The sequence below is a fragment of the uncultured Microbulbifer sp. genome (assembly GCF_947489355.1).
Classification (GTDB): domain Bacteria; phylum Pseudomonadota; class Gammaproteobacteria; order Pseudomonadales; family Cellvibrionaceae; genus Microbulbifer.
Map to the genome: position 1 here is coordinate 1 of NZ_CANLDD010000022.1, position 57,671 is coordinate 57,671.

A 57,671-nucleotide genomic window follows, 5' to 3' on the forward strand; every position below is an offset into this window, starting at 1 on the left:
TTCGTCATCAGGAGAAGGAAGATCGGCGAGTAGAGCAACTGAACTTGGTATGAAGATATAGGCAGCCCCCTTTGGGGCTCAAGGAACGTTAGTTCCGTACAGACCGCTTTGAGCGGTTCACGATTAAAGCCACCGGCTTCGCCGGTGGATATTTACTACTTTGAATATATCTATCCGTTTCAGAAATGAAGGATACAATAGCCTTCGGAGACGATACATTCATTCACGCAGTACATAAACCAGCTGATATCCATCAAGCCTTTCCGCCATATAGTGATCATTTTCTTTAGGCTTTTCTTCTCATAGTGATCGAGAAACGTGGCTTTTGCGGGGTTAAAAACTGGCGCCAAAGTCATGGATGGTAGTTTTATGGAGGCCTTTGCTAAATACATGGACCCCGAAATGGGTAGCGACTTTTTGAATGCAGAAAAGCTTGCCACTACATTGCAGGTAACCTTGCCTTTAATGCAAGTGACTGCGGCAGGGATTTTATACCGAGATGATTTTGTCAATGCCTAATGGTAGAACTGAATGTTCAAGTAGATCATGTCCATCTTTTGGTGAAGGTGCCACCGAAAGTATCGATATCAACGCTGTTGGGTATGGTGAAGGGGAAGACAGCACTGAGGGTTTTCACACGCTTCCCCTATCTTGGGAGAAAGCCATACTGGGGTAACCACTTCTGGGCGAAGGGGTACTGTGTGGATACGGTTGGTGTAGATGCTGACATGATACGTATGTATGTAAAGAATCAAGAGAATATAGAGCAGCGGCAATCCCGGTTGGATTTGCGCTGATAGTGTAAAGCGGGATAACTCTCGGCCAGTCTTCTAAGAAGGCTGGCTCAATAGCCCCCTTTTAGGGGGCCGAGGGCAATTCCGCATTCTAAGAATACGGATTTTTACCAAAACTAATAGTTAGCGCAAAAGCAATTGAATAGTTGAGAGTCGATTATGACTATTGTAAGTACATTTATTATCCCGGGGTCTCTATGGATTGAGCCGGTATGGGGTGATAACAGCTTTCTTGTGAGCGGTTTCAATTCTTACATTGAATGGATTGGAGATAATAATAAATTTAAACTTATTGGATTTAGCCACTATTTTGATTTTGTGCGGCCTGATCCGAGAAATAAGAATGTTTGGTTGGTTTCAGTAGAAGGAGAGTGGCACACCTATATTCATGGTGAACTATTTAGGATTGAAGATGAAGAGTTTAACGCACCTGGATCCAAACTTGGCAACAATATGATAAGGCGCGGGAGTACCAGCCAATTGAAAAAGATAAAGATGGTAAATGGCGTTTGGCGACTAAGACGGTGCCGACTTATCGCAATAAACCTTGGATTGATGAGGCAGGAATTGTCACGGATTCACAGATTAAAGCAAGTGGATTTGATGATGTTCAAGACTTTTTAACCCAAGCTCCAGGAAAAATGAAAGCGGATGCCTTTAAAACCACTGTTGGGTACGAAAAATCTAAGCATGAAAATAATTATGTGGATAAACAGGTGGGTAAAAATAAAAGTACCGTGGCGCCATTTACACTGATGAATATGCTGGCTATTGAAGTGGGTGAGGATAAGGCCAAAGAAGTGGCAAAGAAATTGTCAGAGCAAGTTGCCAACAGTGAGTTTGCTAATTATTTGAATACAGGCGAGATAACGAGAGAAGAGATAGAAGCACTGCGGAAGAACGTAGAAGAGAAAGTAATCGACCAGATGGGTGCTGTCGGTGATGTATTGCAGGGTATTGATGAAATTCCTCCGGATTGGTGGCTGGAGATGGAAGACAATCTGCAAAGTCGCATAGCAGGCGCTATGGGTGATGATGCTCGAGAGGTTCTTGCGAACTTTGAAATTAACGAGCCATTTGATAACTTATTTTGTGAGGAAATAGTGGGATGAGGCCAGGTTACGATCAACGTTATCCCAAAGACTGTGAAGTTTATGGACAGTTTCAGTATTTATGGAAAACCGATGATGCTCAATGGATAGAGAAGCGAAAAGATAATTGGCGTCGTTATATCGAAGTAGTGGGCGGCACTCCGTTGAATAAATACTTGGGCGAGTTTTATGTATTTGGTAAGGAGCCTGCCAGCTTTCTAGTAGATGAAGAAACTGGTGAGCGTGTAATAATTAAGTTTGAATTTAAGCATCGTATTGCTTATATGCCATTTGAAACGGTTGAGCAGATACGGAATTTTTGGAGCGAAGCTGTTACAAAACGCTATGCACGTGAACAACAACATGGCGCTGCTAGGTATGTTTCAGGTTGTCTAGATGGTTTTCCTGAACGTGATAAAATGGTAAAAATGGTGGCTGAAGCTCTATTTAATAAAGACTATTTTATGCTGAAAAATTCCCAGCAAAGACCGATTACTGTTAGTCCGCTTGGATTTATGGTTGGTTTTGCTCGAGTTTGGGAGGTTGCCGATGAGTGTAAGTATAAATGGAGTTACATTTGTTTCACCTTTGATTATTTTATGGATTGTGTACGCTATTGCGAGTTGCACGATTTAGTCAAGGTACCTGTTCACAAGAACGCCTTGCCGAGCATGTACAAAATCCTATTACGGCTTGATGATATGGAGTTAAGTCCATATCGCTTGGAACTTAAACAGAAGTTAATTGCTGCAGCTAAGGCCGATGATGCCCCTTCACTTTTAAGAGAAGCTTTAGTGTGCGCAAGAGGCGATCTAAAAGAATGAACCTAGTTCTTACTTTTTTGCTGCATGCAGACGATGAAAAAGTTATTGAAGCCTTGGACTCACTATTGCCTTCAAAAGGTCGCCCGGCATTTGCTGATGATGTAAAGCTAGATTGGCGGCGGATTTTTAAATTAGTTGAGTTGTTATTTCCACCTGATAAATTGATGCGGCAAGGAAGTTATTTATGGCTGGAATGGTTTGAAACTTCATATTCCTTATCACTATTAAAGGAGAGATTGGAAAAAACAGGTGCTTCTGTTGTTTTTATGCATGCTACAGGAGATCCATTAATGGCAGACCATGATTCAGGGGAAGATTCTGAGCAGGGTTATTATTACTTGCTAACAGGAGGTACAATGCAGTGCTTGGCAGCTGACAATATATCAGACTTACTTCCGATGAGTGATCTAAAATGGTTGGATGACATAGATAAGAATATTGAGCAAATTATCTGCTATCTAATGGCTAATAGAGAACAAATAGACTGAACATGCAATTAAGGAATTAAATGAATTAAACCAACTCAGCGTTAGCCCCGATGAAATTCGTGAAATTTTGCATAAATCATCTACGATTGAAGCCAGTGTACTGTTGTACCACTTGGGCGGTAAATCTCAAGATACGCTTAATGCCTTAAGGCATTTTTCCTGTGTGCCTTCCAATTGCGCCATGGGTGACTCCATGGAAGAATTTATGGAAAAATTGCCGATGTGGCTGACCTAATCAATGACAATAAATTAACCGAGGACGCACAAACCAAATTGGTTGAAGTTTTTGGTCAGCTAGGCCAACTGGTGAAAAAAGAAGGTAGTAAACTAGAGGGGCAGCCTAATCTGAAGCTTTCTCGGGGCGCCGTTGGTGTAGTCAGTATGCTGCGCAAATTGGCTGATGAAGGCAAAGTTATTGATGACTTTGAAGTCCGGGAAGTGATTACCGATGCGGTAAATAAAAAACTCGGTGAGCGCGTAATGGATATCAAAGCCACAGATGGCACCTTGTATGAAATTAAAGGTTGGAAGACACGGGATCTAACCTTGGAAAGGCTCCTCGGTAAGGATGATAAAGCTGGATTTTTAAGTACGCAGCTGTTCCGGGATTTGGTGAAGCGGAAATTGGACCTGAGTGATACGCGCGTTTAGCGGTTTTCTGATGATGGGCTTGAGGCGCAAGGTTAGGTATTTGATTTTTATGACTTTAATATGGGCAAACCCACAGTATTCTTGACTTAAATTCAGACGGAGCATGGATACAATTGGGCTACCAGTCTTCTAGATCCACCGGTGGGATATTTATAACGGAGGTACCTTTTGAATATAGTTTTGAAACCACGGGAGATTTCTAAGTGAAAAGAATGTTGACAATATTTTCTCTGGTAATGCCCGCTGTATTGCCCGTTTGGTCTCAGGCCGATGACTACGAGGTATTTAAAGACAAGCTAAAAGATCATGCAAATACTATCAAATCCAGTGTATCTTTTTATGAAAGCTCAGCTGTTTACTCGAAAAAGACAATCGAAAATAATATTCTGCTCTTAGATAATGGCGACCTTAGACAGGCAACTCAAGATCTATTGTTTTTTCTGCGACAACAGCAAGCCAATTATTATCAGCTGCCATTTGATCAGTGGTTGGCGGCCAGCGAAGATTTATTAAATATTGACCAATGGATGAGCACAGAAAGTGCCTGGGGAAATCTGGTTGTTAAGATCAATGTCTGTAACAAAGTTTTATACAGTGCGTTTGAATTTCTAGAAAACCGACGTTCAGAACTTGATGCGCAAAAGATGGAAGAAATACTCACTTTATTGCGCACACTGAGAACACATCTGCCGTCACGGATGACAATGTATGAAATAGCGTTGCGCCACTATGGTCAGATAAGTCCACGTAAAATTCGGCCATTGGGCTTTGATGTGAAAGCCAAAGATGAGGGGGTTGTATTAAATAATTTTATTGAAAATTATTTTTCTGGAAAAGAGGATGCTGAAATAAAAATACAAATATACCACACAGTCGAACGAGGTATAAAAATTACTGATTACTTGGATCTCTACGAGAACCCAGTCCCTTGGGGTACAGCTGATTCAGCCAAGTATCACCATTATGCCTGGGTTGTGTACTTGTTCGCAAAGATAGTGCAGGCTGAAAATTTACAGTCTTTTGACTGGGGAAGCCTTGAGAGCAGGAAAGTTGAAAAACTGTTAAAAGAGGAATACGAAGGAAAAGATCAGTATTGGATGCCAAAATTTTATCGAGAATATTTTGAAAAGCAATATCGAGCAAACTTAATCGATACTGTCATTAAAACTGGCAAATTTCTACATCCGGTTCGCGATGACCGAAATCTTGCAGAGCAAAGAAAAAAATCAGGTGACAAGAAGCGAAAATTATTGAAACGGTTTTCACCACACACCCTGCCATAGTGACTAAATTCTGATTGGCAGGGGAGGTCTATTTTATTGCCGGATAAAATACGAAGAGCTGTATCCTAGAAAACCAGATGCTTAATAAGAGCTTGCAAAGCAAGTTTTAAGGAGCCTTTAGAAAAATTAGACTATTTCCTTCTCGTTAATGAAGCCCTACCTACGGAAGGCGCCGAAGAGGCTTTGGGTGGTGTAGTGATTTATAGCCTGTCCGATGCCTGGATGTATTTTGCTAAAAAGCTAGGGCCTGTTCACACTAATTAAAGTATCGACAATAAGCGCAAAGTGAATAAAAAACGTGAAAACAACATCCAGTTTGTCAAAACGAGAGAAAATTCTTCTGAAGCCCTTCAGGCGTCGAAACAGCCCCTCCACTTCATTTTTTGTACGCCTCTACGTCGTATTTCCAGGTGCTCAATCGGTTACTCTTCGGTGGCACGACAGGTTCCATGCCCAGATCGAATACCAACTGCCGGGTTTCATTACCCTCGTAGGCCTTGTCCATGATCACTTTGGCACCATCCCAACCGCAGTTCTCAATGCTTTTCAGCAGCTTTCGGCCCTCCGGAGCGTCTCCAGCCTGCCCCGGTGACAGAGAAAATACTACGGCGCGGTTGTGGCCGGCTGCAACCATATGAATCCTGGTGGTCCATCCTGCTCGTGATTTGCCGATAGATAGAGGACCGTTTTTTTTAACGCGCCAGTGCCGTCTGGATGAACTTTAACAGCCGTAGAATCAAGAGAGATATGATCGACCTGGATATTGATCACATTATTTTCCTGGAGGGCCAGAAAGACCCTATCCAGTACACCTTGCTTGGCCCAACGATTCGCCCGCATGTAGACGCTGTGCCAACGGCCGAATTTCTTCGGCAGACCTCGCCATTTGCAACCATGCTCGGCTATGTAAAGAATGGCGTTCAGCACTTGTAATTTGGATATTTTCACGTTGCCGCGCTGGAGGGGCAGAAAATCTTCGATAACTTTGTATTGTTGCGCTGTAATTTCCATGAAGGGATTATACAGAATTTGGTGTGAACAGGCCCTAGCATTCGGTATTTTTATTGAAATCCAAGGTCAGTTGAAATCATAGGGAGAGGAACTGCTGGTAAACATGTAAACCGTATATCCAACGTTTATGCAGCAAAGTGTAGGCTTGTCGTGCGGTCTCTACTAACCCTGCCAAATCTTTGAAGCGACTTTTAAAGTTTCGATTGAGATAGAGCCAGTGTCTTGATGATATACCCAACCGTTCGAGTATAGGAGGGGTGTTTTCGGCAATAGCTCCGCGCTTTCCAGGGTCTAGATGTCGACCACTCCAATTGCAAAGATTCCAGCTAGCTTATGCATTCGGGACTTAATCCACACGCGGCGATGCTCATAATCAATACCACATTCTATATTTCTACCACACAAAAACACCCTTCGAACACCCTCCGAAAACAACTCGGAGAGTAGGGGCGGCCCGCCAGGTCGCCCCTGTGGGCTGATCATGCTCACTGCCTGCACAAAACAAAACGTGGATTGCTGTGCCGGTACAGTATTCTGACCCTGTCATTATTATTTGCGACATATAATAAGAGGGTTTATCATTCGCATTTATCAGAAGTATCGTCACAGGAATTCGGAGCAAGCCATGCCCGCTTATCATCGCACTCTGCTGTCATTGGCGATTTTTGCCGCAGCCCTGCCAACCGCCTTCGCGGCCGAACCCCTGGCCGAGGGGCCCTTAAATGGCGTTATCGAGGAAACGGTGGTTGTGGGCGTGCGCCAACGCCTGTACGACGCCGGTACCCTGCTGGATGCCATCCAGAAAACCGAGGTGGTGGATGAAACCCGCATAAAGGCCATGCAGGCGGTCAACCTGACCCAGGCCATTGAGAAATCCCCCGGCGTGCGGGTCTCGAATGAGTGCTCCATGTGCGGCGTGAAGCGCATTATGCTCAACGGGATGCGCGGTGAGCATTCCACCATCCTCACCGATGGTATCCCCCTGCACACCATGATGGCCGGCTACTATGCGGTGGACGCCCTCGCCACTACCGGGGTGGAGCGTATCGAAGTGGCGCGTGGCGCCGGCGCTTCGCTGCTTGCCCCCGAGGCCATTGGTGGCACCATCAACGTGATTTCCAAGGAGCCACAGGAAACCGGTTTCAATATCAACGCCTCCTGGGAGGATAACGACAGTTTCTTCGTCGGTATGATGGGCAGCCATGTCAGCGACGATGACCGCACCCGCACCAGCCTGGTGTACCAGGGTGACAAGCATCACCAGATGGACAACGATAACAACGGCGTCAGCGAAGCCCCGTTGCAGGAAAATACCAGCTACGTTGGCCGTGTCTCCCATGATTTCACTGAGCGCGACAACCTAGTGCTGCGCCTGGCCTACACCGACTCCACCATCTTCGGCGGCCCCCAGGGCTATAACATCGGCACAGTGCTGCGGGGTTTTGACGGTGTGGAATCCGAGCATCTGTTTGAAAATGACGATGTACGCGCCAAGTTCACCGGTAAACCCTGGGAGACCACCGAGTGGATTGATACAGAACGCACCGAGGTTTCCGCCAACTGGTTGCGGGAATTCAATGAGCGCTACAATGCCATGCTCACCCTGGCCTGGTCTGAACACCGACAGGATTCCTTCTACGAGGGATTTGACTATGCGGCGACCGACCACCTCTTTTACTTCGACTGGCGCAACAACCTGATAGTGAGCGAGGCGCACACCCTGACCTTCGGTATGGATTTGCGCGACGAGGAAATGCGCTCCGATTCCGTTGCGGGTGCCGAGAGCGCCGACTATGTGGAGGATAGCTTTGACTACCGCACCGGTGGTGTCTACCTGCAGGATACCTGGCAGGTGTCGCCGCAACTGGAAGTCGCCGCCGCGGTGCGCCTCGACAGGGTACGCGCCGACTTTGTGGCGGAGGAAAAACCCGGCACCGAGATTGAGGAGACCCTGCTGGTTCCACGGATCGATATGCGCTATCTGCACAACGACCAATGGACATCGCGCCTGGCCTTTGGTCGCGGCTACCGCGCTCCGCTGTCTTTCTTCGAGACCGACCACGGTATTCTGGATGCCGGCGATGGCTTTGCCATCGAGATCGACAAACTGGAAAAGTCCCTCTCCGCAACCTACGCGCTGAGCTACGAGGGTGAGCGCCTGAGTGGCACCCTGTCACTGGCACACACAACCGTGGAGCATTTGGCCGCACTGGGAGAAACGGAAAACGGTGTGCCACTGCTGACACAGATGCGCGAAAGCGCGGTTGTCAGCGCTGGGGATATCAGTCTCGGTTACACACTGAACGAGGCACTGAAACTCGCCGTTACCCTGGAAGGCTACGACTATGACCGCATTTTCAAGGAATCCTACGCCATAGCGCCCATCGAACAACGGGCGCTGTTCAGTCTGGACTATGGCAGCGGCCCCTGGATGCTATATGCCAGCGCCAGTTGGGTGGGCCAGCGGGACTTGGGGGATTACGGTTATGAGGGTTACAACCAGCCTGGCAGAGAGCGCAAGAGCGACAGCGCGGAAAGCTACTGGACCCTGGATATGAAGGTGGCCTTCGACGTGAGTGAAAACCTGAACGTGTATGTCGGCGGCAATAACATCACCGACTACACCCAGGTCAACGATGCGGAATCCCCGCTGTTCTGGGATGCCGGGGGCGCTTACGATGTGGCCTATATCTACGGCCCGCTGCGCGGCCGGGAATTCTATCTGGGCTTTGACTGGAACTGGTAGTAGTGCGCCGTTTTTTACCCCTGCTCCTGCTGTTTACCCTGTGCATAGCGGCCTTTCCCGCTGCTGCGCAGGGCGCTTCGCTTTTGGATCTGACACTGAGAGACCTGGCCAGCCCCGGGCGTACCAGCCTTGCGCAGTACCAGGGGCAACCAGCGGTGATGGTGTTTTTTGAACCCGAGTGCCCCTGGTGCTTTCGCCAGGTGCGGGTGCTCAATCGGCTGTTGGCCCAATGCCCCGGTCAGTTTCAGCCCCTGGCGGTGGGCACCAACGGCTCCCGCCGGGCACTGATGGCGGAATACCGCAGGCTGCGCCCGGATTTTCCCGCCTACCAGATCAGCAGTGCGCTGCTCGATACAGTAGGTACCATTCCCGCCACACCTTTCACCCTGCTGATCGACCGCCACGGCGCACCCGCGGGCTGGCTGAGGGGGTTTATGCCCCAGGAGAAATTGACACCGGTTTTGGCGGCGCACCTGGGGGTTACTTGCGGCAGCTAACCGGTGTGCAGGCCACCGTGCCCGCGGCCCGCACGAAACTTCTCCCGGTATGAACCCTTAGCGGGATTATTTTACGGTTTTGCCCACTCCCGCCTTCTCTTGCCGATGGGGCCTTTGCGGTCGGTAGACACCCACATTGCGGTAGCCCTCGTCGAGCAGATGGGAGGCGTGCAGGCGGCTCATCACACCGCGGGCGCAATACAGCAGGTATTCCTGCGCCTGGTCCAGTTGGGCAAAGCGGTTGTTGAGTTGGTAGAAGGGAATGGTTTGTACTGCGCCGTTTTCCAGTTCCAGCGGATCCAGTTCCTCTTCGTCCGGGTGGCGGATATCAATCACTACCGCACTGCCGGGTTCCTCGTGGATATCCACCTCCGGCGCCTGTCCGCCTACTTCTTCGATCACCTCGTCGATGTTCTGGATCACACGGTTGCCGATAGCGCGATCGAGGACAGTGAAGTCGAAGCGGTTCTCCTCGCTTTCCACTTTCTCGATTTTGGCGCGGGTGGTGGGCTTTACCGAAATCACGCCGCAATATTCCGGCATATTGGCGGCAAATTCTTCTGTGCCAATTGCCCGCGCAGTCCTGATAATGTCGGTCTTGTCGCTGGCAATCAGTGGGCGCAGCACCAGGGTATCGGTGACGCTGTCGATGACTGCGAGATTCTTGAGGGTCTGGCTGGAGACCTGCGCAATGGCTTCGCCGGTCACAAGTGCATCCACTTCCAGCTCTTTTGCCATCACACCGGCAGCGCGCAACATCATGCGCTTTAGGATCACGCCCATATGGGAGTCGTCGACCCGCTCGAGAATTTCTGCCACCACCTCGTCGAAGGGCACAGTGACAAAGCGCACCCGGTGAGAGGCGCCGAACTTGTTCCACAGGTAATAGGCCACCTCCATAACACCCAATTCGTGCTGGCGCCCCCCCAGATTAAAAAACAGGAAATGGGTGCGGATACCGCGCTTCATGGTCAGATAGCTGGCCACGATGGAGTCGAAGCCTCCGGATACTAGCGACAGCACCGGGTCCTGGGTACCCAGAGGAAAGCCGCCGAGGCCAGGGTGCTGCTCTTCAATAACGTAGAGCTTGTCGTGGCGGATCTCCAGCTTCACCGTGATATCCGGGTTTTTTAGTTTTACTCTGCCCGCTTCGGTGTTTTTGTTCAGGCCCCCGCCCACATACTGTTCTACATCTAGGGACTGAAAATCGTGCTTGCCGGAGCGTTTTACACGTACGCAGAAAGTCTTGCCCTTCAGGGCCGGGCCCCACACCGACAGGGTTTTCTCGTAGATGTCGTGCAGGTCCCCCAGGGGGAACTGGCGCACGCGGGAGAAATTGGCGATGCCGGGGGTGTTGGAGAGCACCTCCTCGATGCGATCGCCCAGATGTGCGACGGCGTCCGGAGCAACCACATCGATCTTTTCCCAGTCCTTGCGCACCTGGATACGATCGTCCAGCTGTCGCAGCAGGCGCAGCAGGTTGTCCTTGAGTTGGCGCGACATACGTTTGCGCACGGGGTTGCTCTTGATGGTGATCTCGGGGAAAAATTTGACGACAAAGTGCATGGGAATTCGCCGGGTACTGCTGTTGATAGAAGATGCGACAGTATAAACCAGCCGAAGGCAACCTGGGCGTGCACCCTCTCGGTGCATCTGTGGCGTATAAATGTGCCATCTTGGTGCATTTCCCGGTGGCTGCCCGGCCATAAAGTATTTATCCTGCCCCAGCCAGCCCGGTGATGAGGGCCGTACGAAGCTAGTCGCCACCGGGGCGTGATTGCCCTGATTTGGCACACTCCTTGCTTTATTTCACGCCAGATAAAGCGTGAATGCCGACAGCAAAGGCAGAGCGACCAATTACTTTTCAAGACCTGGAGGACTGCAATGTCAGCGAAAACGCTCGACTTGATTAATGAGAGTGAGGCCAAGTGGATAGATCTGCGCTTCACCGATACCAAGGGTAAAGAACAGCATGTTTCCATCCCGGCCTCGGAAGTGGATGGCGAGTTCTTTGAAGAAGGCAAGATGTTTGATGGTTCCTCTATCGCTGGGTGGAAAGGGATTAACGAGTCCGACATGATTTTGATGCCGGACGACGAAACCGCTTTCCTCGACCCCTTTACCGACGAGAGCACGGTCATTGTGCGCTGCAACATCGTTGATCCCATCACCGGCCAGGGCTATGAGCGCGATCCACGTTCCATCGCCCTGCGCGCGGAGGAATACCTCAAGTCCACCGGTCTGGGTGACACAGCGATGTTTGGGCCGGAGCCCGAATTCTTCGTATTCGACGACATCACCTGGGGCGCGGAGATGGGCGGGGCCTTCTACAAAATCAATTCCGAAGAGGCGGCCTGGTCTTCCGGACACAGCTTTGCCGAAGGCAATATCGGCCATCGCCCGGGCATCAAGGGGGGCTACTTCCCGGTGCCGCCGGTGGATTCCCTGCACGATGTGCGCGCCGCCATGTGCTCCGCTATGGAGCAGATGGGCCTGCATGTCGAGGTGCATCACCACGAAGTGGGTACCGCCGGCCAGTGCGAGATCGGGGTTGCCGCCAATACCCTGACCAAGAAGGCGGATGAAGTGCAGATTCTCAAGTACGCCGTGCACAATGTTGCCCATGCCTACGGCAAAACCGCTACCTTTATGCCCAAGCCGCTGGTCGGTGACAACGGTTCCGGTATGCATGTTCACCAATCCTTCTCGAAGGGAGGGGTCAACCAGTTCGGCGGTGACACCTACGCCGGCCTGTCGGAAACCGCCCTGTACTACATCGGCGGTATCGTGAAGCACGCCCGCGCCCTGAACGCGCTGTGCAATGCCTCCACCAACTCTTACAAGCGCCTGGTGCCCGGCTTCGAGGCGCCGGTGATCCTGGCTTACTCCGCGCGCAACCGCTCGGCATCCATCCGAATTCCTTACGTGACCTCGCCCAAGGGCAAGCGGATTGAGACCCGCTTTCCGGACCCCACCGCCAATCCCTACCTGGCCTTCGCGGCACTATTGATGGCTGGCCTCGACGGGGTCAAAAACAAGATCCACCCCGGTGATGCTGCGGACAAGGACCTGTACGACCTGCCGCCGGAAGAGCTGGCCGAGTACCCCACTGTGGCCGCCAGCCTGGAGGGTGCCCTGGACGCCCTGGACAGGGACCGCGCTTTCCTGATCGAGGGCGGTGTATTCACCGATGATGCGATTGATGCTTACATCGAGCTGAAACGCGAAGAGGTCGAGCGCCTGAACATGACCACCCACCCGGTCGAGTTCGATATGTATTACTCCGTGTAACGGCGACCGCTCACCGGGAGAGTGTCGACCGCTTGGCGCAAAGCCCGCACCACCCTGGCGCGGGCTTTTTTATTGGGGGTACACTATCAAAGGGGCAGCTGTTCAGGCTGCCGTTTCAATTACGGTGTTGGGCCCTTGGCGGTGGCTGATTGTCCCGACCGGTTGCGTCCTGTCATAGGGCCTGTGAAGGGAGCATCCGCAGGTTGCGGTTGATTATTGCTATGGGAATTTCAAGACTGCTACAGACATTGTTTCTCGCCGTGCCCCTGGTGGTGTCTGCCGGTCCGGATGGTAATAAAGAATCTGGCGCCATTTACAAGATCGTCGGCGCGGACGGCCAGGTGACCTTCAGTGATACCCCGCCGGTACACGGTCAGGCAGAGAAGGTGGAGCTGGCGCCTATCAATATCCAGCCCATCACCCTGCCGCGTCCGTTGCCGATGCGCAAATTGTCACCCAAGGCGGATAGTGGTGCAGGGGAGAACACGGGCCCTGTCTCAATCCAGATAGTCAGCCCCCAGGATGGCGCCACTATTCCGCCGGGACAACGCCTGGTTGCCCTGCAGGTGGATGTGCAGCCGGTGTATCCAGACGGCGCCCGATTCTTTGCAGTGATCGATGGCCAACCCTGGCGCGGCAGCTCCAGCGGTTCCGCCCTGGATATCTCGACGCTGGAGCGCGGCAGCCACAGTGTGCAGGTGGTCCTCACCGATGCCAGTGGGCGGGTGCTGGCCCAGTCCCCGATGATCACCCTTTATGTGCAGCGCCCCAGTGTCAACCTGCCAGCCAGGTAAGGGTGTATCGGCTCTCCCAAACCAAACCAAAGGCATTCCCAGCGCACACCGCCACCAGCTCTGGCAGCGGTGTCTACGGAACCTGAAACCCTTACCCAACCATTTCCTTCTGGTTAAATTTTGAACTTTGCACCGATATGGTGCATTCTCGTATTTGGGCGTTGCCCCAACCTCCTTCGGGATGGGAAATGATGCTGGACACAACAGAAGGGCACTGGCTGCACACCAGGCCCTCCAGGCAGGGCCACCTTTAAGCATACTCCTGGCCCCGTGCGCCATTTTGGTTTGCTTTTTGCACTGACCAAACCCAAGAGCTTGTGGCACCGCGCGCAGAACACTGCGCCGGCCTTTGAATTGAACCGGGAACGACTGAATGCTGAATGACCGCCAGCTGCTGGACAGCCTGACTTCCGCCGTGCTGGTGCTGGATGGTGAATTGTCGCTTCGCTATCTGAACAATGCCGCCGAGGACCTGCTCAGTGCATCCAGCGCAAGGGTCAATGGCTTGCCGCTGGACGAGGTGGTGCGCGAGACCGGCTCCTGGCAGGCTTTACGGGAGGTCCTGGTGAAGGGGGAGAGATATACGGTGCGCCGCGCGCGCTGGTACCTGCACAACCGGGAAATGCGCATTGTGGACTACTCCGTAACTCCAGTGCCGGAGCTGCAAATGCTCTTGGTCGAGGTGCAACCGGTGGAGCGACTGTTGCGCATCGCCCGCGAGGATGCGCTGTACAACACCCAGGAGACCACACGCAACCTGGTGCGCGGCATGGCCCACGAAGTCAAAAATCCCCTGGGCGGTATTCGCGGTGCCGCCCAGCTATTACAGCGGGAGCTGCCGGACCCTGCCCTGGAGGAATATACCCAGGTGATCATTGAGGAGGTGGATCGCCTGCGCAATCTGGTGGATCACCTGTTGGGTTCGCGCCAGCGGCTGAGGCTGAAGGCCACCAATGTACACGAGGTGCTCGAGCGGGTGGCGCAGCTGGTGGATGCGGAGTGTGAGGGCAGGCTGCAAATCCACCGGGACTATGACCCCTCCATACCGGAATTGCCGGCCGACCGCGAGCAGTTGCTACAGGCCCTGCTGAATATAGCCCGCAATGCCATGCAGGCTGTTGGCGAGTATTCCGGCCTCGCCAGTGGTGAGGTTATTTTACGCACCCGTATACAGCGGCGTTTTACCATCGGCCGGCGCCTCTGCGCGCTGATCTGCTGCATCGAGGTTGAGGACAATGGCCCTGGCATTGACGAGGCGATAAGGGAGCAGATTTTCTTTCCGATGGTTTCCGGGCGCGCTGAGGGCACGGGGTTGGGGCTCTCCATTTCCCAGAACATCATCAACCAGCACGGTGGCATGATCCAATATGACAGCCGCTCCGGAGGCAGTGTGTTCCAGATCTATCTGCCGCTTTCAACCGAATCAGCCAATACAGGGTGCTAGAGCATGAGTCATCGCGTTTGGGTCATTGACGACGACAAATCGATCCGCTGGGTACTTGAGCGGGCGCTCTCGCGGGAGGGGATCGAAACCCGGTGTTACGAGAGTGGCAACCGCGCTTTGGAGGATTTTTACAGCGCGCCACCGGATGTGGTGATCAGTGATATCCGCATGCCGGGCTGCGACGGGTTCAAATTGTTGCAACGTTTTCATGAGGAGCACCCGTCGCTGCCCATTATTATTATGACTGCGCATTCGGACCTCGATAGCGCGGTGGCCGCCTATCAGGGCGGAGCATTTGAATATTTGCCCAAGCCTTTCGATATCGATGAAGCTGTGGCGGTCACCCGGCGCGCTCTGATACACACCAGCAGTCAGGCCCGTGGAGCGCCTGCTGAGTTGGCAAAGGGCACTGGCAGCCAGGAAATGATTGGCGAGGCGCCGGCCATGCAGGAGGTATTTCGTGCCATCGGTCGTCTGTCCCATTCGAATATTACCGTGTTGATCAATGGTGAATCCGGCACGGGCAAAGAACTGGTGGCGCAGGCTTTGCACAGTCACAGCCCGCGCAGGGATAAACCGTTTATCGCGCTCAACATGGCCGCCATTCCCAAAGATTTAATGGAGTCGGAACTGTTTGGCCATGAGAAGGGGGCCTTTACCGGTGCCGCTTCCCTACGTGCCGGGCACTTTGAACAGGCCAATGGCGGCACGCTATTTTTGGATGAGATTGGCGATATGCCGGCAGAGACCCAGACGCGTCTGCTGCGGGTGCTGTCGGACGGGGAATTTTACCGTGTAGGCGGCCATACTCCGGTAAAAGTGGATGTACGCATTATTGCCGCCACACACCAAAACCTGGAGGCATTAACACGGCAGCACAGATTCCGCGAAGACCTTTTCCACCGCCTGAATGTTATTCGCATCCATATTCCCAGGCTGGCCGACCGCCGCGAGGATATTCCCAGGCTGGTACGCCATTTCTTTGACGCCGCTGCCAGAGACCTGGGAGTAGAGCCAAAGATCCTGACAAGAGAGGCCGAAGGTTGTCTCTCGTGTTTCGACTGGCCCGGCAATGTGCGTCAGTTGGAAAATACCTGTCGTTGGGTAACCGTTATGGCCTCCGGCCGCGAAGTGCACAGGGAAGATCTGCCCCAAGAGCTGTTGTGCTATCAGGATGCAGAGGCAGAAGCACCGCTCGACTGGGAAAAAACCCTGCGGGCTTGGGCGGACCAGGCACTGGCCGCCGGGCGGCGGGATATCCTCAGCGAGGCGGTTCCGGCCTTTGAGCGGGCACTGATTGAAATCGCCCTAAAGCATACCGCCGGGCGCAAACGCGACGCCGCGACGCTGCTCGGCTGGGGCCGCAATACCCTGACACGAAAGCTCAAGGAGTTGGAGATTGGCGCTATGGAATCAGGCCTGCAATAACAATTGGCTTTGTCAGCTTACTTGTTGCCGTTTTAAAAAGCCGATCCCATGGACTACCCTCGATATACGCTTTACTCGTTTCGGTATGCCGATTACCCACTACAGTCCGTATAAAAAAACTGCTCATCTCCAAGTCGCATGGCGGTCAGGCAGCCACCCCAAACGCAGCCCGTATCCAGTGCGTAAATATTTTTTGTGCCTGCACGCCCTTCAAGGGCGGCCCAGTGCCCGAAAATGATTTTGTCATCCCGGGTTTTTCTATTGGAGAAACTGAACCAGGGCTTGTATTCCCCATGGGCTGCCAGGGGACCGCGCTTGGTGACAAGATCCAGGGTGCCATCCTGTTTACAAAAACGCATGCGGGTAAAGTAGTTGGTGATGGAGCGCAGCCGCTCAATGCCGAAGAGGTGATCATTCCAGCAGTGCGGCTCATTGCCGTACATACCGTAGAAATAGGCCTTGGCCATGGACGCATCGACGAGTGCCCGATGCACTTCGCGGGAGAGTTCTTCGGCTTTTGTGATACTCCAAATCGGTGGAATGCCCGCATGTACCATGGTGTAGCCTTTCTTGTGCACAAGCAGGGGCAGGTTTTGCAGCCAGTTGAGCAGTTTGTCCGAATCCTTGGCTTGTAGCACCCGGGTTAAATCGTGCTCCTTTTTTGAAAGTCGTTTGGCGCCGTGTGCCAGTGCCAGCAGGTGCAGGTCGTGGTTGCCGAGCACCGCAGTGACCTGGTGTCGGTGATCGTACAGGAAGCGCAGGGTACCGAGGCTGTCGTCACCGCGGTGCACCATATCCCCGGCAATCCACAGTTTGTCGCGGTCAAAGCGGAATGGAATTTTTTTTAACAGGCGCTGCAGTGGTTTGTAGCAGCCCTGAATATCACCAACGGCGTAAGTGGCCAATGTGTCTCCCCAAGATACCCTATTCGACGGTTATTCTTGATTGCGTTCAAAGCAGGTGTTTGCCAATTGTACAAACTCCCCCACGCTGAGGGTTTCCGGGCGGCGACTGATATCCAATGGCACTGATTCTGCCACAAGTTCCGGAAACAGGGGCTTCAGGGCATTGCGCAGCGTCTTGCGGCGCTGCTGGAAAGCGGTATTGACGATTTGCGCCAACAGTTTCTCGTCCTTGGCGGGAAAAGGCGGAGTGCTGTGGGGGGTAAGGCGTACAATGGCGGATTCCACTTTGGGCGCTGGCCGGAATGATTGAGCGGGTACCGGAAAGAGTCCCTGCACATGGCATTGGTATTGCGCCATAACGCTCAGGCGGCCGTAGGCCTTGGTGCCCGGTGTGGCGCTCAGGCGGTTCACGACTTCCTTTTGCAGCATAAAGTGCATGTCCTGTACCTTGCCTTTGAAACTGAGCAAGTGGAACAGCAGCGGAGTGGAAATATTGTAGGGTAGGTTGCCGACAATGCGCAGAGCATCCTGTACCGCAAAGCTGCCGAAGTCGAACTTGAGGGCATCCTGTTCAATAACCCTGAATTGCGGGTATTCCCTGAATTTGAATTGCAAGAGGGGAATCAGGTCCCGGTCCAACTCCACAGCGGTAAGGCTGGGGCAGCGCTGCAGGAGCAGTTTGGTGATGGCGCCATGGCCGGGACCGATCTCGACGAGCCTGTCTGATGCCTTGGGCGCAATGGCGCGCACGATCCGCTCGATAATCGTTTCATCAACCAAAAAGTTCTGACCGAAGCGTTTGCGGGCTTTGTGCTGGAAAAAGTTGTCCATCAAATAATCTATTGCTCAAGATGCCATTAAGTGGGGTGCGTGCTTGGGGGTGCCTTACAGGCTATTCATGCTTGTGTTGTTTTGCCAACTGGATTGCCTCGGATAGGGCCGCCATCAGGCTGCCACTACTGGCGTTGCCGCTACCGGCAATATCTAGAGCCGTGCCGTGATCGACGGAAGTGCGGATAAAGGGCAGGCCCAGTGTGATATTGACGGCGCTACCGAACCCTTTGAATTTTAACACCGGCAGTCCCTGATCGTGGTACATGGCCAATACGGCGTCGCACCGGGCCAGTTGGGGTGGTGTAAACAGGGTATCGGCGGGAAGGGGACCGATCAGGTGAAAACCCTGTGTGCGCAGTCTGGTCAGGGCAGGTTCAATAATCTCCAGTTCCTCCCGCCCCAGGTGGCCGCCCTCCCCTGCGTGGGGGTTGAGTCCGCATACCCCGATTCGGGGTGAGTCTATACAGAACTGTGTGCGCAGGCCTTGGTGCAAAATCCCAATAACCTGCTCGAGGTGCGGGCCGGTAATGGCGGTACTGACATCTTTCAGGGGGAGGTGTGTGGTGGCCAGGGCCACGCGCAGCCCTTTGGCGGCGAGCATCATTACCACCTGCCCGACACCGGCCTGACGGGCAAGGAATTCAGTGTGTCCGCTAAAGGGGGTACCGGCGTCGTTGATGACCCCTTTGTGAACAGGACCGGTCACCAGGGCATCGAAATGCCTGCTAAGGCAACCTTGCGTGGCTATTTTCAGGGTTTTCAGAACATAGGGGGCATTGGCGGTATTCAGGACTCCGGGAAGCCCCGGCTCAGCCATGGGTACTGCCTGTACATAAAGGCTGCCGGGCGGTGTCCCGAGGACAGGGGATTGGGGGCCAAATGGCAAGAGTTGCAGGGGGAGATGTGTGTTGATGGCGGCTTGGCGCAGCAGTGCTGGGTCGGCGATGGCAACCAGTTGCGCTGCGCTGCCCTGTTGGGCCAGCTTTACCACCAGTTCCGGGCCTATACCAGCGGGCTCGCCGGGGGTGAGGGCAATTCTGGGTATCATCGGGCCGCCGGTTTTCTATGAGAATCAATAAACCGGCACAAGGGGCCGGTCTTGCCGCGATACCAGACCTTTACCGCTGTTCATTGCCGGAATTGGCCTCTGCCTCCTCAGACAGCTTGATTTCCACATAGGCCTGGTCGCGAATTTCACGGCGCCAATTCTGCAACTCCTCTTCGTAGCGGCGATTGCGCAACAAATTGGCGGCCTGATTGCGGATATATTGGTCCGTCATATCCTGCTTGCGGCGGCCTTCTACCATCAGTATGTGCCAGCCAAACTGGCTGCGAAAGGGCAGGCAGATTTCACCGATACTGGTCGTGTCCATGGCCTGGGTAAACTCGGGCACAAACTGCCCGGGCATAGACCAGCCGAGATCGCCACCGGAAAGCATAGAGCCAATATCTTCTGAGTTTTCGCGCGCCAATTCGGCAAAGTTTTCACTGGCCATGGCTTCTTTACGCAGCCCGATCAGTTTGTTGTAGGCTTCGTCGTCAGTGAGGATGGCGGAAGGCTTGAGCAGTATATGGCGTACCTTGGTCTGCTCAACCAGTTGCTCACCGGCGCCTTTCTGGGCGTGGATCTTGAGTAGGTGAAAACCGGCATCACTGCGGAAGGGTTCGGTGACCTCTCCCACCTTGAGGCCATTGAGTGCATCGGCAAACAGGGTGGGCAGCTCTACGGTTTTACGCCAACCCAGGTCGCCACCGGCGAGGGCGTTTTGCCCGGCGGAGTTGGCGATGGCCAGTTGGCGGAAGTCTGTACCCTTGCGGGCCTGTTGCAGCAGTTCTTCAGCCTTCTCGCGGGCCTGTGTGACCTCACTGGCGGGGGCGCTGGAGCTGATGGGGATCAGAATATGGCCGAGCTCATACTGGGGGGAGCGCCAGAACGCCCCCTCCTTGGAGCGGAGAAAGTTGTCGACATCCTGCTCGGTGATCTGGATACGCCGGTTGACACTGCCCTGCTCCACACGGCGAATCATAAGCTCCTGGCGAATTTGCTGGCGAAAGCTTTTCATGCTCATGCCATCTGTGCGCAGGCGCTGGCGAAACGCCTCCGGACTGACACCGGCATTCTGCTGTACCCGGGCGATCGCCTGATCGAGCTCTGCCTCAGAAATGGTGACCCCAGCTCGGGAGGCCATTTGCAACTGCAGCCGCTCAATAATCAGTTGTTCCAGTACCTGCCGGCGCAGTATATCCACCGGTGGCGCCTGCACCTGCTGAGCCTGGATCTGGGCTGTGATGGTATTCATGCGCTGCGCCAGTTCGCTGGCCATCACGACATCGTCATCGACAACCGCGACCACCTGGTCAAGTGTTTGTACTTGCGCCGTGACAGGGCCCCCGATCAGGGCGCAGGCAGCGAGAATGGAGGACAGGATAAATGTCGAGGTGAATTTCTGCGTTATTCTCATCACGGTTTCAGCTCTTCTCTCTGGTCAAAGTTGGCGATCCCCTGGGTCAGTATTTGGGTTACGGTTGCGCCGAAGCCGCCCAGACCTTTCAGTTGTATCTCGAGAAAGACGCCCTCGTCATACTCCAGATCCTCTGCCGCCACTATCCCGGCCAGGTTATTGTCCAGGGTGCGACGCCACACCAGGCGCGCACGATAGCAACAGTCGTCATATTCGATACCTGCCAGGTATTCCAGTTCCCGATCCAAAGTCAGATCATAGGCCGCGCCAGCCATTATAGCGGTATGGGGGGTAATGGGCAGAACGGCGGAGCTGTTCAGCTGCCGGGTGGAGGAATCCACCTCGTTACCATCCTCAATTCCCCTGATTCTGTCATTTCGAACGTAGTTATAACCGAGATTAAAAATCCTGGCATTATCGTCAAAGTAACGCAGGTTGAAGTTACCGCGGTTGATGTTATGTTCGGTGTCATCATAGACAAGTTCGCTGTCAATACGCAGGGACTGCAGGGGCCGGCTCTTCAAGCGTGCGGCCAGCTCGGATCGGGGCGTATTTTCTATGAGTTCGCGCAGTCCGATTTGCGAATCACTTGAATAGAAGGCTTGGCCGACACTGGCGGACAGTAATTCACGCCCGCTAACGGGGTCTATAAAGCGCGTAGTCAGGCCCAGGGCAATTCGATCGGCATCGTCTATACGGTCATTTCCGGTAAAACGGCTGTTCCGGAACAGCTGGTCATAACTGGAGGTAAACAGCGAAGTATCGTAGAGCAAATTATTGCTCAGTGGATCAATAGGGCCAATGTCATTAACGTCATCCCCGCTGATATCGAAAAAACCGCTCTGGTCGGCACTGCTGCTGATCAGGGTGAACAAACGGGGCTCCAGGGTCTGGACATAATCGCGGTTGAAAAGATATCCATCCCGCTCAAAATAGAGGCCTGTATCCAGAGTGAATTGGCCGGCGGAGGCACTCGGGGTGCTATTGGCATCCTCGGGCAGGAACAGGTCGCTGACTCGATACCCCAGGTAACGTGCGGCTATGCCGGGCTTGAAGTAGCCCCAGAGCCACGCCTTGTCCCATTGGAGTTCGTAATCCAGGCGTAGCCGATCCGCGTTAATAAAATCCCGGGTTCGACTGGTTACACTGTCCGGGTCGCCTATATCCCGGATAAATGTGATTGTCTGTGTATCCTGATGGTTCCATATTGTGGCTTCGTTTTGCAGGGATAACAGCCAGTCGCCCCAGCGGTAATCGCCGTCCACATCCAGGCGTGGCAACTGGGTAAATGCATCAAAGACGTCATTTTCTAACACCTGGTAGTCCTGGGCTCGAAGATTTACCCGCCAGTTCTCGAAATTGAGGCTACCCTGTACCGTCTGGTTCACCTTGGTTTCGGCATTGATTGCCAGGTTGGCGGTGCTCAGATCGCGGAAGTAATCAGGGTCACTGACCTGTGTGTAATCGATATAAGTACGCCAGACGCTGCCGCTGTAGCCGCCTGCCTGCTCAAGGTTAAATAGCCAGCGGTCCTCTCCTTTGTAGGGCAGCACCAGCTCTTGCGGAAAGCCCCTGCCGATCAATTCGCGGGAGAGGTCGTCATTGCCCCCCTTGTCATTGGGCAGATCCGCCGCCCGCACAATGGTGTTGAACACGGGGCTCAGGTGGCGGAACTCGACTTCCAGGCCGGTTCCGCGGTATTGGATATAGCGCGGGGTAATGGTCGCATCCATCTGAGGGGCGATATTCCAATAGTAGGGAACGGCACCGTCCCAGCCGTTTTTATCGCTATTGCTCAGTGAGGGGAACAGGAACCCCGACATGCGGGCATCGTCTACCGGGAAACGAAAATAGGGGAGATAGAGCACCGGAACGCCCATAATTTCCAGGCGCACGTTTCGTGCCACCCCCTGGCTCTCGACTTTATCGATATTGATTTCACCACCGCTCAGTCGCCAGAACTCTCTGCCCGGTTCGCAGCGGGTGTAGGTGCCGTCTGTCAGGGTCAATTCCCCACTGGCCTGGCGGGCAGCGAAGGCAGCGGTGCCGTGAATAAAAATGTCGTGTACCACGTAGGTGGCGTCTTCTATGGAGGCTGCATTACTTTCTGTATGCACTTCCGCCTCATTGCCGCGTACCAGTAAATTGGGCTCGCGCAGTTCGATAGCGCCGCTCAGGTAGGCGGTATTATTGGAGCGATTGATATCCACTTGATCCGCAAACAGCTGGCGGTACCCCTGGGTGATATGCACATTGCCGCTCAGTTCTGCGCTGCCGTCTTCCAGCCACATTGACTGCTCGGCGGTTGCGCGCAACGGGGCCTCGTCTGGTGGTAGGTCCGCTCCCGGATAGTGCCGGGGGGGGGCGACAAAGGTGCCCGAGCAAATCGCCGGTAATTTGGCCCGCGCCTCCGGGGGCAGCTCTGAACGGGGCAGCCAGTCCAGATACAGGTAGGGGTTGTAGTCCGGATCTGCCGTGGGCGCCTGTTCTGCGTTGGCACACAGGGATTGCGCAGCGATCAGGCCGATGGTGAGAGAGCGGGCTTGAGCATTTTTAGCGATCGCCAGCGCGAGGCGGTGCCACCGGGAGACTTCGAGCATTAAACGATATGTTCCGGCTATCTTGAGTGTGTCTTTTATCGGGATAAGCGTGCGACAGCTATCCAGCCGGGGCGCGCAAAAAATCTTCGCCTGATTCTACTTGAATGTAGATGTGGTTAATAGCCACAGGGTGGGGAGGTATTGCCATCGCTGGACGCCAAGGGCTGCAGGGTTACAATGCAGCCTAATAAATGGGAAACTGCCGCGGAATGAACAAGCGGTTGGCCGGTGAGATGGGTGAGGGTGTGTTGTGAGTGATGACCTGCGGCGCGAGCAGCTGGCTCGATGGGTGGGTCGAGCCCTGGAAATGGACAGGGCTGCCGCGCTCTTCGATCTCGCTGGAGATGCGGGCTTTCGGCGCTACTTCCGCACCGGCACAGAACCCCGCTTGGTGGCTGTGGACTCCCCACCCCAGCGCACCAATCCCGCCCGCTTTGTGGCTCTGGCGGATTACCTGCGGCGCAATGGCCTTCATACCCCGATGGTGATTGCGGCGGATACCACAAACGGCTTCCTCCTGTTGGAAGATCTCGGGGATATCCAATTATTCTGCGCGCTCAATAAGGACAGTGTTGAGGGCCTTTATGCAGAGGTCCTGAGCGAACTGCTGTGTTTGCAGCAGATACCCCGCGAAGAAGTGCTGTTGCCAACCTACAGCAGGGAACTGCTGCTGGCAGAGATGCGCATTATGCCGGAATGGCTGGCGGGAAAAATGCTTGGCTATCCCCTCGGTGCACAGGATGCGCAGTTGCTGGAGCGGACTTTCCGGCTTTTACTCGAAAGTGCTGCCGAGCAGCCACAGACCCTGGTGCACAGAGACTACCACAGTCGTAACCTGATGGTCCGGGGGGGGCAACGCCCCGGTATCATGGATTTCCAGGATGCTGTCTGGGGGCCGGTCACTTACGATCTTGCCTCCCTCTTGCGCGATTGTTACATACGCTGGCCGCGCGAGCGGGTAGTGCGCTGGGCCCTGGCCTATGCCGCTACTGCCGAATCGACGGGGATTTTGGAACCTGTGGCCCGGGAGAGGTTCTTACGTTGGTTCGACTGGATGGGCTTGCAGCGCCATATCAAGGTACTCGGCCTGTTTCCGCGCCTGTTGCTACGGGATGGAAAACAGGGATATTTAGACAATCTGCCGCTGGTGATTCGCTATGTGTTGGAAATATCCGAACGCTATCCTGAGTTGAGACCCTTTGGCGAATGGTTTCGCAGTGAGCTGCTGCCGCTGATCGAACAGCAACCCTGGTACAGCGATTACCGCATGGCCGGAGGTTAATGCAGGCAGGTTACAAAAAACAGGTCCCAAGAAATTTGTATAGATTAATAAGATGACTCACCGCACTAAGACGCCCCCGACCACTGCCATGGTGCTGGCCGCGGGCTTCGGGCGCCGCATGCGCCCGCTCACGGATCAAACGCCAAAACCCCTGCTGCCTGTTGCCGGAAAACCGCTTATAGAGCATGCCCTGGAGCGTCTGCAGGGTATTGGCGTCAGGCGCGTGGTGATCAACCTGGGCTATCTCGGTCAAAAAATCCGGGACTCCCTGGGCAGGGGGGAGCGCTGGGGGCTGGATATTCTGTATTCGCTCGAGCATGAAGAGCAACCACTGGGGACTGCCGGTGGCATCCTCAAGGCCATGCCGCTTTTGGGGGGTGCCCCCTTTCTGGTGGTCAATGGCGATGTCTGGTGTGACTTCGATTTGTCCCGGTGGGCGGCCCGGCCTTTGCCGAAGCATTGTCCGGGACGGTTGCTGATGGTACCAAACCCCCCGCACAACCCGGAGGGTGACTTCGGTATTGAGCAGGGGTTGTTGTCGGGCTGCTCCAGGCCCCGCTACACTTTTGCCGGTATCAGCTGGCTGCGACCGGAGATGCTCACCGGCTATGCGAAATTGCGTGATTGCTTTGGTCTGGGGGAGGTATTTACCTTTAATGAAGACAGGCTGCAGGCAGAGTTGTACACCGGAGACTGGTGTGACGTGGGTACCCCGGAGCGCCTGGAGCGACTGCACCGCCGGTTGGCCGCAGAATATTGAGTGACTAAGGGTGTTGAAATGTCAAAATACAAGATTGCCCCATCCATCCTCTCCGCCGACTTTGCGCGGCTGGGGGAAGAGGTGGAAACCGTGTTGTCAGCCGGAGCCGATTGGGTCCACTTCGATGTGATGGATAACCGCTATGTGCCCAATCTCACCATTGGTCCCATGGTGTGTCAGGCCCTGCGCAAACACGGCGTCGAAGCTCCGGTTGATGTGCATCTGATGGTGGAGCCGGTAGATGACATGATTCGTATGTTTGCCGATGCCGGCGCCAACTATATCACCTTCCACCCGGAGGCCTCCCGTCATCCGGACCGCTCCCTGCAGTTGATCCGCAGTCTCGGCTGCAAAGCTGGCCTGGCACTCAATCCGGCCAGCAGCCTGGATGCGGCCAAATATGTTATGGACAAGTTGGATATGATCCTGCTTATGTCGGTAAACCCTGGCTTTGGTGGCCAGAAGTTTATACCCGCTACGCTGACCAAACTCAGTGAAGCGCGCAGGATGATCGATGAATCCGGCTTTGATATTCGCCTGGAAATTGATGGTGGGGTAAACCGGGACAACATTGCGGACATTGCCGCCGCTGGTGCCGACACCTTTGTGGCGGGGTCCGCCATCTTTAACGCCCCGGACTACGCTGAGGCCATCGGCGCTCTGCGCAGGAGCCTGGGTTGAGCAATGCCCCGCGGTTGGGTTCTTGCCTGCCGCACGGGGGGTTTGTAAACTTGTGCGCCTTGTAAAGAGGGAATCTCCGTGAATCGTGCTGCCCCCCTGACTATCCGCTGGCGATGGCGCCACTGACCCGTTGAGGCGCAATCGGTAATCACTGCCAATTCGGCCGCCTTCCCCTTAGGTGCTGCCTATACTCGGGCGCCAAGCCAAAAAATACAAAGACAGACTGGAGTCTCTATGACCCCAAGCGAATACGCCCGGCTCGTGTCTGCGGGCTATAACCGGATACCGCTGGTGCGACGTGTACTGGCCGATATTGAAACGCCTTTATCCACCTACCTGAAGCTTGCTGCGGGGCCCTACAGCTACCTGTTCGAGTCTGTGCAGGGAGGGGAAAAGTGGGGCCGCTATTCCATTATCGGTCTGCCGGCGCGGACCCTGTTGCGGGTACGCGGCAATGTGGTGACCGTGGAACGGGATGGCGAAGTGGTGGAGAGTGAGACCTCTGCGGACCCACTGGCGTTTGTGGAGCGCTTCCAGAAACGTTACCGGGTGCCGGAATTGCCCGACCTGCCGCGCTTCCACGGTGGCCTGGTGGGCTATTTTGGCTACGACTGTGTGCGCTATATCGAATCGCGCCTGGCCTTAAGCGCGCCACCGGATACCCTGGGCAATCCCGATATTTTGCTGATGGTCAGTGATGAGCTGGTGGTGTTCGACAACCTGGCCGGTGCGGTGATCTTTATTGTACATGCCGACCCGGAGCAACCGGCTGCTTTCGAGCGGGTGCAGCAGCGCCTGGATCGGCTGGTCAGCAAACTCGCACAGCCGCTGCCGGATCTGGTGTCTCTGGACCTGGAGGGCATGGGTATCGAAGAAGGTGCCTTCTATTCCCATTTTGGTGAAGCTAACTTCAAGCGCGCGGTGGCGCGGGTTAAGGAATATGTCCTGGCCGGCGATGTGATGCAGGTGGTGCCGTCGCAGCGGTTATCCGTACCCTTCGATGCGCCGCCGTTGAACTTCTACCGCGCCCTGCGCAGTCTGAACCCCTCGCCTTATATGTATTTTCTCGATCTGGGGGACCACCAGGTAGTGGGGTCCAGTCCGGAGATCCTGGTGCGTCTGGAGGAGGGGGAAATGACGGTGCGCCCCCTGGCGGGCACCCGCCGTCGCGGTGCTTCGGAGGAAGAGGATCAGGCCCTGGAGAGAGAATTGCTGGCCGACCCAAAGGAGCGGGCGGAGCACCTGATGCTGATCGATCTGGGGCGCAACGACGTGGGGCGTGTGGCGGAAACCGGCAGTGTGCGGGTGACTGAGCAGATGGTGGTGGAGCGCTACTCCCATGTCATGCATATTACCTCTAATGTGACCGGCCATATCAGGGATGGCCTGAGCGGTATGGATGCCTTGCGCGCTGCGCTGCCTGCTGGCACCCTGTCGGGAGCGCCAAAGATTCGCGCCATGGAAATCATTGATGAACTGGAGCCAGAAAAACGCGGCATCTATGGTGGCGCTGTGGGTTATCTGGCCTGGAATGGCAATATGGACACCGCCATCGCTATCCGCACTGCCGTGATCAAAAATGGCCGGCTGTTTATCCAGGCCGGCGCCGGTCTGGTGGCGGACTCTGATCCCCAGTCCGAATGGGATGAAACCATGAACAAGGCCCGTGCGCTGTTCCGCGCAGCGGGCATGGCCCTGGCCAGTCGTTGTGATGCAGTAAAGACCGAGCAAAATGAGCGAAGCTAGTATTTCCCAAAAATTCACCTTTGTTGCACGCTGCCAGCGTATTGTTGCAGCGCCGCTGTTTAATCAGATGATTATCGGCATGATTTTGCTCAATGGGGTTGTGGTTGGACTGGAGACTTCCCGTTGGATGGTGGAGCATTTTGGCGCACTGCTCGGAGGCATCAATCAGCTGGTGCTGGGTGTGTTTATTCTGGAGGCGACGGTCAAGATTGCCGCCTATGGATCGCGCCCCTGGCGCTATTTTTCCAGTGGCTGGAATTGTTTTGATTTCACCATTATCGCCTTGAGCCTGATTCCCGCCGCGGGGCCGCTGGCAACCCTGGCTCGACTGGTGCGTGTACTGCGGGTTTTGCGCCTGGTGTCCGCTTTTCCGGAGTTGCGCGTTCTCGTGGATACCCTGCTGCGCAGCCTGCCGAGCATGCTGCATATTGCGCTGTTGATGGGAATTATTTTTTATATCTACGGCGTGGCCGGTTATTTTCTCTTCCACGAGGTTGACCCCGTACACTGGCGCAGCCTGCCAATCGCCCTGCTGAGCCTGTTTCGCATTGTTACCTTCGAGGACTGGACCGACATTATGTATATCGCCATGGAGGCAATGCCCTGGGCCTGGGTCTATTTTGTCAGCTTCGTAGTGATGGGGGCCTTCGTAATGATCAATCTGTTTATTGGGGTTGTGCTCAATAACCTGGAAGAGGCCAAATTGCGTCGTATGGATGAGATGTGCCTGCCGCCGAGCCAGACAGAGATACTGCGGGAACTGCGCGCCACCCAGCTGTCTTTGGTACGTTTGCAAAAGCGCATGGAAGCAACCACTTATTCACCAAAGGTTATGGGGGCCGTGCAATGATTTTGATGATAGACAACTACGACTCCTTTACCTGGAATGTGGTGCAGTATCTGCAGGAGCTGGGCGCGCAAGTTGAGGTCAAACGCAACGACGAGTTTGCGCTTGAGGAGATTGAGGCAATGTCACCGGAGAAAATTGTGATCTCGCCGGGGCCCTGCACACCCAATGAGGCGGGTATTTCTCTCGATGTGATTCGCCGCTTTGCCGGCAGGATCCCAATACTGGGGATTTGCCTTGGCCACCAGAGTATCGGTCAGGTCTTTGGCGGCAGGGTGGTGCGTGCACGCCGGGTCATGCATGGTAAAACCTCCCCTATAGTGCACAATAACCTAGGGGTATTTCACGGTCTTTCCAATCCCTTCGAGGCGACGCGCTACCACTCCCTGGTGGTGGAAAAAAACAGTTTGCCGGAATGCCTGGAAATCACCGCCTGGACCGAAACCGAAGACGGTGAGATAGATGAAATCATGGGGTTGCGCCACCGTGAACTGGCGATTGAGGGGGTGCAGTTTCATCCAGAGTCCATCCTCACCGTGCACGGCCACGACATGGTGCGAAATTTTCTCGAGTCCTGATTTTCTGGGACAAATGACTGCGGGACAGGGTGCTGCCTGTCCCGCACAATAAACCACAGAGCAGGGCCAAGGGGAGAACCATGAATATTCAACAGGCTATCGCCAAGCTGGTGGATGGCGAACATCTCACCCGTGTGGAAATGCGCGAGACCATGGGCCAGATTATGCGTGGAGAGGCGGAGGAGGCGCAGATTGGCGCGCTGCTGATCGCAATGCGTATCCGCGGCGAAACCGTCGGTGAAATCGTGGGTGCCGTGGAAACCATGCGTGCGCTGGCTACCAAGGTAGAGTTGAGTCTGGATAATACTGTGGATATTGTCGGCACCGGTGGCGACGGCGCCAACCTTTTCAATGTTTCCACTGCCAGCAGCTTTGTCGCGGCGGCGGCGGGGGCCAGGGTGGCCAAGCACGGCAATCGCTCCGTTTCCTCCAGCAGTGGTTCTGCCGACCTGCTCGAGCGCGCGGGCGTTTTTCTTGAGTTGAGTCCGGAACAAATGGCCCGCTGTGTGGAAACCATCGGTATTGGCTTTATGTTTGCCCCCAGTTTTCACAGTGCGGTACGCCATGTGGGACCGGCACGCAAGGCACTGGGATTGCGCACCATCTTCAATCTGCTCGGTCCCATGACCAATCCCGCTGGCGTCAAACGCCAGGTGATCGGTGTTTATGACAAACGTTATTGTCGGTTGCTGGCAGAGGTGCTACAGCACCTCGGTTCGGAACATGTACTGGTGCTGCACAGCGATGATGGTCTGGATGAAGCCAGTCTCGCCGCGGACACGTTTGCCGTGGAGTTGAAATACGGGGCCATTACAGAATTTCTGGTGCGTCCGGAGGACTTTGGCCTGAAGCGCCGCGACCTGAGTGGTCTCAGTGTATCCGACTCCGAGGAGTCCCTGGCGTTAATTCGCGATGCTCTCGGCAAGCGCTCGACCGCAAAGGGACAAAAAGCTGCGGATATTATTGCCCTGAATGCCGGTTTGGCCATTTATGTGAGTGGTGTAGCGGCTACCGCCCGGCAGGGTGTCGCCATGGCACAAGATGCTATCCACAGTGGCCTTGCCGCCGAGAAAGTCAATGACCTGGCTGCTTTTAGTAGTGCCTCTCGTCCGGAGGAAGTGCGATCGTGAGCACACCGACTATTTTAAATAGCATTATTGCGCGCAAATGGCAGGAAGTGCTAGAGCGTAAGTGCCGGTGCGCACTGGAAGAGATGCGTTTGCGTGCACAGAACCAGGCCCCGGTGCGGGACTTCGTGGCTGCACTGGAGCGCAAGATTGCCGAAGGCGAAGCGGCGGTGATTGCGGAAATCAAAAAGGCCTCTCCCAGCAAGGGGGTGATTCGCAAGGATTTTTTGCCTGCGGAAATTGCCACCAGCTATGAAAAGGGCGGTGCCGCCTGCCTGTCGGTACTGACCGATGTTGATTTCTTCCAGGGCGCCGACAGCTATTTGCAACAGGCGCGCAACGCGGTACGTCTGCCGGTATTGCGCAAGGACTTTACCGTGGACCCCTATCAGGTTTACGAGGCGCGGGCTATCGGGGCCGATTGCATATTGCTGATTGCCGCCTGTCTGGAAGATCAGCAAATGCAGGATCTCAACGGCTTGGCACGGGAGCTTGACCTGGATGTGCTGGTGGAAGTGCACAACCGTCAGGAGTTGGAGCGCGCGCTGGTTATGCCGAATCGTTTGATCGGTATCAACAACCGCGACCTGCACACCTTCGAGGTACATCTGGAAAACACGTTTAAATTGCTCGACCTGGTGCCCTCCGACCGCATTGTAGTGACCGAAAGCGGCATTCATACCACCGATGATGTCGCGGCCATGCGTGGGCACAGTGTTGATACATTCCTGGTGGGAGAGGCGTTTATGCGCGAGCGGGAGCCTGGGCGTAAATTGATGGAAATGTTTAACTAAGCTGTAATTTTTCTTTGCGGCAGAATGAAAAAGGCGATTATAGAATCGCCCTTTCGTGTTCTGTGCGGTCGGGTTGACTCAGCGGGTGCCGTAGACCACCATGGTTTTGCCTTTTACGGAAACCAGGCCCTGCTCTTCCAGGGTTTTCAGCACCCGCCCCACCATTTCCCGGGAACAGCCGACGATACGGCCGATTTCCTGGCGGGTAATTTTAATCTGCATCCCCTCGGGATGTGTCATTGCGTCCGGCTCATTGCACAGGTCCAGCAGGGTGCGCGCCACGCGGCCGGTGACATCCAAAAATGCCAGGTCGCCGACCTTGCGTGTAGTGTTGCGCAGGCGGCCCGCCATTTGTGTGGCCAGGGCAAACAGGAACTCGGGGTGCTGGCGGGTCAACTCCTGGAATTTGGTATAGGAGATTTCCGCCACTTCGCACTCGGTCTTAGTGCGTACCCAGGCACTGCGGGTATCCTGATCAAAGAGCCCCATTTCACCGAAAAAATCCCCATCATTCAGGTAGGCGACGATCATCTCGCGGCCCTCGTCGTCTTCAATCAGAACGGTCACCGAGCCGCGCATAATAAAATAAAGGGATTCACAGCGGTCGCCGGCATAGATAATCGTGCTCTTGGCCGGGTAGCGGCGCCGGTGGCAGTGGGCCAGAAAGTCTTCAATATTGCCGGTGGTTGTGGATTCTTCGATAGCAACCGTCACGATGTATTCCTCATTTTTGTCTCGTGCTCTTTCCAGGCTTGAGCAACTGAGCACTGTTGAATTATCGCGCGAAAAAAGCGTCCCCAACAGAGGCTGGCTGTGGCAAAGTTCCACATTGTGACCTGTGACACTCTGGCGCTTGTGGGATTGGACTTCAGTATGGCCCAGGTGTTACTGGCGTCTGCTGAAATAGTGCTCTGGGGCATTTCGCGCGGAGGCGTGCAGACACTATACCGGAAATAGGCCGACACCGAGATAAACTTGCACAATATGCTAAGCTTTGTGACTTGAAATTTTGTGGGGGGATGCGGATGCAGGGCAAGGTAACCTGGGTCAGTGATTTGATGTTTGTGGGTGAAGCCGGCAGTGGTAATGCGGTGGTGATGGAAGGCGGGCGCACCAATAACGGTGTTCGCCCCATGGAAATGATCTTGCTCGGCGTCGGTGGTTGTGCTGCCTATGATGTCGTTTCTATTTTGCAAAAAGCACGTCAGGATATTATTTCCTGTCATTGTGCATTGGATGGGATACGTCCGGATACAAGCCCCTCGCCGTTTGAACGGATAGAAATGGAATTTGTAGTGCGAGGCCGCGGACTGAAAGAAAGTCATGTGGCGCGCGCGGTGAAGCTCTCTGCGGAAAAGTATTGTTCTGCCTCTATTATGCTGCGCAATGCAGGGGTGGAAATAGTGCACCGCTACCGAGTCGAGGAGGCGTGATTGATCCACTGCCCGACTCACCGGGTGGCGTTAAAACCGGGTGTTCGAAACCATTTTATGGCCGCGCAGCGATATACCCTTAAGCCATTTGCGTTACCCGCCAAGCCACAATCGCCGCCTGGCGCATTGCCGTCAGATTCTATAGCTGGCAGAGGTCATCACTTTTGCCACCAGCGACATGAGGCCTTTAACAGGTTCGGGAAAACGGCGCCCACCGGCAGCCAGTGCGGCATGGGCGTGCTCCTCCTCGTCGATCAGCATCTGCTTCACCACCGCGCGGCTTTTCTTGTCCTGGCTCGGCAGTTTTTCCAGGTGGTTCTGCAGGTGTTGGCATACCTGCTCCTCGGTAGCGGCCACAAAGCCCAGGCTGATGTGATCGCCGATTTTGCCGGCGGTGGCGCCAAGGCCGAAGGATAGGCCGTACCATAGGGGATTGAGCCTGCTGGGTCGGCTGTCCAACGCCTGCAGGCGCTGTTCGCACCAGGCCAGGTGATCGATCTCCTCATCGGCGGCGCGCGCCATTTCACCGCGCACTTTCGGCAATTTCGCTGTGAGTGCCTGGCCCTGGTAGAGCGCCTGGGCGCAGACTTCGCCGCTGTGATTGACTCGCATCAAGCCGGCGGCATGCCTGCGCTCAGCGCTGCTGAGTTCGGCCTCCGCCTCGGCCCTGGCGGGAGAAGGCCGCCCATGGCAGGGTGCGCCGGGGCTCAGGGTGCGCAGGGCCCGGTCCGCCTGAATAAGCAAGCGGTCGAGCCCGCTCAGATGGCGTTCACCCGCAGGCAGCACTCGCTGCTGCGTTGACCCCTGGGTGCAATCGTCCCGTGTAGTTTTCATGGTTGCTCACCGGCAGTGACCTCTTCTCTTTCGATCGCGCGATAGCCAATATCCCTGCGATAGAAGACACCATCCCAGTATATCCCGCGAGCCGCCGCATAGGCATTGGCCTGGGCATCGGCAACACTGTCGCCCAGGGCTGTGGCGCACAGGACCCGACCGCCGCTGGTTACCACTCGGTCGCCATCTTCGGCGGTACCGGCGTGAAAGATTTTTGCACGGTCGCTGTCAGCGCTCTCCAGGCCGCCAATGGCGTCGCCCCTGCGGTAGCTGCCGGGGTAGCCGTGTGCGGCGAGCACCACACCGAGGGCGGGACGCGGGTCCCATTCGGCCTCTGCTTTGTCCAGCTTGCTATCCAGGGCGGCCAGGCACAGGTCCACCAGATCGGACTTGAGGCGCATCATGATGGGCTGGGTTTCCGGATCGCCAAAGCGACAATTGTACTCGATGACTCGCGGTGTCCCTTCCGGGTCGATCATCAGCCCCGCGTAAAGAAAGCCGGTGTAGGGCATGCCCTCTGCAGCCAGTCCCTGCACGGTAGGCTCAATCACTTCTTTCATAATGCGCTGGTAAATACTGTCGGTGACCACCGGAGCGGGGGAATAGGCGCCCATGCCACCGGTATTGGGGCCAGTGTCGCCATCGCCAACCCGCTTGTGATCCTGGCTGGTGGCCATGGGCAGTATGTTCTTGCCATCGACCATCACGATAAAGCTGGCCTCTTCGCCCTGCAGAAATTCCTCAATCACCACCCGACAGCCGGCATCGCCAAAGGCGTTACCGGACAGCATATCCCGCACTGCCAGTTCGGCCTGCTGCTCGGTTGCCGCCACGATCACGCCTTTACCTGCGGCGAGGCCGTCCGCTTTCACGACGATTGGAGCACCGCGTTCACGGATATATTCAATGGCCGGGTGAATCTCGGTGAAATTGCGGTAAGCGGCGGTGGGAATCTTGTGACGCTGGAGAAAATCCTTGGTAAAGGCTTTGGAGCCCTCCAGTTGGGCGGCACCCTTGCGGGGGCCGAAAATGGCGAGGCCGCGGCCATTGAAAAAGTCTACAATACCGTCAACCAGAGGTGCCTCGGGGCCGACAATGGTGAGTGCCACCGCATTCTCCTCGGCAAAATCTGCCAGGGCGGAGAAGTTGTCCACACCGATGGCAACGTTTTGCAGCCCGGTTTCACGTGCGGTGCCGGCATTCCCCGGTGCCACAAATACGGTTCCCACAGCCGGATTTTGCGATGCCTTCCACGCCAGCGCGTGCTCGCGGCCACCGGCACCGACAACCAATACATTCACTGTTAAATCCCCCCTAAATAGATCCGATTGGCCTGTTGAGCCGATATTTGATGCGCTAGTTTAACGCGGAATCGGTGCGGGGAAAGCTTTGCCGCCGCTATGCTTGCGCCAGACTGGGGCTGTCACAGGCCCGGCCCCACGCCTGTCTAATGGCGGAAGTGGCGTAAGCCGGTAAAGACCATGGCCATATCGTGCTCGTCCGCTGCCGCGATCACCTCTTCGTCGCGCAGGGAGCCGCCCGGTTGGATGACCGCTTGGATGCCTACGGCAGCGGCATTGTCGATGCCGTCGCGGAAGGGGAAGAAGGCGTCTGAGGCCATCACGGAGCCCTGCACTGAGAGGCCTGCCTGCTCAGCCTTGATCGCGGCAATGCGCGCGGAATTGACACGGCTCATCTGGCCTGCGCCCACGCCGATGGTGCGACCGCCCTTGGCGTAAACGATCGCATTGGATTTGACGAACTTGGCCACCTTCCAGGTAAATAACAGGTCGCGAATTTCCTTTTCTCTGGGCTGGCGCCTGGAGACCACTTTCAGATTTGCAGCGGTAACGATAGCGTCGTCACGCTCCTGTATCAGCAGGCCACCGTTGACGCGCTTGTAGTCCAGCTCTGGCACGGGTTTGGCACTCCACTGGCCGCACACCAGTAGGCGCAGATTCTTCTTCTCTGCAACAGCCCGCCTGGCCTCTGCGGAGACAGATGGCGCAATGATCACTTCGACAAACTGGCGTTCAACAATAGCTCGGGCTGTGGCGCCGTCCAGCGTGCGGTTAAAGGCGATAATGCCGCCGAATGCGGACTCGCTGTCGGTGGCAAAGGCCAGGTCGTACGCCTTGTGGAGCGTTTTGGCAACGGCCACACCGCAGGGGTTGGCGTGCTTGACGATCACACAGGCGGGCTCGTCGAAAGCTTTCACACACTCCAGCGCCGCGTCGGTGTCGGCAATATTGTTGTACGACAGCGCTTTACCCTGCAACTGGGTGGCGGTGGCAACACACGCCTCGGCAGGGTTGGTCTCAGTGTAGAAAGCGGACTTCTGGTGAGGATTCTCACCGTAGCGCAGATCCAGTTTCTTGATGAACTGGCTGTTGTAGGTGTGTGGGAACCGTTGCTTTTCGCTGCCCTTGAGAGTACCCAGGTAGTTGGCAATAGCACCGTCGTAAGCGGCGGTGTGCTCGAAGGCTTTCACCGCCAGGCCAAAGCGGCTGGCGTGGCTGAGCGCGCCATCGCTGGCTTTCATCTCATCGACAATGCCTGCGTAATCGCCGGCATTCACTACAATAGCGACGTCCTTGTAGTTCTTGGCAGCGGCGCGCACCATGGTGGGGCCGCCGATGTCGATATTTTCGATTGCATCTTCCAGCGAGGCGTCCGGTTTGGCCACAGTCTGTGTGAACGGATAGAGATTTACGACTACCATATCGATCGGGACAATGCCGTGCTCGTCCATTACGGCGTCATCGGTGCCGCGGCGGCCGAGGATGCCGCCGTGTACCAGAGGGTGCAGGGTTTTCACGCGCCCATCCATCATCTCGGGAAAACCGGTGTAGCTGGAGACTTCCATGACCGGAATGCCGGTTTCTTCCAGTTGGCGATGGGTGCCACCGGTAGAGAGGATTTCAACGCCCATTGCGCAGAGTTGCCGGGCAAACTCTATGATGCCGCTTTTGTCGGAGACGCTGATCAGTGCGCGGCGGATCGCTACCTTGTCTGTCATTGCACTTGGTCCAACTGATTCTTCAAAGGATTCGCCACCGGGTTTCTGCCAGGTTTTCAGTGCGGTGGGGAAATCACGGTGGGGAAATAGGGAAGGGGGGTGAGAGACCTCACCCCCCTTCGTGCTATTCACTCTGTCGACGGCTTACAGCAGTCCGTAGCGCTTCAGTTTCTTGCGCAGTGTGCCGCGGTTGAGACCCAGCAGCTGAGCGGCGCGGGTCTGGTTATGGCGGGTATATTTCATCACGACCTCAAGCATAGGTGCCTCTATCTCTGACAGCACCATGTCGTAGACTTCGGTCACCATCTGGCCGTCCAGATGGCGGAAGTAGTTTTCCATCGCCTGCTCAACAGCATCGCGCAGGGATTGCTGTTGAGGCTGTGCTAATTGAGTTTGCCCCTTGGAGGATACCTCTTCGCTGCCAGTATCCGGAATCAATACGTCATTGTTCATGCCGCTTGTGCCCCTCTCGTTATTCGGCGTTCAAACCACTCGTGAACGCTGGCATTTTGTACTTCTGCGCTCTCTATCTGGAAAAAGGTCTTGCGGAAGGACTCGCTGTTCGCAAGTGTCTTCAAGTACCAGCCCACGTGCTTGCGGGCGATACGGACCCCCATCAGCTCACCGTAAAACCGGTGCAGCTCACCTAAGTGGGTGAGCAGTATTTCTCTGACTTCATCCAATGTCGGTTCGGGTAGCCGCTCACCGGTGGCGAGGAAATGGGCTATCTCCCGAAAAATCCAAGGTCGTCCCTGTGCGGCGCGACCGATCATAACCGCCGCTGCGCCAGTGTAATTGAGCACCTCGCGGGCTCTGTCGGCACTGGTGATATCGCCATTGGCAAAAACCGGGATTTTTACCCTGGATACAATGTCGGCAATGGTATCGAATTCAGCTTCCCCGTGGTACCCGCAGGCGCGCGTACGACCATGCACCGCGAGTGCAGCGATCCCGGCATCCTCGGCCATTTTGGCGATAGTGATGCCGTTGCGAAAATCCGGGCACCAGCCGGTGCGAATTTTCAGTGTCACTGGAACCGAAGCCGATTGCACGACAGCCCGGAGAATGTCCGCAACCAGCTTTTCATCTCTCAGCAGGGCTGAGCCTGCAGCCCTTTTGCACACTTTTTTTGCCGGGCAGCCCATATTGATATCGATGATTTTCGCACCGCGACGCACATTCTCCCGGGTGGCTTCGGCCATCATGCCGGGGTCGCCACCGGCGATCTGCACCGATACGGGGGCCGTTTCACCGCAGTGATCCAGGCGCAACCGGGACTTGCGGCTGCCCCACAGGCGGGTGTCCGACGTCACCATTTCCGAAACCGCCAGTCCTGCACCGAGTTGGCGGCACAATTGGCGAAAAGGGCGGTCGGTCACGCCGGCCATGGGTGCCAGAATTACCGGACTGTCGATAATATAAGGGCCTATGGCAGTGGGCACGGCAGCTCCGTTGGCTCTGGGAGGGGCCGCTCAAGACCCAGGCAAAACAGCGGCCTATGATAGCGGCTGGTGGTGTATTGGAAAAGCGAAAAAGCGGACAATTTGATCGATTCCTGTGCATTTAGCCTGCGGAGTGGTCAATTTTAGTTGTTTTAGGCGCCAATTTAATGGGAGATATTGGGATAAAGCCAAGCTTCAATGTGTGATAGCCAGCTCGTAGTTTACCGCTTCCGCACCGGGATCCACTATCTCGATGGCGAGATGAATCGGGCTTGCCGGCGGCATCAGTTTGTGGCCCGCCAGTTCGCCCTGGAGATATTCCTTAGGCGTAAACCGGCGGCTGGCTACCGCTTTGTCCTTCAGGTCCGTGAACTGCAATAACAGGCGGGGAAAAGGCTGGGGATAGGGTGCCGTATTGAGTAGGACTGCATCCACCACCAGGGCTCCCTTGCGCTGGGGGTGGCTGCGTACCATCAGGTTGGAAGCCTGTATGGCACCGGGGTCCCTGAGCTGGGGCAGGGAACAGCCGAACAAAGGGCAGGTCGCGGTGTAGAAGCTGCGCCAGGGCTGTTTTTTGTTAAGATTGTCGAACTGGAAATAAGCCACCTGCGCGAGCAGTGTAAGAGCCAACAGGGGCAGCAATAGCCCCCAAAACCAGGGGCGTGCGACTTTTTGCTGTGGTGAGCCCCAGACTATTTCCACAGGCGCTGGCTGAATGGAGGAAATCAGCGGCTCGCCTTCCGGTTCCGTACCGACTTTATCCACGGAAGTAAAAAAGGGCTCCCTGCGCTCTCCAGCCCCCAGAGGCTCGGAAGCCCCTTGTGCTGACAGTGCAGCTCTAGAGGGTGTATTGCAAGCATCGCTTTGTGATCTTTCCCCAGCGCCGATCTGTGGGGCGTTTGCCAGCCTGGTGGGGGCAGTGTCTGAGTCACAGACAGGATCTCCGTCGGGCTTGAGCACATCGTCGAGGTTTTCTTCGAGCCTTTCCTCCGGAACCCTTTCAGGGCGCGGTACCTGCCAATCACTATCACCAAATGCATCTCCGATGGAGGAGGCTGAATCCCCTTCACTGTGCGTATCCACCGGAGTCGGTTCCGCCGCAGCCTCTCTCTTCGGCATTGGTTGTCGGGTCGATGGGGGTTTGGTCGGGGACTTCCACCGTTTCTCTGTTGTCGGTTTAACGGCATCCAGTTCCATATCATCGTGGATCAGGAGGTCGTCGTCTTCGAGCAATGTCTCCAGGCTGTTGGAGATATTGGCGTCTTTATCATTGAAGACGATGTTTTCATCTGCACGGAAAACCTGCAGGCAGGAGCCACAACGCACTGCGCCGCGCGCGGCGCGCAGTTGCTGTCCGTTGACATGAAATGCGGTGTTGCAATGGGGGCAGCGGGTAACCAGTTGGGACATTCGATTGTGGCGCAGTGTATTTTGCGTTCAAGTCTACCAGCCTCCCCGGCCCCCGCGTAGTGGCGGTTAGCGCATTTGGGTAATACGGGTGCCGCTCAGGCGCACCCAGCCCCCCTGTTCCCGCTCTTTATCGAATGCAACATGTTGTCTGTAGGCCGCCTTCACCTGCTTCGCCTGGGAGGCGAGGATACCCGACAGACAGATGCGCCCGCCGACTCTGGTCAGGCCAATCAGCTCGCATGAGAGATCCATCAAGGGGCCCGCAAGGATGTTGGCGAACATGATATCCGCGGGCTCCCGTGGCATCTGTGCCGGCAGGTAGACCGGAAAGCGCTCGGGATCAATACCGTTGCGCGCGGCGTTGTCGCGGCTGGCGATCAGCGCCTGCGGGTCAATATCGGCCCCCATGGCGTGTTCGGCACCAAGGAGCAGGGCGCCGATACCCAGGATGCCGGAACCGCAGCCGAAGTCGATCACGTTGCGGCTTTGCAGAGGTTCCCCGGCCAGCCACTGCAGGCACAGAAATGTGGTGGGGTGGGTGCCGGTACCGAAGGCAAGACCGGGATCGAGCATCAGATTGGTCGTCTCCGGGTGCGGGGGCTGACACCAACTGGGACAGATCCACAGGTTTTCGCCACACTGGATGGGCTTGTAGTGGGACATCCACTCGCGCTCCCAGTCTCTGTCCTCCAGTGGCTCCCAGCGGGCATTGGGCAGCTGTGCACAGAGAAAGGCGGCGGCTTTGGCTTCTGTGACCGCAGTGTTGATTTCCGCATCGAACAGGCCGGTCACCCGTGTCTGATCCCACAGGGGCACCTCGCCGAGAGCGGGTTCGAGAATAGGTTGATCTGCGTTGTCCTGCAGGGAGACGGATACGGCGCCGGCAAAAAGCAGAGCCTCTTCGATTTTTTCTGCATACACGCGATCAGTATCGACGCGAAGTTGTAGCCAGGGCATTGGGGTTCCGTGGTGAGTAACTGCGGATTGGAGCGGGCTCGCGCATAGGTGTTTTCGGCGGTTACTGCCATCCATGGCGCCGGGATTCGTCGTCGGGCTACACAATGTGTGCCGGTCGGTACGGCATTACAGCCCCAGCTTTTTCTCCAGATAGTGGATATTCACCCCGCCCCTGGCAAAGGCCTCATCCCGCACCAGTTCCTCCTGCAGAGGAATATTGGTTTTGATACCGTCCACCACGAGTTCGGACAGGGCAACGCGCATACGCGCCAGGGCGGTGTCGCGGTCCTCCCCATGGGTGATGACTTTGGCGATCATCGAATCGTAGTTGGGGGGTACCGAGTAGCCCGAGTACAGGTGAGAGTCCACGCGCACCCCGAAGCCGCCGGGCATATGGAAGTTGTTCACCGTGCCCGGGCACGGGAAAAAGGTGCGCGGGTCTTCCGCGTTAATACGACACTCGAAGGCATGGCCGCGAATGACAATGTCTTCCTGCGTTAGGGAGAGTTTCTCGCCGGTACAGACGCGGATCTGCTCCTTGATCAGGTCGATACCGGTGACCATTTCGGTAACGGGGTGCTCCACCTGGATGCGGGTATTCATCTCGATAAAATAGAAGTTTTGGTCTTCGTAGAGAAACTCGAAGGTGCCGGCACCGCGGTAGCCGATTTCGATACAGGCCTGTACACAGGCCTCCTGCACATCCCGGCGCACGGCATCGGGAATCCCCGGAGCAGGGGCTTCCTCAAGCACTTTCTGGTGGCGGCGCTGCAGGGAACAGTCGCGGTCGCCCAGATGCACAGCATTGCCCTGGCCATCGGACATCACCTGGATTTCCACATGGCGCGGGTTCTGGAGGAATTTCTCCATATACACGGTGCCATCACCGAAAGCGGCTTGCGCTTCGGATTTTGTGATGGCGATGGTGTTGACCAGATCCGCCTCACGCTCGACCACGCGCATACCGCGGCCGCCACCGCCGGAGGCGGCCTTGATAATAACCGGGTAGCCGATCTTGCGCGCGATCTCCATACAGCCCTCGCGGCTGTCTGGCAGCGGGCCATCGGAGCCGGGGACTGTGGGAACGCCGGCTTTTTTCATTGCGGCGATAGCCGAAACCTTGTCACCCATCAGGCGGATCACATCCGCGGTGGGCCCGATAAAGGTGAAGCCACTCTTTTGCACCTGTTCCGCGAAATCGGCGTTCTCAGCCAGAAAGCCGTAGCCGGGGTGCACGGCCACCGCATCGGTGATTTCCATCGCGGAAATAATGGCCGGTACATTCAGGTAGCTTTGCGGTGATGGGTTGGGGCCAATGCACACCGACTCATCAGCCAGGCGCACGTGCTTCAGATTGCGGTCCACCAGGGAGTGCACTGCGACTGTGGCGATGCCCATTTCCTTACAGGCGCGTAAAATCCGCAAGGCGATTTCGCCCCGGTTGGCGATCAGGATCTTGTCAAACATGGTCACTACCCCGCTCAGACAATGGTCACAAGCGGCTGATCAAATTCCACTGGCTGGCCGTCTTCCAGCAGAATGGCTCCGATAGTGCCGGCCTTGTCGGCTTCGATCTGGTTCATCATCTTCATCGCCTCGACAATGCAGATGACATCACCAACCTTGACTTTCTGACCCACCCTAACAAAGGGCTCGGCACCGGGGCTGGGTGCCGCATAGTAGGTGCCTACCATGGGTGACTTCACCGCGTGGCCACTGGTCTCCGGCTTGGATTCCATTTCACTCACGGCCGCGCTTGGCGCTGGCGTCGCCGGTGCAACAGGCGCGGGTGCGCTGTACACCGGAGCGGCGGGCTGTGCAGCGCTACCTCCGCGGCTGATGCGCACGGACTCTTCGCCCTCCTTGATCTCCAGCTCGCCGATATCCGATTCCTCGAGCAGTTCGATAAGTTTTTTAATTTTGCGGATATCCATAGTTCAATCACTCGCAGGTTTGACTCGTTGATGTCGGGGCGCCATACCCAGCTGGTGTATGGCCGCCTGTAGGGCCAGTGTGTAGCTGTGCGGGCCGAAGCCAGATACTACGCCACAGGCCAAGTCGGAAAGATAGGAACGGTGCCTGAAGGTCTCCCTGGTGTGGGGGTTGGACAGGTGCAGTTCAACAAAGGGTATGGCAACTGCCGCCAGGGCGTCCCGCAGGGCCACGCTGGTGTGGGTAAAGGCCGCTGGGTTGATGACGATAAAATCGACATCGGTAGTCGCAGCCAGGTGGATGCGATCCAGCAGGGCCGACTCGCTGTTGCTTTGCATGGTCTCCAGCTTGTGGCCGGCCGCTTTGCACTGGCGCTCGGCGGCCTGGTTGATTTCCGCAAGTGTGGTGGCACCGTAAATGTGCGGTTCCCGGCTGCCGAGCAGGTTGAGGTTGGGGCCGTGCAGAAGAAGAATTTTGGCCATAGTTTGCTCTGGGGAAGTTGCCGAAAAAGTCACAAAAAAGGAATTTGTCGTGGTTATTTCGCGGGTTAAGCCGAAGTTGGACCGTGTTGTTCGAGTGTGCCGCAAAAATGACCCTCTGTCCATGCATTCCGGGCGGTTTATAGAAGTTAGCGACAATTCGGCGATATTTACCTAAAGTTGGCGCAAGATATAGGGATTGAGGCTTTATTGGCCAGATGAATGGCTGTAAAGGCAGGGCTTCCCTTTACGGGGTAGAAGAGGTGCTCACCCCGCCTTGGGCGGCGGCCTCAAGCTCCACCAGCAATTCACTGCGCGAAAGTATCTGCGGCAGGACCTTGGCTTCACCGCCGCCGGCGGGGTAGAGAAGGTACAAGGGGACGCTGGTGCGCTTGTACTTGGCCAGCAGCGCACTGATGTGGGGGTCCTGGTTGGTCCAGTCCCCCTTGAAGGCCACAATCCCGAGTTGTTCGATGGCACGGCTCACGGCACCGCTCGACAGCACCACTTGCTCATTCACCAGACAGGTGAGGCACCAGGCTGCGGTCATGTTGGCCAGTACCGCGCGACCTTCGCTGCGTGCGACATCCAGTTGCTGGGCCGAATAGGGTTGCCAGTAGTCGCTGGATTCTTGTTGGGCCTGGGGTAGGGTGCTGAGACGCGGCAATAATAATACCGCAAAGGCCAGCGCCACCGCCGCCACACAACCCCGCAGCCAGCGCCACTGGTAGCGAGGCCACAACCATAGGGCAAAGGCGATTGCGACAGCGCCGGTGAGTGCCAGCGCGACACCATCCCCCCCGGTTTGCCGCCCCAAAACCCACAGCAGCCAGACTGCGGTCAGATACATGGGGAAGGCCAGCAATTGCTTGAGGCGATCCATCCAGGGGCCGGGGCGCGGCAGCTTCTCCGCCAGTGCGGGTAGGTAAGTCAACAACAGGAAAGGCGCGGCCATACCGGCGCCCAAGGCGGCAAAAATGCTGAGTGCCGGCACAGCCGGCTGCGTCACAGCGAATCCCAGTGCAGACCCCATCAGCGGTGCCGTGCAGGGGCTGGCCACCAGAGTGGCCAGGGCGCCGGAAGCGAGGGAACCGCCCCAACCCCGGCTGTTGTTCAGGTGACCGCCAATGCCCATCAGGCTGCTTCCGAGTTCGGTGACTCCGGAAAGGCTGAGCCCCATCACAAAGAACAGGTAAGCCAGGGCGGCCACCAGCCAGGGGGACTGTAGTTGGAAGCCCCAGCCGATCGCTTCGCCGCCGGCGCGCAGCACCAGCATTACCGCGGCAATGGCGACAAAACTCAGAATAACGCCAGCGCTGTAGGCCCAGCCGTGGTGGTGGCGCTGGCTGGCACTCTGCGCTGCCTGACTCACCGCCAGTAGTTTGATCGAGAGCACCGGGAAAACACAGGGCATCAGGTTCAACAGCAGCCCGCCGGCGAAAGCAAACAACAGCGCCAGGAGTAGAGTGATGAGGCTATTGTTATTCTCTTGGGGGGAGGGCCTGCTGTTATTCGAGGTGCCGGCACTGGTGGAGGGTGTCTCCAGTTTCCGGATACTGCTGCTGCCGGTGTCCACGCTGTAGTGACGGGACTGTGGTGGATAGCAGAGCCCCGCATCGGCGCAGCCCTGGTAGTGCAGCTCCAACTGCACGATTTTGCCGGCGCCCGCCAGGCGGATGGGGAATTCCAGTTGACCGCGATAGACCTCGGTCTCCTTCCCGAAATAGTCATCCCAGATCACCTCGCCGCTCGGCAGGCTCAGGGGCAATTCGGTCTTTTGTCCGTTATCAATGCGGTAGAGGGCGAGCTTGTCGCGGTAGAGGTAGTACTCGGGGGCTATTTCAAAAATAGCACTGAGCTGGCTGCCGCTCAGCAGCAGGTCCTGCCGGTAGGCTTCGTCGACCGGCAGAAAGGGATTGTCCAAAGTGGCATTGAGGGTGGCAAAAGGAGTACCGGGGTTTTGCCCCTGGGCGCTGGTGCCGGACACCAACAACAGGATTGCCAGCAGGGCGAGGAACTTATTTCTGAAAGTTTTGGTCATCACAGCCATTGATGAAAAAATTCATTATAGTCGGAGGTACGGCTCTGACTGTTGCGCCGGGTGGGGGTTCAGTCGCGCCGGCAGTGCAGTATAGCGGTGTCGGCGGTACAAAAAAACAACAGTGGGAGATTGTTTTGCCGTCATTTGAACGCCTTCACAGCCTTGGGATCTGTCTGTTGGTGACCGGTGTACTGGGGGCCTGTTCCGCCAATAAACCGATTCCGCCCCCGGTCATCCCCCCGCCCAAGAAAACAGGGCCCTCACAGGAAGAAATTCGCCAGAGCAATGTGACTTTTTTTCTCAAGCGGGCCGAACAGGCCCTGCTCAAGGGGTATCTGACTCAACCGGCCGGTGCCAGTGCTTATGATTACTACCTGCGCGTGCAGCAATTGGATCCAGGTAATCGTCGGGCCGAGGCCGGTATCCAGACCCTTGTAGTTACCTATGTCGAACAGGCCCGTGAAGCTCTGCGCCAGCGCAGCTTTGGCGCAGTGGAAGTGCTGCTCAAGCGCGCCGAGATGCTGGCACCGGGCAATACACTGGTGGCGGAAGTGCGCCGGCAACTGGTCCGTGAGCGAGACCGCGCCCGCTTCGATCTACCCGAGGGAGAGAGCATTGGCCTTTTGGTAGCGGAACTGAATTCCAGGTCTGCGCAACTCGCGGAGCAGTTGCGCCGCCTGGCCCGGCGCATTCGCAGCGAGCAGTTGCGCGTTATTATTGTCGCGCGCAATGATGCCGAGGGGCGCTGGATTTACCAGCAACTGCGCGAGGCTGTACCCGGTTACCGGGTGCGGGGGGATATCAAAATCGGCAGTCCCGCGCGGCTGCTTCTAATTCAACCCGGTGGGAAGGCCCAATGAGAAAACCCTTGATATCAGTCTGGATAGTATTTGGCACAGTATTGCTGTTTGCGACACAGACCCTGGGCACTACCCCGGTCCTCGCGGTGGAAGGTTATGCCCGTGAGACACCGCCGGGAGCGCCGATGAGCGCGGCCTATCTGTCCTTCCACAATACCGGAGCACAAGCGCTGCTGCTGACTGCCGTGGCGCTGCCGGAAGTAAAAGATGGCCGTGCCGAACTGCACTCCACCGAGCGCAAAGATGGTGTCAGCCGTATGCGCCGACTGCAGCAAGTGGCCATCGGCGCTGGAGAGCAGCTACAGATGACGCCTGGTGGAGTGCACCTGATGATCAACGGATTCCGCCTCCGGGCAGGGGAAACGCTGCTGCTGCGTCTATTCTTTGCGGATGCCCCGAGTTTGGATATTCGGGTGCCGGTGGTACGCATGGATGGGGTAGATAAGGGTCAGCATCAGCACCATAAATGAAACGGGTTTATGTTTTTTATCGCAGTAAAAGAGGGAGAAAAAATGAATAAAATATGGTTGCTTGCGGGAGTCCTTGCCCTGGCCAGTTGCGCCTATAGCCCGCTGCAGATTCAGGTGTACCCTGAGTTCCAGGTCACTGCGGATAGCATAGGGTCTGGCCATACCCTGAGCGTGCAAGGGATCAATGAATTGCCCGGTGGTGGTTTGGGCTCTCTCGGTGGGGTCTACTCCGAGACGTCCCGAATCAGTGTCGCCAATGATGCGGGGGAGGCGATAGCGACGGGGCTGCGGCGGGGATTTGCCAACTGGTCTTTCCGCGTGACCGACACCGCCGCACAGGTGCAGGTGGTAGCGAGGCTGGTGAGGCTTACCTATAACAGTCCCGATATTGTCTACACAACCACCATAGACACTTCCGCGGAAATTCACCTGGAAGTCAAAGTGGGTGCCGCAACCTATTTCGGGACCTACAGTGCCTCCGGCACGGATCGCAATTTGGTCAAACCCAGCCGGGAGGAGGTGGAAACACGGGTGAACGGCATACTGGGTGCAACCCTGCAACGGGTATTCGAAGACAGGAAACTGAAAGATTTCCTGTACACTCACTTGTGAGCGTGCCCTTTAGGCACTGAAGGGGTCAACAGGGAGGCTGAATCATTGAATAAAATCGGCAATCTCGGGTGGTAATGTCGGTAAAGTTACTCAAAATACCGTGTGGAGAGTCCCATGGTTACCTCTGCCGAGGGGTTCGGCAGGCTGGAGCCCTGCCTTTTGCGAGTGTGTGGCCGTGACACTGTTTGATCCTAACTCCGCGGAATATTTGGGACCATTGGCTCAGTTGGAGAAAGGCTTGGCTCCCAGTGAGGGAATCAGCCTGCAGGCGGCGGAGGCGGCACTTGGGCAGGTTGCCGATGGGGTCATTGTGACCGACGCCAGCGGGATCGTTCTCTATGCCAACCCCCTGATCAGTGAAATGACCGGCAACCTGGTCGGTCTGTTGCCCGGCCAGCCCCTTAACGAAGGGTTGCAGCTATGTGATATTCAGGGTGCGTCCTTGCCGTCGCCACTGCCGGATGCTCCCGTGCGCGAAGTTCCCAGCATGCGCGAAATCCAGGCTTACATCCTGCGCTGCGACGGCGCCCGCGCTCCTCTGGAAGTGACCCTGCAGGTGATGGCGTTGTGGGATGCCGGCACCTTGAAAAATTACGTACTGGTACTGCGGGATACCTCCGCCGCAAAGCGGGTTTCCACGCGCCTCAGCTGGCAGACCAGCCACGATGCCCTCACCCGTCTGCCCAACCGCCAGTATTTCGAACGTGCGCTGCAGAAGCTTCTGGCCCAGTGTGTCGATAAGCGCCAGCACCATGTCCTGCTGTATCTGGACGTCTATCAGTTCAAGGTGATCAATGACACCCTGGGCTTTGTCGCCGGGGATCAGTTGCTGGTGCAGTTGGTGGCTTTATTACAGCACAACCTGTGCAGTGCCGACCTGTTTGCCCGCGTGGGCAGTGATGAGTTCGCTATTTTGCTGCGGGACTGCACACTGGGGGAGGGCGGCCGGGTGGTGGCACGCCTGCGGGATGCCGTACAGGCCTTCAGCTTTGAGTGGGAGGGCAACAGCAATCGCGTGGCAGTCTCGATCGGGGTTGTGGGGGTGGATTGCTTTACTTCCAACGCCAGCCAGCTGCTGGCCTCCGCCAACGATGCCTGTTGTTCGGCGCGGGAGCAGGGGCGAAACCGGGTCAAGCTGTTTGGAGGCTCCCGCAAGGTCCTGGAGCGGCGCCGGGAAACCACCTGGGTTGCGGAAATTCATGCCGCCTTACGGGAAGATCGCCTGATTCTCTATCGCCAGCCGGTCATCTCCCTGAAAGGTGGGCGCAAACTGCATCACTACGAGATCCTGGTGCGGATGCTCGGTCGCGATGGCGGGGTGATTTCACCGGGCCTGTTCCTGCCCGCCGCGGAACGCTATGGACTGATTGAAGAGGTGGATCGTTGGGTGGTCCGGCGCGTGTTTCATTATATGGCGCGGGAGCAGAAAATCGGGGTCCCCCGGGCCAGTTACGCCATAAACATTTCCGGTATCAGTCTCGGCGATGATACGTTTGCCGGCTTCGTCTCTCAGGAACTGGTGGAGACGGGGATTGCTGCCTCGCGGGTACAGTTTGAGATTACCGAGACCAGCGCCATCAACAATCTGGAAAGGGCGCTGGTTTTTATTCATAAGCTGCGCGCCGCCGGTTGCAGTTTCGCTCTCGACGATTTTGGCCGCGGTGTCTCCTCGCTGGCTTACCTGCGCCAGTTGCCGGTGGATTTTCTCAAGATTGATGGAAGTTTCGTGCGTAATATGCTCGAGGATGAAATCGATAGCGCCATGGTCAGCACCATCGACCACCTGGCCAAGTGTATGGGCATCAGCACCATCGCAGAATATGTGGAAAGCCCGGAGGTGATGGAGAAACTGTACCGGATGGGGGTGGATTATGCCCAGGGGTTCGGCATTGCCCCTGCGACGGGGCTTCCGGTGATCGGTGATTGAGCGCTCTCTCTTTCTCCTGTTTAAATAACTGCTGCAAGCAGCTCCGGGTGCTGCGCCTCCCGCAGGCGGGGTCCGTACTGGCTGACTACCTGGGCGGCGGCTCGACAGGCCAGCTCTCCGGCCTCTGTAAAGGGCATATCGCGATTAATGCCGTAGAGGAAGGCCCCCGCAAACATATCCCCGGCGCCATTGGTATCGATGGCATGAACGCGCGGGCTGTGCACCCGACGTACCTGGGTGCCATCCCAGATCAATGCACCATCGGCCCCGAGGGTAATGGCAAAGCTACGGCAGTAGTTGCGCAGGGTGTTTGCAGCGGCATCGAGAGACCCACTACCGGTAAAGCCCAGAGCCTCATCCCGGTTGCAGAACAGCATATCCACGCCGTCGCCAACCATCTCCCGCAAGCCTTCGCCAAAGAACTGCACCATGGCTGGGTCGGAGAGGCTCAGGGCAGTTTTTACACCCGCCTGCTGTGCCTGTTTGCGCAGGGCGATTGCCGCTTTGCGCCCGGTTTCCGAGGAGACCAGATAGCCCTCGATGTAAGTCCAATGTGACGCTGCCAGGGCTTCACTGTCCAGTTCCTCGACAGACAGTTTTTCACTGATGCCCAGGTAAGTGTTCATGCTGCGCTCTGCATCGGGGGTGATCAGAACCAAACACTTGCCGGTGGTACCCATGCCGGCCCGGCGCAGGCCGGCCGGGTAGTCGACCCCTGCGGCGGTGAGATTGTTGCGGTAAAAGTCTCCATTGTCATCCGCGGCAACTTTGCAGGAATAGAAGGTGCGCAGACCGAAGTAGCTGGCGGCAATCACTGTGTTGGCGCCGGAACCTCCACAAGCGCGCTTGGCGGTCATAAGGTTGTCCCGCAGAGCATCCAGCAGTTGCTGTTGCCGAATATCGTCTACCAGGGTCATCAGTCCCTTTTCAACGCCAAGTGCGGACAAGTCTTCATCCGAAACCTCGATCTCCGTATCCAGCAGGGCGGCGCCGATGCCATAGAGGTCGTATTGCTGCATATTTATCCTTTTCGGGCTTTTTGTATGGATTTACGCCGCATTATGGCTGTGATTCTGCTAAGTGCAAGGTGGTGGATTTGACTTCAGCACAGCAGCCTTTATAACGGCACTGGGTGCTCCAATGTGAACTTATGCAGGGAAACAGCGGTCAATCCTCGCAAAGGCGTGAATAACCTCTTTAAATGATCAATTGACAGGCAGAGGTCGCCTGGGCGGTGTGGGGAGGTTTCCCACCACTGGCACAGGCTCAGAATCGGCGGCAATAGACCAGCGGAGCTGCCACCGGCTGGTACCTTGCCTGTGGCGGCGACAGGGCATTGATGCCCTTCCGGCTATCGCATGATGTACTGAATTGGCAGCTGGATACCACATTTCTATGGTTTCGACGAAACGTCGGCGCACTAAGGCGTCTACACCGAAGAGGCGCTATCGCTGGCTCAAGTTTCTGTTCCTGCTGGCCCTGCTGGGGGCCTTCGCCCTGGCCGGCTACATGGTGTACCTGGATGTGCAGCTGCGCGAGCGCCTGGACAGCCGTCAGTACCAGTTGCCTGCGCGAGTCTTCGCGCGACCGCTGGTTCTGCGTGAAGGCATGATGATGCATCCAGGTGAATTGGCCTCCGAATTCTCCGCCCTCAATTACCGCGAGCAGAAAGTACTCAGTGAGCCGGGTTCCTGGACTCGGGAGGGCATGGACTACCGGGTGTGGCGCCGCGACTTTATCCACTCCGATGGCCGCAGGGCCGGGGCAGAGGTTTCTTTCCGCCTGCGCAACGACGAAATCAGCAACCTGCGCGATGGCAACGGCCAACGCCTACCCGAATTTCGCCTGGACGCCGCCAACATCGGTTCCCTGCTCGGTGGTGGCGATGATCGCAATCCGGTGCGTTTCACCGATATTCCCCCGTTGCTGGCAAACACGCTGATCGCAGTTGAGGACCAGGATTTTCTCCACCATTTCGGTATTTCGCCCCGCGGTATCGGCCGCGCCATGGTGGCCAATATGAAGGCCGGACGTTTGGTTCAGGGCGGCTCCACCATCACCCAGCAGCTGGTGAAAAACATCTTCTTTGACCACAAGCCGAGCCTGCAGCGCAAAATCAACGAGGCGCTGATGGCGGTGTTGATGGAGATACATTACGACAAGGGCTATATCCTGCAGGAATATATCAACGAAGTGTGGTTGGGCCAGCAGGGCGCCCGCGGCATCTACGGCTTCGGCCTGGCGTCGGAGTTCTATTTCCAGCAGCCCCTGGATACCCTGGAGCCCCACCAGGTAGCTCTGCTGGTGGGCCTGGCAAAGGGCGCATCCTACTACAATCCCCGGCGCCATCCGGAGCGTGCGCAGGCGCGTCGCAACACTGTGCTGGGTTTGATGCAGGCGCAGGGGCTGATCACCCAGGCACAATACGCACTGTACTCGACAAAACCCTTGGGGGTGGTCAAGGGTGGGGTCACTGCGCAGAATCCTTATCCGGCCTTTACCGAGCACCTGTTGGAAGAATTGCGGCCTTACTACTCCTATGAGGAGTTGCGTACCGCGGGCCTGAGGATCTACACCACCCTGGCGCCCTCGGTGCAGAAACTGGCCGAGGAGGCGGTCAGCAACGGTGTGCAAGCGCTGGAGAAGGAACGCCGTATCGAGGCTAACTCCCTGCAGGCGGCCGCCGTGTTGCTGGATAATGACAGCGGCAATGTGCTGGCTATGGTGGGAGACCGCGACCCGGATTACCCCGGCTTTAACCGCGCACTGGAGGCTCGCCGCCAAGTGGGTTCCCTGATCAAGCCGGCAGTCTATCTCACCGCGTTGGAACGGCCCTTGGAATACAATCTGGCCACATTACTGGACGATGCCCCGATTCGCATTGAGGAAGCGGATGGCGATGTCTGGATGCCGCAGAATTTCGACAAGCGCGCCCACGGTCAGATCCCGTTATACGTGGCTCTGGCCAAATCCTACAATCTGGCCACCGCCCACCTGGGTCTCGATCTGGGGCTGCAAAATGTGCGCCAGACGATTCGCCGCATGGGCGTAGAAGCCCATCTGCCGCGTGTGCCGGCGCTGCTGCTGGGTGCCGTGGAGATGACCCCCTTCGAGGTGGCGGGCATGTACCAGACCATTGCCAACGGCGGCGAAACCGTGCAGCCGCGCACACTGTTGGCGGTAGCCGATGCAGAGGGAGGGCGCGTCCAGCATTTCCGGAGCCACACCCATCGTGGCGTGGATCCGGTACCGGCTTACCTGCTGCGCTGGGGCCTGGAGCAGGCCATGCGCGAAGGCACCGGGCGCAGGTTCGCAAAGCGTCTGCCGCGCAGTGTCGCCTTTGCAGGCAAGACCGGCACCACCAACAACAACCGCGACAGTTGGTTTGCCGGTTTTTCCCCGGATGTTACCACGGTAGTATGGCTGGGACGCGACGACAACGAGCGCACCAGGCTCACCGGTTCCACCGGTGCCCTGCCGATCTGGACGGAAATCATGCGCAAGCTGCCCCACCAGCACGGACTGATAGAGCCGCCGCGGGGGGTAGAGTTCAAATCGGTCAATGCGCGCGGCCAGTATATGGATCCCGACTACTGCCGCGGTGGCTCCGAGATACCTTTCTCTTACGAAACACACCTGCAGCCGGCACCGGAATGCCGGGGACGTGATCGCTGGCGCTGGTTCCGCAATCTGTTTGGCGGGGATCGCAGTGAAGTGGCGCCGCAGGAGCAGATGACGCCGGGCTGGGGTGTAAACCCCAGCGAGCAGCAACTGCGCGATGAGCGTCGCCGCCAGTTGTGGGAGCAGCTGAGCGGGGATGATGCGGAAGAGTTCGGACCTGCGCCGGGCTCTGAGGACGAGCCGATCGAACTTCCCAGCGATCGGGACCGCTCGCAGTCTGTCGAAGTAGAGTCCAGCGGCGTGCCCATCGAGGAGGCGCAGCCCATAGGCCCTGCACTGGAAGACCAGTGGCCCTGAAGGTTGGGTGTGGCGCTACAACCGGTATATCCGCTTCAGGGCTTTTATCCCTGCAGAAGTTGTGCGGATTCCTCGGCAAAATAAGTGAGAATGCCATCGGCGCCAGCGCGTTTGAACGCCAGCAGGCTTTCCAGAATCACCGCCTCGCGTTGAAGCCAACCGTTTTCAAAGGCCGCACAGTGCATCGCGTATTCTCCACTCACCTGGTAGGCAAAAGTGGGCACGCGCAACGCCTCCTTCACCCGGCGCACAATATCCAGATACGGCATACCCGGTTTCACCATCACCATATCCGCACCCTCCTGCAGATCCAGGGCGCACTCGTGTAGCGCTTCGTCGGTATTGGCGGGGTCCATTTGGTAGCTCGCCTTGCTGCCGCCTTTCAGGTTGCCGGCGGAACCCACGGCATCGCGGAAGGGGCCGTAATAGCCAGAGGCGTACTTGGCGGCGTAGGACATGATCAGGGTATTGGTGTGGCCCGCACACTCCAGGGCCTCGCGGATGGCGCCGATACGGCCATCCATCATATCGGAGGGCGCCACTATATCCGCACCCGCAGCGGCGTGGGACAGGGCCTGCTGCGCCAGTACCTCGACGGTTTCATCGTTGACAATATAGCCGCTGTGGTCCATCAGGCCATCCTGGCCGTGGCTGGTGAAAGGGTCCAGGGCTACATCGGTAATTACGCCCAGTTCCGGCGCCGCATTTTTCAATTCCCGCACTGCGCGCTGGGCCAGTCCGTCGGCATCGTGGGCGGCGCGGGCGTCGTCGCTCTTATAGACAGGGTCGACCACCGGGAATAGTGCCACAGCGGGGATTCCCAAATTTTGCAGTGACTTGGCCTTTTTCGCCAGCAGGTCGACGCTCAAGCGCTGCACCCCCGGCATTGACGCCACCTTTTGGGTTTTGTTGCGGCCCTCGATCACAAACAGCGGCAGAATTAGATCATCGCTGCTGAGCTGGGTTTCCCGCACCAGTCGGCGGGAAAATCCCCGGGCGCGCAGGCGGCGCAGGCGGGTGTTGGGATAGGCACCGCGGCCGAGATTCTGACCCATGGGAAAGGTTCTCCGGTTATCATTACCATCAGGAGCCGCGGGGATCCCGCGATCGCAATGGGCGGCATCATATCAAATTGCCGCTCCGGGTGATTTTTCCACTTGTGGTGCTGGGGACGGAGGCGATTGACGATTTGGGGTTGGCGCACATAGTCCTCCCGCAGCGTGCCGACTGCTCGGAGAAGCTTTGCCAGTCATTGGGGTAAGGCAACCTGTGCTATGAAGCGCGTCAAGGGTGGCGATCCGATTGGCACGCAAGAGGTGAAATCTGTTATGGGTAACAGCACCCGCGCCATTGCGGGTGCCAGAGTAGGGGGCAATCAGTCGAGGCGAGCGAAGACCCGCCCAGCGGCGGCGATCGTGTCCTCGATATCTTCATCGGTGTGGGCTGCAGACATAAAACCGGCCTCATAGGAAGCTGGTGCCAGATAGATTCCCTCTTCAAGCATGCCGTGGAAGAAGCGGTTAAAGCGCTCGTTGTTACACGCCATGACCTGCTGGTAGTTGCTTATCTGGGGTTCTTCACTAAAGAAAAAGCCGAACATACTGCCGGCCTGATTGGCGGTGCAAGGAATACCCGCAGCCCTGCCGGCCTTAAGGAGGCCCTCCACCAAGCGGCCTGTTTTGGCAACAAGCTGTTGGTAGAAGCCGGGCGCTTCAACCAGGCGCAGGGTTTCCAGGCCTGCCGCCATGGCCACCGGGTTACCGGATAGGGTACCCGCCTGGTACACCGGGCCCAAAGGGGCGATCTGTTCCATTATCTCGCGCTTGCCGCCGAAGGCGCCCACTGGCATACCGCCGCCGATCACTTTGCCGAGTGTGGTCAGGTCCGCCTCAATGCCATAGAAGCCCTGGGCACCGGTCAGGCTGACGCGGAAACCGGTCATCACCTCGTCGAGAATTAGTACCGCGCCGTGTTGGTCGCAGACTCCGCGCAGGGTTTCCAGAAAGCCGGGCAGCGGCGGAATGCAATTCATATTGCCAGCCACGGGCTCGACAATAATACAGGCGATCTGGTCACCGATCTCCCGGAAACAGGCGCGCACGCCCTCCACATCGTTGTAGTTGAGGGTGATGGTATTGTCTGCCAGGGCCGCGGGTACACCGGGGGAGGAGGGCACGCCCATGGTCAGGGCGCCGGAGCCCGCTTTCACCAGCAGGGCGTCGGAATGGCCGTGGTAGCAGCCCTCGAACTTTACAATTTTGTCGCGTCCGGTATAGCCGCGCGCCAGGCGGATGGCACTCATGGTGGCCTCGGTACCGGAGTTGACAAAGCGCACCAGGTCCATATTTGGCCACAGGCGACAGAGTGCCTCGGCCAGCTCGGTTTCCAGTTCGGTAGGCGCACCAAAGCTCAGGCCGGATTGGGCTTGCTTCACCACCGCTGCAATGACTTCGGGGTGAGCGTGGCCCAGCACCATCGGGCCCCAGGACTGCACATAGTCGATGTAGCGTTGGTTATCTGCGTCGTAGAGGTAGGCACCTTTGGCTCGGCGGATGAACAGCGGCGTGCCGCCCACTGCGCGAAAGGCCCGTACTGGTGAGTTAACGCCGCCGGGGATAAATTGTTGTGCCTGTGCAAAGAGCTGCTCGGATGTACTCATAGAATTTCTTCACAAATTGCGCAAAAAACAAGGATCAGCGCAATATTATCGGGGTGGTGGGCTTTCAGGACAATGTGCAGATTGATAGGCGCTGGTTCTAAAGGCGGTGGCCGACAGGGCAGTCAGGCGCTCCAAGCCCGATTGCGTGCGGGACTTCCATCTGAAGGGGGGAGAGCGGAGGGTAAGGCTGCTCAGCGCCCACACCAAAAGAGGCGGTTGGGGATTGGCCTGCCCATGCCCAACCGGCGGCTGTCCCTGATCGCGCTCCAGGTGTACTGCTGGCTGCGGCTTACCGCCTCAATGATGGTTAGGCCATGGGCAATGTGGCAGGCGATAGCGGTGGCCAGGGTTCCGCAAACCCCGTAGGCTGCCGGCGGCAGTCTCTCCCAGTGAAATTCGCGGATCAGCCCGCGCACGTCGTAGAGGCGATTTTGCAACTGTTGTTCACGGGGGACACCGGTGAGCAGCAGGTAGCGGCAGCCCCCTTCCAGCAACTCCTGCGCCATTGCATCCAGCACATCCGCCTCTACCGCCATGGCGCGGGCCTCGCGCCGGTTCGGGCAGACCATGGTGGCATGGGGCAGCAGCAGGGACGCCATGGCTGACCAGAGCGGCGGGGCTAGAACACTCTCCTTGTCCGCCAGTGTGGCATCCGGGTCGATAACCACCGGGATATCCGGATAGTCCCTCAGTACGCTGTGCAGCGCCCGCACATTTTCCACCGAGCCCAGATAGCCGATCTTGATGGCCGCCACCGGCATATCCTCGAGAACCGTTCGGGTCTGTTCCACCAGCAGGCTGTCGTCTATCGGCGCCACCCCGAGCAGCTCACCGGTATTGCCGACACTGATGGCAGAGACGGCGGAGGCTGCGTGGCAGCCGAGACTGACTGCCGTCTCGGTATCTGCCGCGATGCCGGCACTGCCGCTGGGGTCGTGGTGAGTGACAGTCAGGATAATGGGCTGTGGTGTGTCCATAGGAGATCTGGGTGACTGCTAATAGCTGTGCGGCTAATTCTAGTTGCTGGGCCGACGATACTTGGTGGTACTAAACGCCAAATTAAAAGGGTTTAACCACCACCAGGATGACAATGGCGATCAGTGTCAGAGTCGGAAGCTCATTGAAAACACGGAAAAAGCGCCCACTGCGGGTATTGCTGCCCTGGGCAAATTTACGCACATAGGCGCCACACATATGATGATAGGCCAGCAGCAGTATCACAAAGGCGAGCTTTGCATGCATCCAGCCTGCGGCCGTGTAGTAACTGGTGTTAAAACTGTACAGCCAGATACCCAGGGCGACTGTAGCGATCATGGAGGGGATGGCAATAACGCGATACAGGCGCCGCTCCATAATGCAGAAGCGATCGCGGCTGATGGCATCTGTGGCGTCCACGTGATAGACAAAAAGGCGCGGTAAATAAAATAGTGCCGCAAACCAGCTCACCATGGCGATAATGTGAAAAGCCTTAACCCACAGCATTGGATATCCCCTCGAAAATGAAATCGGAATCTGCTTATTTCCGGTAAAAGTTATCGATTTGTACCGGCAGAATAATGCCTGCGATGCGATTGTCCAGCGGGCCGCTCTGGTGGCGGCTGATGTACAGGGCGTCGGCGCCGGTGCTCTCCAGTTTTTGCTGGGCCTCCAGCAGCGTGGCGTACCAGTTCAATTCCGCCAATTGTTTGCGCTCACCGGGTATTTTCAGCAGATCGATCCGCAGTTGCGCTTTGGCACTTCCCGTCTCTTTTGAAGCAGTACTTTCCGGGATCTCGCCTTTTTCGTCGCCCTGAAGAAACGTGGCCAGGTCAGCGGCGCGCAGTAACTGTGGCGAGGGTTCACCGGGTAGGTCAATGAGGATCCACTGGGGGTGCTGAGCGATGTATTCCCTGGCTTGTTGCAGGGTGATCATTTGTGGCGCTACGATAAAGTGCCGGTCCATTTCACTGGCGACGCCGACACCGCTGAGCATCTGCTGGCGCCAGCTCGGGGTGCCGGCCCTGTTCAATGCCCGCAGTGTCTCCTGGTAGATGCCCTGGGTGGAGAACAGTTGTCTGCTTACCACTGTGGCCACTACGATCATCATCATTCCGGGAAACAGGATGTTGGGGTTGTAGGTCAGCTCGAGTATGGCCAGCAAGGCCGCCAGTGGCGCATTCAGCATCGCGGCCATCATCGCGGCCATGCCCACCATGGCATAGAAACCGGGGCTGGCAGCGTGCTGGCCCAGCCACAGATTGGCGAGTCCGCCGGCGATTCCGCCCAGGCAGGCGCCGAGAATCAGGCTGGGCCCGATCACCCCGCCGGGAATGCCCAGGCCGGAGCCCAGGGCCGTGGCCACCAACTTGGCCGCGACTACCACAGCCAGGGTGGTGATACCGAGTTCGCCGAGCATTGCCATTTGCAGGGTGTCGTAACCGCCGCCGAGAATTTCCGGTACCCAGATCCCAAGGGTTCCGGTCACCAGGCCCACCAGCAGAAAGCGCAGTAAAGGCGAGCGGTATTGCTGGCGTGCAAAGCTGCGGTGGGCCCTGATAAATAGGGCCGCCAGAAAACCGATGGCCAGGGCACAGACAAGGAGAATGGGCAGCTCTGCCAGGGAGTTGAGCTGGATTGCCGGTACATTGAAATCCGGTTCGCGCCCGAAGGTAAGCTGGGTA

The 57,671-nt window shown here is 56.7% G+C and carries 50 protein-coding genes and 2 pseudogenes (1 of these 52 running past the window's edge); 27 read left to right on the plus strand and 25 right to left on the minus strand.

Translation table 11 applies throughout. The features are described 5' to 3' along the window. Positions 1-318: 318 nt before the first annotated feature. The 7 genes and pseudogenes from Q1A48_RS10745 to Q1A48_RS10775 all read left to right on the plus strand — a co-directional run bounded on the left by Q1A48_RS10745 (position 319) and on the right by Q1A48_RS10775 (position 5,131). Entirely contained in the window at positions 319-519 is a 201-nt protein-coding gene (locus tag Q1A48_RS10745) for a hypothetical protein (protein WP_299944583.1), read from the plus strand. A 2-nt stretch (positions 520-521) separates the two neighbouring features. Beyond that, positions 522-797: pseudogene (tnpA, locus tag Q1A48_RS10750) on the plus strand (IS200/IS605 family transposase); the annotation flags it as partial. A 506-nt stretch (positions 798-1,303) separates the two neighbouring features. Then, complete coding sequence (locus Q1A48_RS10755; protein ID WP_299944585.1) at positions 1,304-1,906, plus strand: hypothetical protein; 603 nt, start codon at positions 1,304-1,306, stop codon at positions 1,904-1,906. After that, positions 1,903-2,709: a hypothetical protein gene (locus Q1A48_RS10760; protein ID WP_299944587.1), complete on the plus strand. Its 807-nt coding sequence runs from the start codon at positions 1,903-1,905 to the stop codon at positions 2,707-2,709. The genes Q1A48_RS10755 and Q1A48_RS10760 overlap by 4 nt, the downstream gene beginning before the upstream one ends. After that, positions 2,706-3,197, plus strand: coding sequence for a hypothetical protein (locus tag Q1A48_RS10765; RefSeq protein ID WP_299944589.1), 492 nt, complete (start codon positions 2,706-2,708; stop codon positions 3,195-3,197). Before Q1A48_RS10760 ends, Q1A48_RS10765 begins: the two co-directional genes overlap by 4 nt. A 222-nt stretch (positions 3,198-3,419) precedes the next feature. Then, entirely contained in the window at positions 3,420-3,848 is a 429-nt protein-coding gene (locus Q1A48_RS10770; protein WP_299944591.1) for a hypothetical protein, read from the plus strand. Between the two features lie 203 nt (positions 3,849-4,051). Further along, entirely contained in the window at positions 4,052-5,131 is a 1,080-nt protein-coding gene (locus Q1A48_RS10775) for a hypothetical protein (protein ID WP_299944593.1), read from the plus strand. Between the two features lie 240 nt (positions 5,132-5,371). On the opposite strand, the pseudogene Q1A48_RS10780 reads toward Q1A48_RS10775, so the two are convergent. Further along, positions 5,372-6,142 (minus strand): annotated as a pseudogene (locus Q1A48_RS10780) (IS5 family transposase). Between the two features lie 625 nt (positions 6,143-6,767). On the opposite strand from Q1A48_RS10780, the gene Q1A48_RS10785 reads away from it, so the two are divergent. Together Q1A48_RS10785 and Q1A48_RS10790 are read left to right on the plus strand one after the other, a co-directional pair. Continuing rightward, positions 6,768-8,888, plus strand: a complete 2,121-nt coding sequence (locus Q1A48_RS10785) for a TonB-dependent receptor (RefSeq protein ID WP_299944595.1) — start codon at positions 6,768-6,770, stop codon at positions 8,886-8,888. Between the two features lie 2 nt (positions 8,889-8,890). After that, positions 8,891-9,385: a hypothetical protein gene (locus Q1A48_RS10790; RefSeq protein ID WP_299944597.1), complete on the plus strand. Its 495-nt coding sequence runs from the start codon at positions 8,891-8,893 to the stop codon at positions 9,383-9,385. A gap of 66 nt (positions 9,386-9,451) precedes the next feature. Here the strand turns inward: Q1A48_RS10790 and thiI are convergent, their stop codons facing one another. Beyond that, on the minus strand, positions 9,452-10,951 hold the full coding sequence (thiI, locus tag Q1A48_RS10795) for a tRNA uracil 4-sulfurtransferase ThiI (RefSeq protein ID WP_299944599.1): 1,500 nt from the start codon (positions 10,949-10,951) through the stop codon (positions 9,452-9,454). A gap of 318 nt (positions 10,952-11,269) precedes the next feature. Between thiI and glnA the strand changes: the two genes are divergently transcribed. The 4 genes from glnA to glnG all read left to right on the plus strand — a co-directional run bounded on the left by glnA (position 11,270) and on the right by glnG (position 16,342). Then, complete coding sequence (gene glnA, locus Q1A48_RS10800; RefSeq protein ID WP_299944601.1) at positions 11,270-12,676, plus strand: glutamate--ammonia ligase; 1,407 nt, start codon at positions 11,270-11,272, stop codon at positions 12,674-12,676. A 221-nt stretch (positions 12,677-12,897) separates the two neighbouring features. Continuing rightward, positions 12,898-13,470: a DUF4124 domain-containing protein gene (locus tag Q1A48_RS10805; RefSeq protein ID WP_299944603.1), complete on the plus strand. Its 573-nt coding sequence runs from the start codon at positions 12,898-12,900 to the stop codon at positions 13,468-13,470. Positions 13,471-13,843: 373 nt separating this feature from the next. Beyond that, positions 13,844-14,914 carry a nitrogen regulation protein NR(II) gene (gene glnL, locus Q1A48_RS10810; RefSeq protein WP_299944605.1) on the plus strand — a complete coding sequence of 357 codons (1,071 nt, stop codon included), beginning with the start codon at positions 13,844-13,846 and terminating at the stop codon, positions 14,912-14,914. 3 nt (positions 14,915-14,917) lie between these two features. Beyond that, positions 14,918-16,342, plus strand: coding sequence for a nitrogen regulation protein NR(I) (gene glnG, locus Q1A48_RS10815; protein WP_299944607.1), 1,425 nt, complete (start codon positions 14,918-14,920; stop codon positions 16,340-16,342). Positions 16,343-16,434: 92 nt separating this feature from the next. Here the strand turns inward: glnG and Q1A48_RS10820 are convergent, their stop codons facing one another. The 5 genes from Q1A48_RS10820 to Q1A48_RS10840 all read right to left on the minus strand — a co-directional run bounded on the left by Q1A48_RS10820 (position 16,435) and on the right by Q1A48_RS10840 (position 23,143). After that, on the minus strand, positions 16,435-17,247 hold the full coding sequence (locus Q1A48_RS10820; protein ID WP_299944609.1) for a symmetrical bis(5'-nucleosyl)-tetraphosphatase: 813 nt from the start codon (positions 17,245-17,247) through the stop codon (positions 16,435-16,437). 30 nt (positions 17,248-17,277) lie between these two features. Further along, positions 17,278-18,078 (minus strand): 16S rRNA (adenine(1518)-N(6)/adenine(1519)-N(6))-dimethyltransferase RsmA, encoded by an 801-nt coding sequence (rsmA, locus tag Q1A48_RS10825; RefSeq protein WP_299944611.1) that lies wholly within the window; start codon positions 18,076-18,078, stop codon positions 17,278-17,280. Between the two features lie 61 nt (positions 18,079-18,139). Continuing rightward, positions 18,140-19,129, minus strand: a complete 990-nt coding sequence (gene pdxA / locus Q1A48_RS10830; protein WP_299944613.1) for a 4-hydroxythreonine-4-phosphate dehydrogenase PdxA — start codon at positions 19,127-19,129, stop codon at positions 18,140-18,142. 70 nt (positions 19,130-19,199) lie between these two features. Next, positions 19,200-20,543 carry a peptidylprolyl isomerase gene (locus Q1A48_RS10835; RefSeq protein ID WP_299944615.1) on the minus strand — a complete coding sequence of 448 codons (1,344 nt, stop codon included), beginning with the start codon at positions 20,541-20,543 and terminating at the stop codon, positions 19,200-19,202. Then, positions 20,543-23,143, minus strand: a complete 2,601-nt coding sequence (locus tag Q1A48_RS10840; protein ID WP_299944617.1) for an LPS-assembly protein LptD — start codon at positions 23,141-23,143, stop codon at positions 20,543-20,545. The genes Q1A48_RS10835 and Q1A48_RS10840 overlap by 1 nt, the downstream gene beginning before the upstream one ends. A 250-nt stretch (positions 23,144-23,393) precedes the next feature. Between Q1A48_RS10840 and Q1A48_RS10845 the strand changes: the two genes are divergently transcribed. The 8 genes from Q1A48_RS10845 to trpC all read left to right on the plus strand — a co-directional run bounded on the left by Q1A48_RS10845 (position 23,394) and on the right by trpC (position 30,958). After that, the gene (locus tag Q1A48_RS10845; protein ID WP_299944619.1) at positions 23,394-24,425 is read left to right on the plus strand and encodes a phosphotransferase; all 1,032 of its coding nucleotides are present in this window, start codon (positions 23,394-23,396) and stop codon (positions 24,423-24,425) included. A gap of 52 nt (positions 24,426-24,477) precedes the next feature. Further along, entirely contained in the window at positions 24,478-25,185 is a 708-nt protein-coding gene (locus Q1A48_RS10850) for a nucleotidyltransferase family protein (protein ID WP_299944621.1), read from the plus strand. A gap of 18 nt (positions 25,186-25,203) precedes the next feature. After that, positions 25,204-25,866: a ribulose-phosphate 3-epimerase gene (rpe, locus tag Q1A48_RS10855; RefSeq protein WP_299944623.1), complete on the plus strand. Its 663-nt coding sequence runs from the start codon at positions 25,204-25,206 to the stop codon at positions 25,864-25,866. Between the two features lie 234 nt (positions 25,867-26,100). Further along, complete coding sequence (gene trpE / locus Q1A48_RS10860) at positions 26,101-27,612, plus strand: anthranilate synthase component I (protein ID WP_299944625.1); 1,512 nt, start codon at positions 26,101-26,103, stop codon at positions 27,610-27,612. After that, positions 27,599-28,462: an ion transporter gene (locus tag Q1A48_RS10865; RefSeq protein ID WP_299944627.1), complete on the plus strand. Its 864-nt coding sequence runs from the start codon at positions 27,599-27,601 to the stop codon at positions 28,460-28,462. Before trpE ends, Q1A48_RS10865 begins: the two co-directional genes overlap by 14 nt. Continuing rightward, on the plus strand, positions 28,459-29,037 hold the full coding sequence (locus Q1A48_RS10870) for an aminodeoxychorismate/anthranilate synthase component II (RefSeq protein ID WP_299944629.1): 579 nt from the start codon (positions 28,459-28,461) through the stop codon (positions 29,035-29,037). Before Q1A48_RS10865 ends, Q1A48_RS10870 begins: the two co-directional genes overlap by 4 nt. Before the next feature lie 80 nt (positions 29,038-29,117). Further along, positions 29,118-30,167, plus strand: coding sequence for an anthranilate phosphoribosyltransferase (gene trpD, locus Q1A48_RS10875; protein WP_299944631.1), 1,050 nt, complete (start codon positions 29,118-29,120; stop codon positions 30,165-30,167). Beyond that, on the plus strand, positions 30,161-30,958 hold the full coding sequence (gene trpC / locus Q1A48_RS10880) for an indole-3-glycerol phosphate synthase TrpC (RefSeq protein WP_299944691.1): 798 nt from the start codon (positions 30,161-30,163) through the stop codon (positions 30,956-30,958). Before trpD ends, trpC begins: the two co-directional genes overlap by 7 nt. Positions 30,959-31,036: 78 nt before the next feature. Here trpC and crp read toward each other — a convergent pair whose 3' ends face one another. After that, on the minus strand, positions 31,037-31,672 hold the full coding sequence (crp, locus tag Q1A48_RS10885; RefSeq protein WP_299944633.1) for a cAMP-activated global transcriptional regulator CRP: 636 nt from the start codon (positions 31,670-31,672) through the stop codon (positions 31,037-31,039). 311 nt (positions 31,673-31,983) lie between these two features. Between crp and Q1A48_RS10890 the strand changes: the two genes are divergently transcribed. Further along, a complete protein-coding gene (locus tag Q1A48_RS10890; RefSeq protein ID WP_299944635.1) occupies positions 31,984-32,391 on the plus strand; it encodes an OsmC family protein in 408 nt (135 codons plus the stop codon). Positions 32,392-32,523: 132 nt separating this feature from the next. Here the strand turns inward: Q1A48_RS10890 and coq7 are convergent, their stop codons facing one another. From coq7 to Q1A48_RS10945, 11 genes are all read right to left on the minus strand, one after another. Beyond that, positions 32,524-33,225 carry a 2-polyprenyl-3-methyl-6-methoxy-1,4-benzoquinone monooxygenase gene (coq7, locus tag Q1A48_RS10895; RefSeq protein ID WP_299944637.1) on the minus strand — a complete coding sequence of 234 codons (702 nt, stop codon included), beginning with the start codon at positions 33,223-33,225 and terminating at the stop codon, positions 32,524-32,526. After that, positions 33,222-34,526, minus strand: coding sequence for a phosphoribosylamine--glycine ligase (gene purD / locus Q1A48_RS10900; protein ID WP_299944639.1), 1,305 nt, complete (start codon positions 34,524-34,526; stop codon positions 33,222-33,224). Before purD ends, coq7 begins: the two co-directional genes overlap by 4 nt. A 146-nt stretch (positions 34,527-34,672) precedes the next feature. Next, the gene (gene purH / locus Q1A48_RS10905) at positions 34,673-36,244 is read right to left on the minus strand and encodes a bifunctional phosphoribosylaminoimidazolecarboxamide formyltransferase/IMP cyclohydrolase (protein ID WP_299944641.1); all 1,572 of its coding nucleotides are present in this window, start codon (positions 36,242-36,244) and stop codon (positions 34,673-34,675) included. A gap of 144 nt (positions 36,245-36,388) precedes the next feature. Then, on the minus strand, positions 36,389-36,697 hold the full coding sequence (fis, locus tag Q1A48_RS10910) for a DNA-binding transcriptional regulator Fis (RefSeq protein WP_299944643.1): 309 nt from the start codon (positions 36,695-36,697) through the stop codon (positions 36,389-36,391). Continuing rightward, positions 36,694-37,632, minus strand: coding sequence for a tRNA dihydrouridine synthase DusB (dusB, locus tag Q1A48_RS10915; RefSeq protein WP_299944693.1), 939 nt, complete (start codon positions 37,630-37,632; stop codon positions 36,694-36,696). The genes fis and dusB overlap by 4 nt, the downstream gene beginning before the upstream one ends. A gap of 249 nt (positions 37,633-37,881) precedes the next feature. Next, positions 37,882-39,096 (minus strand): DUF3426 domain-containing protein, encoded by a 1,215-nt coding sequence (locus tag Q1A48_RS10920; RefSeq protein ID WP_299944645.1) that lies wholly within the window; start codon positions 39,094-39,096, stop codon positions 37,882-37,884. Between the two features lie 66 nt (positions 39,097-39,162). Then, a complete protein-coding gene (prmA, locus tag Q1A48_RS10925; protein WP_299944647.1) occupies positions 39,163-40,053 on the minus strand; it encodes a 50S ribosomal protein L11 methyltransferase in 891 nt (296 codons plus the stop codon). A 126-nt stretch (positions 40,054-40,179) separates the two neighbouring features. After that, on the minus strand, positions 40,180-41,520 hold the full coding sequence (gene accC / locus Q1A48_RS10930) for an acetyl-CoA carboxylase biotin carboxylase subunit (RefSeq protein WP_299944649.1): 1,341 nt from the start codon (positions 41,518-41,520) through the stop codon (positions 40,180-40,182). A gap of 14 nt (positions 41,521-41,534) precedes the next feature. Further along, a complete protein-coding gene (gene accB / locus Q1A48_RS10935) occupies positions 41,535-41,987 on the minus strand; it encodes an acetyl-CoA carboxylase biotin carboxyl carrier protein (RefSeq protein WP_299944650.1) in 453 nt (150 codons plus the stop codon). A gap of 3 nt (positions 41,988-41,990) precedes the next feature. Further along, entirely contained in the window at positions 41,991-42,467 is a 477-nt protein-coding gene (gene aroQ / locus Q1A48_RS10940; protein WP_299944651.1) for a type II 3-dehydroquinate dehydratase, read from the minus strand. A 244-nt stretch (positions 42,468-42,711) separates the two neighbouring features. Further along, positions 42,712-44,505, minus strand: a complete 1,794-nt coding sequence (locus Q1A48_RS10945; RefSeq protein ID WP_299944653.1) for a protein-disulfide reductase DsbD — start codon at positions 44,503-44,505, stop codon at positions 42,712-42,714. A 134-nt stretch (positions 44,506-44,639) separates the two neighbouring features. Between Q1A48_RS10945 and Q1A48_RS10950 the strand changes: the two genes are divergently transcribed. The 4 genes from Q1A48_RS10950 (at position 44,640) to Q1A48_RS10965 (ending at position 48,374) form a co-directional block, all read left to right on the plus strand. Then, a complete protein-coding gene (locus Q1A48_RS10950; RefSeq protein WP_299944655.1) occupies positions 44,640-45,365 on the plus strand; it encodes an N-acetylglucosaminyltransferase in 726 nt (241 codons plus the stop codon). Further along, positions 45,362-45,835 carry a copper chaperone PCu(A)C gene (locus tag Q1A48_RS10955; protein WP_299944657.1) on the plus strand — a complete coding sequence of 158 codons (474 nt, stop codon included), beginning with the start codon at positions 45,362-45,364 and terminating at the stop codon, positions 45,833-45,835. The genes Q1A48_RS10950 and Q1A48_RS10955 overlap by 4 nt, the downstream gene beginning before the upstream one ends. Positions 45,836-45,877: 42 nt before the next feature. After that, complete coding sequence (locus tag Q1A48_RS10960) at positions 45,878-46,447, plus strand: YajG family lipoprotein (protein ID WP_299944659.1); 570 nt, start codon at positions 45,878-45,880, stop codon at positions 46,445-46,447. Between the two features lie 238 nt (positions 46,448-46,685). Beyond that, the gene (locus tag Q1A48_RS10965; RefSeq protein WP_299944661.1) at positions 46,686-48,374 is read left to right on the plus strand and encodes an EAL domain-containing protein; all 1,689 of its coding nucleotides are present in this window, start codon (positions 46,686-46,688) and stop codon (positions 48,372-48,374) included. A gap of 20 nt (positions 48,375-48,394) precedes the next feature. Here Q1A48_RS10965 and Q1A48_RS10970 read toward each other — a convergent pair whose 3' ends face one another. After that, a complete protein-coding gene (locus Q1A48_RS10970) occupies positions 48,395-49,393 on the minus strand; it encodes an adenosine kinase (RefSeq protein WP_299944663.1) in 999 nt (332 codons plus the stop codon). A gap of 376 nt (positions 49,394-49,769) precedes the next feature. On the opposite strand from Q1A48_RS10970, the gene mrcB reads away from it, so the two are divergent. Beyond that, positions 49,770-52,352 carry a penicillin-binding protein 1B gene (gene mrcB / locus Q1A48_RS10975; protein WP_299944665.1) on the plus strand — a complete coding sequence of 861 codons (2,583 nt, stop codon included), beginning with the start codon at positions 49,770-49,772 and terminating at the stop codon, positions 52,350-52,352. A 44-nt stretch (positions 52,353-52,396) separates the two neighbouring features. Here mrcB and hemB read toward each other — a convergent pair whose 3' ends face one another. From hemB to Q1A48_RS11000, 5 genes are all read right to left on the minus strand, one after another. After that, positions 52,397-53,407 (minus strand): porphobilinogen synthase, encoded by a 1,011-nt coding sequence (gene hemB, locus Q1A48_RS10980; protein WP_299944667.1) that lies wholly within the window; start codon positions 53,405-53,407, stop codon positions 52,397-52,399. A 320-nt stretch (positions 53,408-53,727) separates the two neighbouring features. Further along, complete coding sequence (gene hemL / locus Q1A48_RS10985) at positions 53,728-55,011, minus strand: glutamate-1-semialdehyde 2,1-aminomutase (protein ID WP_299944669.1); 1,284 nt, start codon at positions 55,009-55,011, stop codon at positions 53,728-53,730. 191 nt (positions 55,012-55,202) lie between these two features. Further along, positions 55,203-55,988 carry a hydroxymethylpyrimidine/phosphomethylpyrimidine kinase gene (locus Q1A48_RS10990; protein ID WP_299944671.1) on the minus strand — a complete coding sequence of 262 codons (786 nt, stop codon included), beginning with the start codon at positions 55,986-55,988 and terminating at the stop codon, positions 55,203-55,205. Between the two features lie 82 nt (positions 55,989-56,070). Continuing rightward, a complete protein-coding gene (gene hemJ, locus Q1A48_RS10995; protein ID WP_299944673.1) occupies positions 56,071-56,493 on the minus strand; it encodes a protoporphyrinogen oxidase HemJ in 423 nt (140 codons plus the stop codon). Positions 56,494-56,527: 34 nt separating this feature from the next. Beyond that, positions 56,528-57,671 carry the 3' portion of a chloride channel protein gene (locus Q1A48_RS11000; protein ID WP_299944675.1) on the minus strand. 629 nt of this gene lie beyond the right edge of the window, so only the last 1,144 of its 1,773 coding nucleotides appear in the window; its start codon lies beyond the right edge, outside the window — the gene reads right to left on this strand; it ends in the stop codon at positions 56,528-56,530.

What these genes read in the sequence shown, in the direction of transcription:
- hemL (WP_299944669.1), bottom strand. Translation starts at nt 55,011, where the DNA reads ATGAGTACATCCGAGCAGCTCTTTGCACAGGCACAACAATTTATCCCC.
- accC (WP_299944649.1), bottom strand. Translation starts at nt 41,520, where the DNA reads ATGTTTGACAAGATCCTGATCGCCAACCGGGGCGAAATCGCCTTGCGG.
- aroQ (WP_299944651.1), bottom strand. Translation starts at nt 42,467, where the DNA reads ATGGCCAAAATTCTTCTTCTGCACGGCCCCAACCTCAACCTGCTCGGC.
- coq7 (WP_299944637.1), bottom strand. Translation starts at nt 33,225, where the DNA reads ATGAAAACTACACGGGACGATTGCACCCAGGGGTCAACGCAGCAGCGA.
- rpe (WP_299944623.1), top strand. Translation starts at nt 25,204, where the DNA reads ATGTCAAAATACAAGATTGCCCCATCCATCCTCTCCGCCGACTTTGCG.
- thiI (WP_299944599.1), bottom strand. Translation starts at nt 10,951, where the DNA reads ATGCACTTTGTCGTCAAATTTTTCCCCGAGATCACCATCAAGAGCAAC.
- Q1A48_RS10850 (WP_299944621.1), top strand. Translation starts at nt 24,478, where the DNA reads ATGACTCACCGCACTAAGACGCCCCCGACCACTGCCATGGTGCTGGCC.
- Q1A48_RS10955 (WP_299944657.1), top strand. Translation starts at nt 45,362, where the DNA reads ATGAGAAAACCCTTGATATCAGTCTGGATAGTATTTGGCACAGTATTG.
- fis (WP_299944643.1), bottom strand. Translation starts at nt 36,697, where the DNA reads ATGAACAATGACGTATTGATTCCGGATACTGGCAGCGAAGAGGTATCC.
- Q1A48_RS10970 (WP_299944663.1), bottom strand. Translation starts at nt 49,393, where the DNA reads ATGCAGCAATACGACCTCTATGGCATCGGCGCCGCCCTGCTGGATACG.
- Q1A48_RS10960 (WP_299944659.1), top strand. Translation starts at nt 45,878, where the DNA reads ATGAATAAAATATGGTTGCTTGCGGGAGTCCTTGCCCTGGCCAGTTGC.
- pdxA (WP_299944613.1), bottom strand. Translation starts at nt 19,129, where the DNA reads ATGATACCCAGAATTGCCCTCACCCCCGGCGAGCCCGCTGGTATAGGC.
- glnA (WP_299944601.1), top strand. Translation starts at nt 11,270, where the DNA reads ATGTCAGCGAAAACGCTCGACTTGATTAATGAGAGTGAGGCCAAGTGG.
- Q1A48_RS10785 (WP_299944595.1), top strand. Translation starts at nt 6,768, where the DNA reads ATGCCCGCTTATCATCGCACTCTGCTGTCATTGGCGATTTTTGCCGCA.
- hemJ (WP_299944673.1), bottom strand. Translation starts at nt 56,493, where the DNA reads ATGCTGTGGGTTAAGGCTTTTCACATTATCGCCATGGTGAGCTGGTTT.
- purH (WP_299944641.1), bottom strand. Translation starts at nt 36,244, where the DNA reads ATGACAGACAAGGTAGCGATCCGCCGCGCACTGATCAGCGTCTCCGAC.
- Q1A48_RS10865 (WP_299944627.1), top strand. Translation starts at nt 27,599, where the DNA reads ATGAGCGAAGCTAGTATTTCCCAAAAATTCACCTTTGTTGCACGCTGC.
- Q1A48_RS10760 (WP_299944587.1), top strand. Translation starts at nt 1,903, where the DNA reads ATGAGGCCAGGTTACGATCAACGTTATCCCAAAGACTGTGAAGTTTAT.
- prmA (WP_299944647.1), bottom strand. Translation starts at nt 40,053, where the DNA reads ATGCCCTGGCTACAACTTCGCGTCGATACTGATCGCGTGTATGCAGAA.
- mrcB (WP_299944665.1), top strand. Translation starts at nt 49,770, where the DNA reads ATGGTTTCGACGAAACGTCGGCGCACTAAGGCGTCTACACCGAAGAGG.
- glnL (WP_299944605.1), top strand. Translation starts at nt 13,844, where the DNA reads ATGCTGAATGACCGCCAGCTGCTGGACAGCCTGACTTCCGCCGTGCTG.
- Q1A48_RS10920 (WP_299944645.1), bottom strand. Translation starts at nt 39,096, where the DNA reads ATGTCCCAACTGGTTACCCGCTGCCCCCATTGCAACACCGCATTTCAT.
- Q1A48_RS10990 (WP_299944671.1), bottom strand. Translation starts at nt 55,988, where the DNA reads ATGGACACACCACAGCCCATTATCCTGACTGTCACTCACCACGACCCC.
- Q1A48_RS10765 (WP_299944589.1), top strand. Translation starts at nt 2,706, where the DNA reads ATGAACCTAGTTCTTACTTTTTTGCTGCATGCAGACGATGAAAAAGTT.
- Q1A48_RS10870 (WP_299944629.1), top strand. Translation starts at nt 28,459, where the DNA reads ATGATTTTGATGATAGACAACTACGACTCCTTTACCTGGAATGTGGTG.
- Q1A48_RS10890 (WP_299944635.1), top strand. Translation starts at nt 31,984, where the DNA reads ATGCAGGGCAAGGTAACCTGGGTCAGTGATTTGATGTTTGTGGGTGAA.
- Q1A48_RS10835 (WP_299944615.1), bottom strand. Translation starts at nt 20,543, where the DNA reads ATGAGAATAACGCAGAAATTCACCTCGACATTTATCCTGTCCTCCATT.
- dusB (WP_299944693.1), bottom strand. Translation starts at nt 37,632, where the DNA reads ATGGCCGGCGTGACCGACCGCCCTTTTCGCCAATTGTGCCGCCAACTC.
- Q1A48_RS10840 (WP_299944617.1), bottom strand. Translation starts at nt 23,143, where the DNA reads ATGCTCGAAGTCTCCCGGTGGCACCGCCTCGCGCTGGCGATCGCTAAA.
- trpE (WP_299944625.1), top strand. Translation starts at nt 26,101, where the DNA reads ATGACCCCAAGCGAATACGCCCGGCTCGTGTCTGCGGGCTATAACCGG.
- glnG (WP_299944607.1), top strand. Translation starts at nt 14,918, where the DNA reads ATGAGTCATCGCGTTTGGGTCATTGACGACGACAAATCGATCCGCTGG.
- Q1A48_RS10945 (WP_299944653.1), bottom strand. Translation starts at nt 44,505, where the DNA reads ATGACCAAAACTTTCAGAAATAAGTTCCTCGCCCTGCTGGCAATCCTG.
- hemB (WP_299944667.1), bottom strand. Translation starts at nt 53,407, where the DNA reads ATGGGTCAGAATCTCGGCCGCGGTGCCTATCCCAACACCCGCCTGCGC.
- rsmA (WP_299944611.1), bottom strand. Translation starts at nt 18,078, where the DNA reads ATGGACAACTTTTTCCAGCACAAAGCCCGCAAACGCTTCGGTCAGAAC.
- accB (WP_299944650.1), bottom strand. Translation starts at nt 41,987, where the DNA reads ATGGATATCCGCAAAATTAAAAAACTTATCGAACTGCTCGAGGAATCG.
- Q1A48_RS10805 (WP_299944603.1), top strand. Translation starts at nt 12,898, where the DNA reads ATGGGAATTTCAAGACTGCTACAGACATTGTTTCTCGCCGTGCCCCTG.
- trpD (WP_299944631.1), top strand. Translation starts at nt 29,118, where the DNA reads ATGAATATTCAACAGGCTATCGCCAAGCTGGTGGATGGCGAACATCTC.